The sequence below is a fragment of the Pontibacter deserti genome (assembly GCF_023630255.1).
Lineage (GTDB): Bacteria > Bacteroidota > Bacteroidia > Cytophagales > Hymenobacteraceae > Pontibacter > Pontibacter deserti.
Map to the genome: position 1 here is coordinate 346,030 of NZ_JALPRS010000001.1, position 57,671 is coordinate 403,700.

Below are 57,671 nucleotides of genomic sequence, written 5' to 3' on the forward strand. Positions count from 1 at the left end.
GATGGTATACTGGAAGGGTCAACTACAATCATGGATCTGCTGGGGCTTTCAGGAGCGGCTGTTGTATTTGAAGGCAACATATCTACAGGAGGTAATACACCCAGCTTACAGGAAATAAAAGAACTGGTATCATGGCTGCGCCGCACAAAACCAAACGGACTATTTGCAACAGATACGCTGCCGGTGCTATACCCGCACAGTAAAAATTATAATGCCAAAGCCAGCGGTTTAATATCGATGCCGATAAATGCTGAGCAAAGCGAGTTTATACTTGGTTTCAGGCAGGAAGTGGAGCAGACAGTGCATTGGGGCGGCGACCCGAATAATGCCATCCAGATGGAGCCGGATGGGAAGAACTATCACCCGCGCAACTCTTTTGCAATCTATAAAGAGACGGTGAAGTATACTTCGTTGCCATGGCTGCAGGAAGAGCAGGAAGCCGCAGAAGCGCTGCGCAATGCAGTGCTGGAAAAAATTAGCAGAGACCGATATTAGAAGATCACCCTACATCCAAAACATGAGTTCAGGACAAGAGCAGATACAGATTACAGCAAAAGCTCCATTTATGACCGAGACCACCAAACCTGCCGATCACTACCTGGTAGGTATAGGGGCATCTGCGGGTGGGCTTGAAGCTATTCATCAGCTGTTCGATCATTTCCCGAATAACTCCAGCTTTTCTTTTGTAATTATACAACACCTCTCTCCAGACCATAAAAGCCTGATGACGGAGTTGCTCTCGAAGCACACCAGTATGCAGGTGCTGGAAGCGGAGGACAATATGTTTACGAAGCCAAACTGTGTTTATGTGCTTCCGAGTGGCAAACAACTTACCATGGAACACGGGCGGTTGCGCCTGGCAGACAAAGAACGTGGTCGTGAGCCTAATTTTGCCATAGATATCTTCTTTGAGTCTATGGCTAAAAGCAGGGGAAAGTATGCGATAGGTATAGTGCTTTCAGGTACCGGAACAGACGGCACAAAAGGCTCTAAAGCCATTAAAAAAGCCGGTGGTATGGTAGTGGTGCAGGAGCCCGAAACAGCTAAGTTTGATGGCATGCCACGCAGTGCCATTAATTCAGGTTATGTAGATTATGTGCTTCCGCCTGAGCAGATGCCGGAAGAAATTATAGATTACACCCGCAAATTCCCGCTGGTAAAAACAATTATTGCCAATACGGAGCAGGAAAAGGATGACTTGGTTCTGAAAGAGATTCTGGACCTTGTTTGCACCCACACCCAAACCGATTTTACAAACTATAAGCAGGCAACCATAAACCGCAGAGTACATAAAAGGATAAACCACCTGAAGTTAAATAGCCTGACGGAATATCTTACTTACCTGCACGAAAACCCTGCGGAGATCAGGAAACTCTGCCAAGAGTTTTTCATAAATGTTACCCGTTTTTTCCGTGATCCGGAAGCCTTTGAACTGCTGGAACAGCAGGTAATACCGCAAATACTGGAAGATAAGCGTGAAAATGAGTCAGTAAAAGTATGGGTAGCTGCCTGCAGCACCGGCGAAGAAGTATACTCGCTGGCAATGCTTTTCTGTGAAGCTTATAAAAAGCTGAACCGCGAACCTAACATTAAGTTATTTGCTACTGATATTGATCAGCAGGCTATTACACAGGCATCAAAAGGCAGCTATCCGATATCCATTGCCAAAGACCTTACACCGGAAAGGCTGGAGCGTTTCTTCACGTTTAAAAACAACCGGTACCAGGTAAAAGACGAGATCAGGAAGCTGGTTGTGTTTGCACAACACGACTTGCAGAAAGATCCTCCATACAGCCGCATTGACCTGATCACTTGCCGCAACATGCTTATCTACCTGAACCCGGATCAGCAGAATAAAGTGATTGCGCTATTCCCATATGCATTGAACCTCGACGGCTACCTGCTGTTGGGCCCAAGTGAGCACATCGGGGATATGGGTAGTTATTTTTCGGAAGAGAACCGAAAGTGGAAGCTATACCGCAAAATAAAGGAAGGAGTAGGCAGGCACAAAACGTACGGCATTACAGATTACAACTATAATGCAACACCACTGAGTCAGTCAACACAATACAAGAATTTGTCTTTGGCTAAGTATAACGACTCCTTTATGGATGCCGTGGCCGAAGATTTTAAAGTAACAGCCTTATACGTAGATGAGCAGTACCAGCTGCTGCATGGTATAGGGGATATTAACCGTTTCCTGAAGTTCCCGGATAAGCGCCTGCACTTTAACCTGATCAAGATGGTGCCTGAGGAGCTGGCTGTAACGCTGAGCGTAGGTATCCGGAAGGCACTGAAACAGGACCGTAAAGTAGTTGCCCGGCAGGTAAAGGTTAAGATAGAGAAGAAAGAGCAAATGGTGCATGTTTCTATCCGTCCGTTAACACTGGAGAAGGGGCAGGCTAAAATCATACTTATACTGCTGCAGGAAATGGGCGAAGTAACGCCATTGCCTAAAATTTCTGATCTATCGTTTGTTTCTGATTCTGACTATTACCAGCAGCTTTCTGCCCTGGAAATGGAGCTGAAGGAAGCGCGTGAAAGTTTGAATTTAACAGTACAGGATCTAAGTACATCAAACGAGGAACTGCAGTCGAGCAACGAGGAACTGATGTCATCTAACGAAGAGCTGCAAAGCTCTAACGAAGAGATGCAGTCCCTGAACGAAGAATTGCATACAGTTAATTCAGAACACCAGTTAAAGATAAAAGAACTACAGGAACTTAACGAAGACCTGGATAACTACATCAGAAGCTCAAACATCGGGCAGCTGTTTGTAGATCATGATCTGACGATCCGTAAGTTCACACCTTCCATCAATGGGCTTATCAATATTATTGAAAGTGATTTAGGCAGGCCGATCCACCACTTGTCGCATAACCTGAAGTATACCCACTGGCTGGAAGACATTAAACATGTAAACAACACTTCAGCAGAAGTAGAGCAGGAAGTAGAGACACAGGATGGCAAATACTACCTGATGCGCATTATACCTTACCTGAAGCACGATGGCAACAAAGATGGTGTAGTGATCAGTTTTGTAGAAGTTACGACGCTTAAAACGCTTACCAATGTGGTGCAGGGTGTACTGAACAGTTCCCTGAACAGTATTATGGCCTTTCAGGCAGTGCGGAATGAGAAGAATGAAATTTCTGATTTCTCCTGGACACTGCTAAATAAAAAAACGGAAGATCTGTTAGGGGTATCGCAAACAGATCTGCTGCACACCAGCGTGCAGCAAGTTATGCCGTTTTTGAAGAAGAGCGGACTGTTCCGGAAGCTGGCAAACGTAGTAGAGAAGGGGCAGCCTTTCCACATAGAGCAGCAACTGGAAGTAAACGACCAGAAAGCATGGTATGAGATTGCAGCTGTTAAAATGGGAGATGGCGTAACCGTCACTATGGGTGACATCACCGAGAAAAAGAGCAGCGACGATAAGGTGCTGATGGCTTATGAAGAGCTGAAAGCCGCCGAAGAGAACCTTATAAAATTGAATAATGAGCTGGAGAAAAGAGTGATGGAACGTACGCAGGCACTTGCTGCCAGCGAAGAACGTTTCAGGCTGGTTTCGATGGCTACCAACGATGTGATCTGGGACTGGAACCTGGTTACGAATGAGGTATGGTGGAGCGACAGCTTAACTTCCATGCTGCACTACAGTGCGGAGCAGATGGGCAAAGGTGTAAATGCCTGGTTCGGGATGATACACCCCGATGACAAGAATGAAGTGGAGAAAGGCATTAACAAAGCTATAAACCATGGTAAAGACCAGTGGGCAGGAGAGTATAGGATTAAAAAAGGCGATGGCACTTATGCCTATGTATCTAACAGGGCTTATATTATGCACAACGAATACCAGATGCCTTACCGCGTGCTGGGCTCGTTTATAGACCTGACCGACCTGAAGCAAACGCAGGAGAAACTACAGCAGACAAACGAACACCTGCTGCGCGTTATAGAAGACCTCGATACGTTTGTTTATACTGCATCTCATGACCTGAAATCACCGATTGGGAACATAGAAGGCCTGATGTTGCTGCTCGAAGAACAGATCGAATCAGCAGGGCCGATACCAGGTGAACCAACGGCGCCTGTTTTTGGAATGATTAAAGGCGCGATCAGAAGGTTTAAGAACGTGATAAAAGATCTTACTGATATTGCCAAAGTACAGCGCGATATAGACGGAGAAGTAGAGCAGGTAGATGTGCAGGAAGTGTTTAAAATTGTAAAAGATAACATGCAGGAGCTGCTTGCCAGCGAAAAGGCTAAATTTAAAGTTGATTTTAAGGAGGCACCGCAAATAACTTTTTCTAAAAAGAACCTGCACAGTGTGCTTTATAACCTGATAAGCAATGCCGTTAAGTATAAATCAAAAGACAGAGCCCCTGAAATTGAGATAAAGACCAAACGCATAGATGGTTATGTGCTGCTCACTGTAAAAGACAACGGACTTGGTATCAGCGCTGATAACATCTCTAAGCTGTTTACATTATTTAAGCGTTTCCATACGCATGTAGATGGTACAGGCATGGGCTTATACATTGTAAAACGATTAATTGATAATGCCAACGGATTTATAGAAGTAAAAAGTGAAGTAGGCAAAGGCACGACTTTTGAACTGTATTTTAAAGTATAGCACCCGTTAAGCAGCATGCTATAGGGCTGCCGGCAGGTTTATACTACAGAAGCAATTAAAATCAAAGAAACTTAGATGAAGAAAATCCCTTCCATATTACTTGTTGACGACGATGAAACTACCAACTACATCAATAAGCTGATCATAAACAGAGCGGCTATTACCGATGATTTGCTTATTGCTACTAATGGTAAGGATGCCATAGAGCTTGTTCGGGAGCGTTTCAATTCTACGGGAGGGAAGGATTATGCAGGCGTGCCGAAACTGATTTTGCTGGACATTAATATGCCTATTATGGATGGCTTTGGATTTTTGGATACTATTAAATCAGAAGTATGTTTTAAAGACCCGTCTATGGTGGTGGCGGTACTTACTACCTCGCTTAACCCACAGGATATTGAGAGAGTAAGAGAGGCGGGTGTAAAGGAGTTTGTTAACAAACCGCTCACTAAACAAAGCCTTGAGAACTTGATCGAAAAGTATTTTGAGAAAAACTCATCGGTTCCGGAAGCCGGGGGAGCTGACGTATAAGCAGCAATTGAAATTATAGTAAGGTGCCGACTGTTTACAAACTAAAGGAGAATGAATATTAGGATGGAGATGACAGAAGAAGAGTTTGATACAAGGTATAAAGCAGCACTGGATAGCGTTTTAGAAGCAATGGCCGAAAACTCGGAAGTAGATGTTAAGCAGTTTTACAGTTTAGCCTGCGTTTTAGAAAATATAAGTTTCTTTAGCCCGGTATTTTATGGTATAATCCAGAACGCAAAAAAGAAATAATTGTAGCTAAAGCTATACTTGTAAATATAACGAGTGAAGCCCTAAGCAAAATCCTCAGATTAAAAAAGCCCCTGTTTTAGTTAACAGGGGCTTTTTTGTTTAGTTATCCCTATATCAAGTGCTAAAATTTATAATTAAATTAAAGTTTTTAATCCTAATCCATTAGTTTTCGTACTAATGGATTAGGAGTTGTCCTAATTTATTAGTAGTATTGAATAAACAAAATTGGTTATGCAGAAATTAGGGAAAAGAGAAGAACAGATAATGCAGGTAGTATGGCAGCTGGAGAAAGCATTTATAAAAGATATTATAGATGAATTACCTGAGCCTAAACCGCATTACAACACAATTGCTACTATGGTGAAGATCTTAACAGAGAAAGGTTTTCTGAATGCAGAGAAGATTGGAAATACTTATATGTATACCCCTTTAGTAACCCTGGCAGAATACCGGCAGCAGGATGTAGCAACTATAAAGCGAAAATACTTTGGTAATTCTTTTACAAAAATGATCGCTCATTTCGCAAAGGAAGAAAAACTGTCGGATGAAGAATTAGATGAGCTGGTACGCATTATAAAATCACAGAAAACTACCTAACTGACAAAGCTATGTTCGAGTTACTGTTAAAATCATCTTTTGCCATTGGCATTGCATTTCTGTTCTACAAGCTATTGCTGCAGCAGGAAAGCTTTTTCGCAACAAATAGGTTTTACCTGATCGGCTGTCTGGCGCTTGCTTTTGCGCTACCCTTTGTCTCCTTACCTAAACTCATCAGCCATCAGGGGTATTTAGCTACAGTTTTTCAACAAGCAGAATCAGTAGATGAAAGTATAGCTGAGGAAAGTATAGCCCCAACCGGCACTTACTCACAGCAAAGCATTTCAGTACCAGAAAGAGCTTCGCAGAGAAGCGAAGTAAAACCACCGCAGACTGCACCAGCTAGTGCTGCAACTCAAGTAGCAGAAGCAACACAGACTGCTACCAGTGAAATTAGCTGGGGATTCTGGGTATTGATACTCTACCTGTTTGGTGTAGCTGTATTTGCGCTTAGTCTGCTCTTCCAGGTTGGCTCCATCTTTTATAAAATCTTTACTGCCACAGATAAAATCGAGGATGGCGATTGTGTGATAGTTAATACAACCAGGCATCAGGCTCCATGCTCTTTCTTTAAGTATATCTTTATTTACCCCGACGACTATGACTATGAAACTTACGAGCAGATCATTGCTCATGAAAAAGTACACGCCCGGCTGGGACACAGCTTCGATCTTTTAGTTGCTGAAATAGCAGTAGTTATACTTTGGTTTAACCCGCTTGTGTGGCTATTTAAACGCGAGATTGAGAAGAATAATGAGTACCAGACAGATGCTTTACTTTTAGAGAAAGAGCAGGTAAAGAAAGATCAGTACCAGTTAAATCTCCTGCAGATTGCCGTTCCGAACAAGCCGTTAAGCATAACTACTAACTATAATCAATCATTATTAAAACAGAGAATTATGATGATGAATGCAAAGAAATCTACCGCACATGCCTATTGGAAATACGCCTTTATGGTTCCGCTTTTCTTTGGAGCTATCCTATTTATGAATGAGCCTGCTAACAGCTATACTGCACCAATAAGCGCCTTGAATGGTGGCGAGCAAATGCAGACCTTAGAGGAACAGATAATAAAAAATCTAGGAGCGCCTTCTGTAAAAGAAGCAAAACCTGAAGCAGTAGCTAAAACTGTAGATCCAAAACAAGAACCAGCCAAACAGGAGGTAATAGCCGGGAAAGAGGACCTTAAGAGAAGTATAAAAAATAAGGTCAAAAACAAGGTAAAGCAAGGCTCATTGCTTAGTATAAACGGCAAAGATGTAGACATGTCGGAGGGGTACTGGTACAGCAACAGAGAAGGAGATAAGTATTGTATCAGTTTTAAAGGCAGCAAAAGCAACTCTAGCTGGAACATGTCGGATTGCTATGACAGCAAGCTCTTTAAAAAGCAGGGCAACGATGTGTTTGTAGTTACAAAAGAAACCGGCACGTTGCAGTTAACTGGTAACCTGGATGCGGAAGTAGGGCAGGGTAAGTATAAATTCACAGAAGATGCGTCTTTTAAAAGCTACCTTGCCAGTAAGAACATCACCAGCAATAACAAGAACCTGATGTTTCATCTGTTCTTTGGCGATGTAGATAAAAAGTATGTTGATTACCTGAAGAAAAACTATAGCGATATAAGTGGTAACCGCCTGATAGAGTTAGCCATTCATGGTATTTCACAGCAGGATTTTCAGCAGTACCTGGCCCTGTATCAGCAGTATAACAACAGCAAGCCCACAACACAGGATATAATTGCCGCACGCATTCATGGCATAGATCAGGAATATATAAAAGAAATAAAAGCTGCGGGTTTTAAAGACCTAAGCATGAATAAAATAATGGAGGCTAAGATACATGGCGTAGATGCAGCTTTTGTGGAGAGCCTCAAAAAAGCCGGATTTAAAAATTTAACTATGGATAAAATCATTTCGGCCAAAATTCATGGTATAAATCCGGCTTCGATCAAAGAAGTGCAGGCACTTGGTTTCGGAGAATTATCGTTGGATAAGATCATAGAAGTAAAAATACATGGAGTTGATGCTGCCTATGTAAAAGAGCTCCGGACAGCAGGCTTTAAAGACCTGAGCCTGGATCAATATATGCAGGCAAAGATTCATGGTCTGGATGCTGCTTCGGTAAAAGATATCAAAGCATTGGGTTATAAAGATGCCGACTTCAGAGACCTGTTATCAGCACAAATACATGGCGTAGATAAGGCATACATAGATGACCTGAAGAAGGCTGGCTTAAAAGACTTTAGCCTGGAAGAAGCCGTTTCAGCAAAGATCCACGGCATTAACAGCGACTTCATCAAAAAAGCCAAAAAGAACGGGTACGACCTGAACAGCATCGATAAATACATTTCACTCAAGATCCATGGCATGGCGATGGAATCTCTGAAAGAAAAAGACTAACTGACCAGTAAGCAACCCGGGTGAAGATCCGAGAAAAATAAGGTAAAGCCTTCACCTGGGTTGTGCTTACAGAATAGCTATGTTTTATACGTTAGCCCTCTTCAAAATATAGTTGTCCGGTAGCTGCCGATGAAGAAAATTTTTACCTGTATTATAAAATACGTGCAACTTCTAATCAGAACTTTTGTCTTTACTGCATAACTGCTAAACCTACCTTAAACACATACAAATTCTAACTTTAGTACTATGAAAAAGAGGATACTTTTTTTGCTGGGATTGCTATGCCTATACTTTAGCAGTTCCGTAACCGGTTTTACCCAAGGAAACCAGGCTCCGGCAGGCGTTGGTAAAATTTCCGGAGTTCTTACCGATTCCATTACAAACAAACCTGTTGAATATGCAACGGTTGCCTTGTTGAAGAATGGCTCCACACAATCAACCGATGTAAAGCTCACCGACGCTACAGGTCTGTTCCAGTTTCAGGGTGTGGAGAATGGCAATTATGAGTTAGTGATCAGCTTTATCGGGTATAAAACGAAGGAAGTAAAACAACTCTCTGTTACAGATCAGAATCCTGAAATTAACTTAAAGAAAATCAGTTTCAGCCCGGTTGCCACCCAGCTTAAGGAAGTTAATGTGCAGGCATTGCGGCCAACTATAGTTCAGGAAGCAGACAAGATGGTGGTAAGCCTTGAAGGTACCGCACTGGTGGCAGGTAAAACCGCTTACGATGTACTCTCAACCGCCCCGGGTGTGTATGTAGATGACCAGGGAAATATTCAACTGAATGGCCGATCCGGTGCCACCGTAATGATAGACGGAAAACTGACCTACCTTACTGCCAGAGATCTTCGCTCCATGCTGGAGTCGATGTCTGCAGAAAATATAAAGAACATCGAGATCATTACCAATCCATCTGCCAAGTATGATGCAGAAGGCTCATCCGGTATCCTGAACATCAACCTGAAAAAGAATACCATGTTTGGGATCAACGGTAATGCCTCTGTGGGGTCGACTTACAATGGTAAACAGCTGGGCTATAACACAACTGCAAGTATAAACTATAAAACTGGTAAGTGGAATTCTTTCCTGAACCTGGATATGGCGCGCCGGGCCGGCGGTCGTGAAGCTACTTTTACCAGAGTGTTTAAAGGAGCTGAAGAGACGATTTACTACGACCAGGTTGCTGAAGGTAATTTTGAAGTGCAGGGACCTCCATTTGTGCGCTTAGGCTCAGACTATAGCCTGAATGATAAGAGCACCTTTGGCTTTATGACCTACTTCGGAACGAACAAACTGCAAGGCGATTTTTTAACGGATACCTATATTGGCAGCGCACTAGGGCAGCCGGAGATGTTTATTGAAGCAAATAACTATAACACCAACCGCTATTCTAATTTTACATCTAACCTGCACTACGTTGGCAAGTTCGATACGTTAGGTACTTCACTGTCTGCTGACCTGGACTATGTACGGATCACGAACAGGGGTTACGCGAACTTTTATAATTATTATGATTCGCTCACCTCAGATGGCCCTGTGATACAGGATTTTCTGTACACCGAAACACCTGGCGGGTTTGATATTTTCTCTGCTAAAGTAGATTATGTTCTCCCTTTTGCAAAAGATCGTAAGGTGGAATTCGGGCTGAAGGCAAGCAAGGTAATATCAGATAGCGATTCCCGTTTTTTCTTCAACAATGGCGATGAACCTGTACCGGACCCACGCCGGACCAACCACTTTATTTATGATGAGAACATCTATGCCGGGTATGTGAACTGGAGCAGTAAATTTGGCAAGACAGTAACCGTACAGGCCGGCTTACGGGCAGAGCAGACCGTATCGGAGGGCGAGCTTATAACTACCGGGCAGGTTAACGACAAAAGCTACCTGGACCTGTTTCCGAGCCTGTTCGTGCAGCAAAAAGTGAACGACAACTATGAAATAAACTATAACTATAGCCGCCGTATCTACCGACCTAATTACGGGCAGTTAAACCCTTTCTTTGCCTACCGAGATCCTTATACTTACTGGCTGGGAAATCCGGGCCTGCGTCCGCAGTATACACATTCTGTTGGCGTAACGCAGGTATTTAAGAAGACCTACAACCTGGTGCTCAACTACCAGCATGTTAAGGATGTAATTGCTGAAATTCCTATCATTATACCAGAAGATACCACTACGGTCTATACTATAGGCAACGCCGACGATTCCAGAAGTTTGAGCTTAACAGCCATTGCACCTGTCAAAATACATAAGAACTGGGATACCAATAACACCCTGCTGGTTTCTTACAACGAATACAACACTACAGTAGATGAAAAACAGGTAATGACCGACCAGGTATTCTACATGCTGCAGACAAACCATAACATTATTTTACCTTATAAGCTCAGAATGGAAGTAAATGGCGTGTACCAGGGAAAAGGAGTTCATGCTTTATACATCGTGGAACCGCGTTGGTGGGTAAACCTGGGCTTTAAACGTAGCTTCCTGGATGATAAACTGGATGTTTCGGTAAATATGAATGATATCTTTAAAAGCCAGCGCCTGAAGCTGGCTGCAAAAGTAGGGGAAGGTAACGTAAACGATTTCGACCAATACTTCAGGTTCCGGAACATAGGTTTTACGCTGCGTTATAAATTCAGCAAAGGCCAGAAAGTGGAAGACAGAAGAAATACTAACCTGGAAGAATTAAACCGCACAGGCGGATGATAAGTAAATAAAGTGTGAATCCTGCTTCAAAAGGCTCCCATAAAAGAGGAGCCTTTTGTGTTACCTTTTGTGTTATAAGTATAGATCTGTCAGGGTTTAATGTCCTGTATTGCTTTTGCCAGCATATTATCTACTTTGATTTTATTGGAGGGGTGTGGGATGGTATTGCTGGTAATTATACTTGCAGCGCCAACCTGTTGCAATGCCTCGTAAGCACCTTCTGCAAATACAGCATGTACACCTATACAAACTGGTGGTGTAGTGGTTAGTTTTTTTAGCTGCTGTACCGTTTCTATCATGGTTCTGGCTGTTGAAATTATGTCATCTACAAGCACGGGTGTATGGTTCGGGTATGCGCTTATTTCTGGTTGTGTTACCTGTACTTCTCTGTCTCCCAACCTGGTTTTGTTAAGTATAAGATAAGGTGCATTTGCAAGGTCGGCTACTTCAGATACCCATTGTATACTTTCCTCATCAGGACCTACAAGTAAAGGTTGCAGTATATGTTGTTTTATATAGTTGGCAAGGGTAGGGGCAGCATGCAGTGCAGTGGCAGGAATGTTATAAAGCTGGTGCATATGGTGGTACCTGTGCAGGTGCGGGTCTATCGTTACCAGGCTGTCGGCAATGCTGGAAATAAGTGCTGCAAAGTACCGTGAGGTAACAGCTTCACCGGGGTTAAATTGCTTGTCCTGGCGCATGTAGGCCAAATACGGAGCTACTAAACAAATATGTGCGGCTCCCAGCTCACGAACTGTTTTAGCAACAAAGTATAGCGGCAACAACTTCTGATCTGGTAAGTGAAGCGTACAAACAAGCACTACTTTCTTTTCCCGTACATCAGAAAGTATACGCACATAGCTTTCGCCATCGGGGAAGCGCTTAAAAGTGGCCTCACCTGTTTCTGCCTGAAGTATAGCTGTTAAAGAACCTGCCAGCTCTTCGTTTCCGGGTAAGGCAAATACGATCGTTTTCATGCGGGAGTCAGCTCTACAATATGGTCAGAACTGTGGAGAAAGGTAAGGGCATAACTAAGCTCGCCCTGGGTTTCGGAATAGATGGTATACAGGGGATCCCCTTTCTGAATATACTTACCAATTTTCGCTCTGAAAAAAATACCTGCACCCGGGGACTTAGGCGCACCCGCCAGTTTTGCAACCTTAGCCAGCTTACGATTATCTACTGATTTTACATACCCGCTTGTAAGCGCTGTTACATCGTGGTGGAGCATGGCAGGAGCTGGCTCACTAAAACCTCCCTGGGCATGGCAGATGCGGTAGAACTTATCTAGAGCCTGACCACTATCCAGTATCTCGAGTGCACGATTTACTCCCTCGCCTTTTGGAGTTACTCCTGCTCTCTCCAGCATAAGAGATGCCAGTTGTACGGCCCGGTCTTTCAGGTCGGCAGGTGCGTCCGGTTCGTTACGCAAAACAGCCAGTACATCCATCGCCTCCAGAGCCGGACCTATGCCTCGTCCAACAGGTTGCGACCCGTCTGTGATCAAAACCTCCACTTCCATCCCTATCGATAAACCTACTGCCTTAAAATAATACTCCAGCAGAAAAGCCTCTTCTTTAGACCGGACTTTGGCCGTTGGGCCTACCGGAATGTCGATGATAGTATGAGTTGAGCCAGCGGCTACTTTTTTGGAGATCACGGAAGCAATCATTTGTCCTGCACTGTCAACATCCAGGGCCTTTTCAACAGAAATGATAATGTCATCTACCGGGCTGAGTTTTACGGCACCTCCCCAGGTCATGCATCCGTTCTCCTTGCGTACTACCTCCTTAATCTGTTTCAGTGTCAGGTCTACGGGAGTCATGGTTTCAATTACATCGGCGGTACCTGCAGGAGATGTTATAGCCCTGGATGAGGTTTTAGGTATAATAAGCCCGGCAGCAGCTACAATAGGTACAACTATAGGGGTCGTTCGGTTGCCCGGCAATCCACCCACACAGTGTTTATCCATAATCATCTTACTATCCCAGGTAAGCCTTGACCCGGAGTTAACCATGGCTTTGGTAAGATAAATAACTTCATCCAAGGCCAGGTTATCACCGGAGCAGACAGTAACAAAAGCCGCAATCTCGATCTTGGAATATAACCCTTTGGTGATGTCTGAAATGATGCGAATGATAGCGTTCTCGTTAAACTTTTTGCCAAACATTTTGGCCCGTACATTACTGAAAGAAAGTATAGGCTGCAGGTGTGTAACTGTAATCAGGTCGCCTTCCTGTACGTTCAGGTTTTTGAACCCTTCTTCAGAGAGTACTGCCTCGCCATCGTCTATTATTTCTGAAGTGATGACATTTAAGGTAGCTATAATACTGTGATTACCGCTGTTTACAGAAACTCTGGTATTAGCTGTAAAACCCTCCGAACGGCAAACCTGACTATCAGCCCGTAAAAAGATTATATTTTCGGTATGGGTATCTATACCTAGCTTACGAAGCTTTAATATGTTGCCATTATCCTGTATCATACCGGCTTTAATAGAGGTACGTATGGCAGGAGGTTAGGTGTAGTTTTTAGGTGGTGCCGTCTTAGCTACCGCACAATCCCTGCACTTCAGTCAGTACACTTGTTATATGGTTCTCTTTGACGCCTGCTTTAAGCAGTGCAGTTGTATTATGCAGCAGCTCTTTGCACAGTACATACTTCATGTCAAGCAATTTTTGTTTTTCGCTCTGCGAGAGCGTGGTGAGGCAGGTAAGCGGGTATAGATCAGATGAGTTTACGAGGTCTTTTATACCGCCTTTATCCGGGTAATCCCAGCCTATAAGGTGCAGGTTCATGCAGGTGGCAAACCGGATAGCATCATCGGTAAAACGGGTATTCGTCACCACCCAACCCTGGTGAAACCGCACTTCGTACTCATGTTCTGATACCCGTACTTTTTCTACATCCTTAAACCTGGACAGGATATACATCGGGATTTTTACATCAGATTTAACACCGCTCAGGTTGTGGTATTTGCATTCAATCATGTAACGTTTCCCATCTTTAGCGGCTATAACATCAATTTCATGCCGTATGCAACGGCCATCCATAAATACACCAATCTGTGTAGCATAACCCTGAACTTTAAGTAGCTCAGCAATGAATTTTTCGAAAGGAAAACCAGTTGGACCAAGCTGCATAATGCCGTGCTTCAGGCTATACCGGGCAGCTGTGGTTTTAGACATCCTTTTAAGGATATCGAAGGCATGTTTGTAGATCTGCTTGGTGCTTATACCTTCATAGAGATAAGGCTCCAGGAGGCGTAGCACTTCCCTGATCATTACTTCATCTGCTCCTGATCTACGCAATGACAGCTGCAGCTTCGCAATAGAGAACTTTGCTTTTTCGCCGGATGCTTTCGTTATGATCAGTTGTTCCATAGTACAAGCTGTTAAACAAAGAATACGCTTACCTGAAGTGTGATGCTGTAAGTATAGGTACTGCTACTGTTTTATTAATTTCTGCAATTGATGCCATATATCCAATTTATACTTTATACCTGGCTGAGCCTTTCTTAAACAGCTTCGTTTCAAGTATAAGTTAGCTTTTATGGGTGTTGTCAAATAAAACACCCACTCCAGGTTTTGCTGAGGTGGGTGTTGACTATAAGTTATGCGGCCTGCTACAGGTTGAGTGCTCTTTTCTTTAGTAAGATAAACTCTTCTTCTGTGATAGAGCCTCTTTCCCGTAAACTCTCCAGGCGCTCTATAGTTGAGATAGAATCTTCTACCGATTTCGGTTTTCGCTCTTCGCTGTGCAGGTCAGCAGTATCGGTATCATTGTGCACACCTGTGGTATAGGTTCTGTCTCTGTATACTTCCTGGTTCGAAGTATAAAAACGATCCTCGTTGTAAGCATCTGTATTGTAGAAATCCTCAGAGATTGTGCGCGTACCAGTTGGCTGACGATGCATGGCTTCATCAAATTCAGTTCTGTGGTCGGTTGTGGTTCCTGGTAGCACATCTCGCTGCGACTGCTGGAAAGTATCCCGAACGGCATATTCATAATCTTCAGGTATAGCCCCACCCTGGTACACAGGGTAACGGCCAATATTATTTGAATCGATGGAGGATACAAATATCTTGCGTCCAGCCTTATCAAGTGCAGCTGCGCCGATAGGTACCAGCATGTACTGGTCGTTTTCTGTGTTAAAAAATCTTCTGTCAGCTACTACCGATAAGTAGCGGGCCTTCATTGCCTTCAGGTCCACAATCAGGTCTCTGACCATGCCCAGGCTTTCGCCATCGGCTCCTACTACCCGCCAGCCTAGCACATCCGGATTGTCTTTGGCCACCTTGTAGTCTTTTAAAGAACTAAGCGGCATCAGTCGTTCATTTCTTGTTTCGTCGTTTTTCATAGCTTTTTGCTTTATTTATGTTTAGGCGGTAACATGGTAAGTAGCAGGAGGCATAGTTTCCAGCGGCACTACCATGCCTGTCTCAGCACTTTCCTCCACATCAGTTTCATCCCGGTCGCTCAGCATTTCATAAAGTGCCCAGGCCAGTAGTGCTAAAATGATCAGTAGAAGTATCCAGGGCCACACGGGGCGCTTTTTACGTTCGATGTTTATTTCTGCCATAGTTTTATTTTTTTATGCGGGTTCCTACTTACAACTGCAAAGCTGCAAGTATAAAGTACAGGTTTTGAGTTTAATACGCTGCTGACATTATGAATGTTGAAAGTATAGTTACCTATAAAAAATGCCTTGGCCTGATACAGGTAAGCAGGTATAAGTATGGCTGGGAATAGCCTTGGCATTAGTAGTATAGTGAGGGAGGGGGGTATCTGAACAGCATAGTAAAAGTAACGTTGCTTATACCCTCTGAAATGCTGCCGTTCGTATAAACCAGTATGGAAAGATTAGTTATTCTTATAGTTTTAGCAATCTACGGAGTTGGGTACCTGATCTATTATCTATATGGTAATAATGAGCCTCCACAGGAGTTTTACGACCAGTAGTATAGTTGTTTATACTGGTATTGCAGTCTGCCAGAACTGGAAGTAGGAAGTATAAACCCATGGCTTATTTCATTTATTCAGCAACTGTCAGCTATACCTAAGAGCCTGCGGGTAAATCTGTTCTTATTCATCACAAACTTCCGGGCTTTCATCACTTTTATTATATTCCGTCATTGGTTTATATTAACATTGGTGCATGAATGATCTGGCAATAAAAAACTTTATAGCAGAACCTATCCAACGGAATAAGGTAGAGTTCTGGGCGGCTACCACCATTTTTGTATTTGCGCTGTTTTCGCTTTCAGTGGAGAACAGCCCGAACAGGCCGGCTTTTGAAGAAGCGGGCATCAGGCACTTATTCTATGAGCATTACTTTTGGCCGCAGCTCATCCGGTTTACGGTTATTTACATGGCCTTCCTGCTGCTGAATTTTAAAGTGGTGCCTAACCTGATCCGGAAGAATAGAATATGGTTAAATGTTTTCCTGATCCTGATCACGTTTATAGGAGTAGGATTGATGACCGGCATTACTGATACATACTATAAAGCGTACCATTTCAGCAGGTTCGAATCAGAGCAAGCAACCTGGGACTATATTTTTCAGGGAAGTTTTTACGGCGCTTTCAGGTTGCTGCTGATGTTTGGCTTCTATACAGTAATTAAGTATACGGGCTTGTATCTCATATCAAATTCTGTTGCCATACAGTCGAGGTACCGCATGATTACGCAGGACGTGCTGACTGCTTTTATAGTCTGGATGGTTAGTGTGTTTATACTGCTGGTATTTAACATAGGCGAAGAAATTACAGTGGTCTGGGCTGTTATTTCGTTGTGTGCCCTATTGTTGTATTGTATCTCTTTTTATGCCATCATTCCAAAATCATTAGCTGCAAAACACCCTTTAAGAGCTTATGCCATAAGAGTTATACTTATACAGGTTGTGGCTTATCTGCCGGTTGCTTTCCTGCTGTTGCCGTTGCTGAACAGCGAGGACGCTGCCTTTGGTATCAGTTTCTTTAATGCCTTATTTCAGTTGTTTATTACAGCGCCTGGAGCATGGGTGTTGTACAAGCGCCAGCTTAAAGGCAAAGAAGAAGTTTATGTACTAAGAAAGGAGCTCGGAAATTCAACTGCCAACCTCGATTTTCTGAGATCGCAGATAAACCCGCACTTTCTGTTTAATGCATTGAACACACTTTATGGTACAGCGCTACAGGAAAACAGCGAGCGCACGGCGCAAGGTATACAGATGCTGGGCGACATGATGCGCTTTATGCTACATGAGAACATGCAGCAGAAGATACTGCTCTCCCGCGAAACAGAGTATCTGCGTAACTATATCGATCTGCAGTTGCTGCGCACTTCTGCCTCTCCGGTTATAGCTATTGAAACCAACATAGAAGACGTGCTGGAACAGAAGTATATAGCCCCGATGCTGCTTATCCCTTTCGTGGAGAATGCCTTTAAGCACGGCATCAGCCTTCAGCAAAAGTCATGGATCAGGATTAGCCTGCACTCCGACAGGAACAAACTATACTTTGATGTTTACAACAGCACCCATAAAAAATCAGAACATGATCCGGAAAAGAATACATCGGGTATCGGGCTGGTAAACGTGAAGCAGCGCCTCGAATTACTGTACCCTGAAAAACATGAGCTGATCATCCGTGAAACCCCTGAAGAATTCTTTGTGCACTTAACACTGGAGTTGTAAGTATAAACGAGGTATAAGTATATTACACCTTAAAGTATAAAAGCAGGTATGAAAGCAATTGCGATAGACGATGAGCCAATGGCGCTGGAAGTAGTACGGTCACATGCTGCTAAGGTACCTTTTCTGGAGCTGGTTGCCTGCTTTACCGATGCCTTTAAAGCACTGGAATACCTGCAGCAGGAGCCTGTAGACCTGTTGTTCCTGGATATTAAAATGCCTGACATTTCGGGGCTGGAGTTTGTGACGAGTCTGCAGAAAAAGCCGATGGTTATATTTACCACAGCTTATACAGAACATGCCGTTACCAGCTTTGAACTTGATGCTATTGATTACCTGCTAAAACCTTTCTCGCTGCCCAGGTTTATAAAAGCCTGTAACAAAGCACAGGAACTGCTTCAGTTACGTGGCACAACATCAACGGCTAAAGATTACCTTTTCCTGAAGACAGGTTATGAACAGGTGAAAGTATATTATGACGAGATTTTATACTTAGAGGCAGCCGGTAATTATGTAACGTTCGTGCTTTCGGATAAAAAGCTGCTAACCCGCATGACCATCAGTGAAGCCACTGACATGCTGCCAGCCGATAAATTTATCAGGGTGCACCGTTCCTATATCGTTGCTAAAAATAAAATTGATAAAATAGAGCGTCACCAGGTATGCATCAAAGGCAACGAAGTACCGGTAGGGGCATCTTATATGCAGCAGTTGCAGATCGTGTAAGCGTACTGTGCTCTTACAGATAAAATTAAGTTTAGTGTTTGTTGTAAAAAAGGGAAGCAGTTTTATGCTTCCCTTTTTGTTATAGTGCCTGTGAACTTATTGCTCCGCGTTTAATTTACGGTGCTGTATTATCCTGAAGTTCTCAACCAACTTAACTGCCTCGTGTATGTCTTCTGAAAAGAGAGCTATAAAAGCACTTTCCGGTGCATATTCCAAGGCATAAGCCAGCGCACTCGATTCCTGTTTAATTTCTTTAGGTTCAAGTTCAGGTTTTACAGAGAAAATGCCTTCTTTCAGGAGGTTGTTTATTTCCTTGCCATCACGACCGCGCAAGTCTTTATCCTGCCTGATGATGATCTCATCGAAAATCTCTGCAGCAATGCGGCCCACCTCTTTCATATCCTCGTCGCGCCTGTCGCCTATACCTGCAATAATGCCTATTTTAGGAAAAGCTTCAGTATTCTTGATGAAATCTCCGATAGCCTGCATACTTGCCATATTGTGTGCATAGTCAATCAATACTTCGGCTTTTGGTAACTTAAACAGGTTCATACGTCCCGGGGTAGTTTCAGGGGAAGGTATAAAGGTGCGCAGCGCTGTTTTGATCTCGTTTATCTCCAGGTGAGAAATGTAAGCCGTTAAAGTGGCGGCCAGCACATTGTAGATATTGAACCTGGCTTTACCTCCGAAAGTAAGCGGAATATCTGCTACCCGGTCTACGCGTATCTTGTAAGTGTTTTTAAATATCGATACATATCCGTGCTCATAAACAGCAGCCAAGCCACCTTTAGAGATATGCTCTATAATGCGCGGGTTATTTTCATCTAAACTGAAGAAAGCGACTTTGCAGCGCAGGCCGGTAGCCATGTCGTATACCAGGTCATCATCTGCATTCAACACAGCATAGCCTTCCGAGCAAACAGTTTTAGGTACAACAGCTTTCACTTTTGCCATATCCTCCACAGTGTGGATGTCGCCCAACCCAAGGTGGTCTTCTGAAACGTTCATGACGATACCAACATCACATTGCGTAAAAGCTAGCCCTGAACGCAGCATACCGCCACGGGCAACTTCAAGTACAGCATAATTTACGGTTGGGTCTTTCAGCACAAACTCGCTGCTGTAGGCGCCGGTCGTATCTCCTTTAATGATCTTTTTGCCTTGTATGTAAATACCATCTGTGGTGGTAAAACCTACCTTGTGGCCTTTAAAGTTAAGTATATGCGATATCAGCCTGGACGTGGTCGTTTTACCATTTGTACCGGTTACGGCAATGATCGGAATACGGGAAGGGCTGTTGTAAGGAAACAGCATATCGATGATCGGCTCTGCAACGTTTCGTGGCAAACCTTCGGTTGGAGAAATGTGCATCCTGAGTCCCGGAGCGGCATTAACCTCAATAACAGCACCTCTGGTATCCGGCAGCGGTATGGCTATGTCGGTGGTCATTACATCTATCCCGCATATATCCAGCCCAATTATACCGGCTATTCTTTCAGCCATCAGTACGTTATATGGATCTACAATATCAGTTACATCGGTAGCTGTACCACCGGTGCTCAGGTTAGCTGTTTTCTTTAAGAATAGTTCTTCCCCGTAAGGAAGTATAGTTTGCAGGCTTATACCTTTCTCCCGAAGTATGCCACGGGTGATGCGGTCAACTTTTATGTGTGTCAGCTCTTTTTCGTGGCCAACACCCCGCCTTGGGTCTTTGTTTACCTGATTAATTAACTGCCTTATACTAGATACGCCATCGCCTGTAACCATAGCAGGTGTACGTTTGGCGGCAGCAACAAACTTACCGTTTATAACCAGCAGCCTATAGTCGAAGCCTTGAATAAACTGCTCTACCATAACTGCCTGCGAGTAGCGTTGTGCCTCTGCAAACCCTTTGGCTGCGTCCTTCCAGGTCTGTATGTTTATACTTGCTCCTTTGCCCTGATTGCCATCCAGCGGTTTGGTAACTATAGGGTAGTCAAGTTCATCGATAGCTTCTTCCAGTTCACGCAACGAGTAAACTATCCGGCCTTTAGGTACAGGTATGCCAGCTTCTTCCAGAATATGCTTGGTCATGTTTTTATTGCCGGCATTCTCAACTCCGAAAAACGAAGTATGGCTGCTCATGGCTGCCTGAATGCGTTGCTGGTAAATACCATACCCAAGATGGATATGACCGCTTTGCCTGTTCTGGATGTATGGAATATTACGGTTGATGGCTTCCTGCACAATAGCTTCTGTAGTTGGACCGAAATACTCGTCTTCCCTGATCTGGTGCAGTTTGGCTACATCCTGGATCACGCTTACTTTTTCGCCGTTGGCTAAGGCTTCTGTTATGCGTACGGCTGCTTCGGCGGCATATTCACCTGCCCGTTCTTCCTGGTAAGAGAAAACAATGGTGTCAATGTTAGGTTCGCTGGTGGCGTAGCGTCTGCCGTAACCGCTGTCCATACCTGCCATTGTCTGCAGTTCCAGCGCGATATGCTGTACTACTTTGCTTAAGGTGGTTCCTTCCTCTATTAATCTGATAAAGCCTCCTTCGGTACCCTCAGATGAACGGTGTTTGTACATGCCGGGGAATAGTTTCTGAAGCTTTTGAGAAAAATTTGGGATCTCGTTGGTCAGTACATGCTGTTTGTCCTCAAGGTCTAGTTTAAGCACAATAATTTTGGGATGCTTGATAGACCAGAAGTTAGGCCCACGCATTATTTTCAGTTCGACGATCTTCATAAAACAAGGAATTGAACTTTGTATACTTATAAGCTTAGTTGTATTAAGTATAGAGTATCTATATATAGTTAAAAGGAAGGAAAAAGTTAAAATAGGTCTATTTAGCTATACGTGCTGCTAGTGATTGCGTAAAAAAAAGATGTGATAAATACGTAATAGTGCTCACAGAATTAGTAGTATAAGGGCTAAACTAAGTATAAACACCTACAAATTCTGGTCTGCTATAGTATAATCCGGGCCTGTTTATAGGTTGGGCAGCAGTTTCTTCAGGATGTGGGAGTTAAGGATCTGACCCCGTTGTCTGGTATCTGCAAATAAGCATTTACACATAATTTGCAGTAGCAGCTGCTTTGTATAAATTGTCATTTTCCAATAGTCCTTGCTGAACACATGCTGTCTGCACCTCAAAGCAATTCTAACTTATTACTAAACGATAACCACTTTCATTTCAAGATCATTTCCAGCAGAAACTTTTTCTGTTACCAGGTATAAATCCAACCGGAACTGCTTTTACAGGAATACAACAATGGTAACTATAAATAAAGAAACCGATACTTAGCGTTAACCTGCAGGCTACCTTAAAGCTTTTAAAAACAATGCAGGCGGCAAGTTTATAGTCTGGATAAAGCTCTTAAAATTTAATTCCGGTAGTATACCGGGTACCTTGAAGGCAGTTGGTATAAGTACCTATCGGGGTGCGGCTAATCCGTATTTGCATGTATAAAGGCTGTAAATACATTAACAATTATAGCTGCCTGCTTAAAGGCATCGTAAATTCAATTATTAAAACTTTCTATGGAATGTAACTTCTCGGAAGAGGGTTGCAGTTCGCCCTTAAAGATTGAGAGTGGCCATACCTGATTAGGTGCTGAGGATGGCCCTCTCACATCTTTTTCTGTTGAAACAATAAATGATGTGTTTAGAGCAACAGCTTCTTAAGAATAAATAGGGTGTTTGTTTAGCACCTCCCGATAAGCACTGGTAACCCTTACTGGTGCTTTTTTATTTAGTCAATTCTGAAGAAGAGTAGTATAGGGGTAATAGATTGATTCATCATAAATAATGGCTTACCTTGTCTGTAAATACAAAAACAGAGTATAAAGTAAAAGAGGCTTTGGCTACCTAAAGAAGTAAAGGCCTGGTTCTCTCTATTTTCCGAACCAGTTATACTTGATCGGTAAAACCATTAGCAGGTGCAGCTACTATACTTACAAGGTATGTAAAGGTATATATTAAAGCACAGTACATTTTTAAGGAGTAAATAACGGTATGGAAGCACAGGAAGTAATCAGAGTCATAATTGCGGAAGATCATGTGATATTGCGCCAGGGACTCAAAATGCTTTTAGATGAAGATAAAGAAATTGAAGTAGTAGGGGAGGCTGGTAACGGTACTGAGTTACTGGAGATGTTATCGAAAACACCTGTAGATGTAGTGCTAATGGATATAAACATGCCTGAAATGAACGGCTTCGAGGCTACAGAGCGTGTGGTTAAAGAATTTCCGGACACAAAGGTAATAGCCCTCTCGATGCTTAATAACCTGCCGTTTGTACAAAAGATTCTACAGTGTGGGGCTTCGGGTTACCTGCTTAAAACTACCGGAAAAGATGAGCTCCGTTCAGCTATAAAATTAGTGGCAGGCGGTACAAACTATATCTGTAGCGAACTCTCTATAAACATGCTTTCTAATTCATTTGGAGGAGGGCCTGTGGTAGTGGAACATGAAGACCATGCCGGCTTATCTAAAAGAGAAATAGAGGTACTAGGCTTAATTGCAGAGGGCTTTACAAACGCTGAGATAGCAGATAAGCTTTTTACCAGTAAGCGCACGATAGAAACGCACCGCCAGAACATACTGGAAAAAACAGGAGCAAAAAATACAGCCAATCTTATAAAGTATGCCATTGGGCACAAGATAATTGCTGCTGATATGCCGGAGTAAGCTGTATACAGCGATTGCTTATTTTTAGAAAGCGGAGTTACCTGATTTGTTTGCCATGCGCTCTAATGTGCAGTGGGCATTCAGTAAGCTTTTAAGAGTTGCGTAATCGAAGGAGCCGAAGGTAATAAATTGTATATCAGAGAAGAAAATTTCCAGTGAGTTTTGCAGATCAGGAGCCAGGCTTATACTTTTTGCTTCATCAGATGCAGAAGGTTCAGGCAGGACCTGTAAGCTCTCGTCTAGTATCTTAACTATAAAAGTTTTAATCTTACCCGCGGCCTGCTTATCCTCATACTCCTGAAGCAACGCATGCACTTTTTCTACCATCGGAACCTCTGCTGTTTGTTCAACCTTCTGTTTTATACTTTGCCTGTTTACGAGTCTGTACTATTTGCCAGTGCATGCTAAGCATATAAAGGTACTTTTAAAAATAAATTCATACATCGGTATCAATACTGAAATAACAGCTCAGTATAAAACGAAGAAGTCACTCTTATATCAGGAGTTTATACTTTTAAACGGAAGGGCCTGCTTCGGCATGTAGCGGTAAACGAATCTCGATAAGGGTACCTTTACCAGGAGAGGCGGTTATTTTAAAAGAGCCGTTCAGTAAATTTACCCTATTCTTTATAGAACTTAAACCAATGCCCTGGCTATCCACATGCTCCGCATTAAACCCTTCCCCATTGTCTTCTGCCAGCAGCACAAGTTTATCAGCCTGTTTTCGTAATAGCAGTTGTGCTTCAGTGGCCTTCGAGTGTTTTACAATATTGTTCGCCAATTCCTGAGCTATGCGGTACACCACTATCTGCAGGTATTTCTCAAGTTTATCTGGCAGGCTGAGCACCTGGCAATTTATATGTAAGAACGGGCTGCTAAGCGAAACCCCGATTTCATGAAAGGCTGTAATAAGACCGAATTGCTCCAGCACTACAGGCGTAAGCTCGTGGGAAAGACTGCGGGTTTGGCTTATAGCTGTCTGCAATATTTTATCTACCTGCAAAAAGTTAGCTGCTATATCCGGGGCATTACTTATACTTTGTCCGCGTAAGCGGTCGAGGTTAATTTTAGCTGCATACAATACCTGGCCGACACCATTATGTAAAGCTTCGGATATCCTTCTTCGTTCTTCTTCCTGGGCATCCATTATAGCTAATAGCAGATTCTTTTGCTGATTCAGGCGTATCTCCAGGTTTTCCTGTGCCAGCTGCTTCACTTCTGTAATATCCAGGTCTATGCCAAGTACTTTTTCTGTTTCACCAAAAGTATTGCGGAGCGGTAAGGTCTTTATTCGTATTGTGTGTACTTTTTCTTTTACAGTAACCCGAAATACATTTTCCAGGGGCTCTTGGCTTTTCAGTATCTGGCGGATGATCTTTTTTACCAGCGGGAGGTCTTCAGGAAGAGTAAAGGCAAGGTATGTATTCAGGTTGATGGGACTACCTGCCGGTAAATTAAACATACGATACATACCATCAGACCACGTAAGTTTCCGGGTTATTACATTATATTCCCAGCTACCCATGCATGCCACTTCTTCGGCCTGCTTCAGCACATGGTATTGTTTTGTGAGTTCCTGCTCTGCCAGTTTATACTTGGTAATGTCTTGTACAATGCTGATATAATGTGTGGGCTTCCCGTTTTTATCGCGGTTAAATACTTTACCACGGGTGCGGTACCAGATCACTTTATTTTTATCTACAACACGGTAATCTAACGTATGGATTTCATCGTTGGCAGCAGTCCTGAATTTTTCTATAAAACAATGCAGGCTATTTCTATCGTCAGGGTGGGCTCTGGCTAAAATCTGGTCATAGCTAATAGCTAAGGTTTCCTGGTAACGCTCCTCGTTTTCCTGGTAAGGTCTCCGGTTCACGAAATCGAGCTTATTGGTCAGCAGATTAAACAACATAATAAAATCAGGGGTGGCAGCCATGATCTGCTCAATAAACAACATGCTATCCCGTAGCGCTATTTCTGTGTTCTTCCGCTCCGTTATTTCCGATGTAATAGTAACCACGCCATCATTCAGCTTTACAACTGACTGATGAAACCACCCATCAAACTGCTCAAAATTATAATGTTGATCATACTGTAACGGTTGGCCTGTTTCTGTTACTTTAACCAGCTTACCAAATATACCTGTCTCCTTTACGCCGGGGTTCAGGGTTAACAGGCTTTTGCCTATTACATCTCCATACATCTCAAAAGACTTTTGGTTATTCAGCTCCCAGGTAAAATCGATTATCTTGTTATCAGCATTCCTTACTGCTTTAAATACTTGTATCATATCAGGAGAACTATCCAGCGTTGCCTGAAGAAAATGCCTGTTTATACTTTCCTCTTCGGTGCCCTGTTGCTGGCTCTCCAATGTATTGTGCTCTTTTTCCTGATCAATAAGCTGTTCAGGAGCTATACTTTGAGCTTGTCGAACGTCCAGGTTATTGGTTTCAATCTTGTGTATAATATAAAGCACTTCTCCCTGTGCATCTAACACAGGAGTGTTTAAACAACTGAAGGAGTTGGTTTTAGCGCGGGGAGGAGTTTTTGTACCAAAAGGGCTGTACTGATTTACGCTGATGCGATGCGGTTTTTTAGTAAGAAGCACCTTTTGAAGTGAAGCTACCATATCAGCATTAGCTTGCGAAGTCTGGACGTTGTCCGGGAAGGCAGCAAATATACTTTTGTCTTTTAGCTCGTCTCTTAAAGTATAAGTTGCTGCCAAATAAGCGTCAGAGGCTGTTAAGACAGTTAGCTCTGGCGAAAGTATAAGATAAGAATCCGGAACCTGTTCAAATACTTTCAGAAACTCGGTGGGCAGGGTGGCAGTTGACATAAAGTATTATTGCTTTGGAAAATCTGAAAAGCAGTGTAATTGGGTAAGGTAAGTATAAATAGTGCTATCTACAACATTGCACCCTATGGAGTAAATTGTACAAGCGGTTTAGCTTTGTTTAAGTATCAAACAGTAAAGTATGGTAGTTATCTGAACGTAATCAAGAAGCACCGGTTACGCTTGCAGGCAGCTACAGAGTTTGTATTGTTTGCAGGGGCTGCTTTATAAATTTTATAATTGATTGCTGTAACAACTGTTTTTGAGAATCGTTCTTCCATTCTGAAGAAGTCAATCATAACTTTAAATTTGCAACTACGCTAACAGAAGTTATATATAAGATGATTCTTACCGCTACTTAATTAGTAAAAATGGCTGAAGATTCTTGTTAGAAAGCCATAGATAACCTTTATTTACATTATTATGAGTAACACCCTTACCACAATGAGTTTAGAAGAAGCCAAGCAAACGTTGTTCACCGAAATAGAGAGAGAGCTTGCTGATCAAGGCTTTAACATAGAGAAGAAAGACATGAGCAGGCCCTGGGGCGGCTTTTTTGTAATAGATGAAAAACAGGCACCCCGATTTGCCGAAGTATACTTTAACCAGGTACCAGTTGATGAGCTAAAGATATCCGGTAAGCTTAGTCCGAAGATATTGGTGGTGGCACCGGCCAAAAGATTATCCTGGCAATACCATTTTCGGCGTGCTGAGATATGGAAAGTATTGAAAGGAGAAGTAGGCGTTGTAACAAGTGAAACTGACGAAGAAGGTGAACTTCAGAAATTGGCACCTGAAGCATTGATAACTTTAAAACAAGGCGAACGCCACCGGCTGGTTGGCTTAACTGACTGGGGCGTTCTGGCTGAAATCTGGCGCCATACCGATGCCGAAAAACCCTCAGACGAAGAGGACATTGTCCGGCTGCAGGATGATTTTGGCAGATAAGTATAGCATACCCAAAAAAAGCCTCTTACCAAGAGGCTTTTTTTTTGGTAAAAATTAATTTAGGTTGGGAAGTATAAAAGCTAACCCTATACTAACTATAACACCATTCACTTTAACTAACAGTTGATACATAGCAGATGATCGAACGGCAGGTTTACCGGATGCCCAAAGCAGGCTCTATTAAAGATCTTAAAGTACAGACAGAGAGGTTAGAGCAACCTGAAGCTGATGAAGTTTGCGTAAAGGTTAAGGCCATTGGATTAAACTTCGCAGATATTTTTGCTATGCAAGGGTTATATAGTGCCACTCCTGCGGGTTCTTTCATACCTGGGCTGGAATTTTCAGGAGAGATTATCGCTGTTGGTAATGCCGTTGAAGGAGAATGGAAAGTGGGAGACAGGGTGATGGGAGTTACTAAATTTGGTGGTTATGTGTCGCATATCATTATAAACCATAGGTATGTAATACCACTCCCTGATAGCTGGAGTTATGAAGAAGGAGCAGGGTTTTTAGTGCAGGGGCTTACAGCCTATTATGCCCTTAAAGAGCTTGGTAATCTGCAGCAAGGCATGGCCGTACTTATCCATAGTGCAGCAGGCGGGGTGGGCATTCTGGCGAACCGTATTTGTAAAAAGTACGAAGCTTATACTATCGGCACAGTAGGAAATTCTCAAAAGGTAGTGTTTCTGAGAGAAGAAGAGAATTATGATGAAGTAATTGTGCGGGATAGCGAATTCTTTGGTAAACTAAGAAAGGTACTTGGTGAGCGTCCGTTGCAACTGATTATGGAGTGCATAGGCGGCAAAATACTGGAACAAGGTTGGAAAGCTATGGCGCCGATGGGACGGATGGTAGTGTATGGCAATGCCAGCTTTACGAGCCATGGTTCCAGGCCTAACTACCCAAAGTTGATCTGGAAATTTCTGAAGCGACCAAAAATAGATCCCTTGCGTTTGCCTACCGAAAATAAATCCCTCATGGGGTTTAACTTAATTTACCTCTATGAGCAGACAGAAATGATGCATAAGTTACTTGGTGAGCTGCAAGCACTGCACCTTAAGCCCCAGCACATAGGCCATATTTATCCTTTTGAAGACATGCATGCGGCTATCCATATGTTTCAGAGCGGCAAAACAGTGGGGAAAGTAGTGATTAAGGTTAATTAAGTATAGACCATAGCTTTTGATGAGTTAATTTTTAAATACATCCGCCCATACTCTAAAAGTATAAATCAGAAAAGCAGCTATATCTATCCTTTATCGTAAGATGCTGAATAAACGGGCAGGCATTGCTTTCTTAAGATTTACTTCCTGAACTCATGAAAAGTATAAAGGTCTTAGCTGTTCTTAATGCATTGTCCTTTCTGGTGCACCTCATTTTATCGCAACTAACGCAGTTTAAATTGTTAAATGCTCAAACTATAGGGGAGGTTTCGGCTAAATATCCTGCGTTGTTTACACCTGTCGGTTTAACATTTTCTATCTGGGGAGTCATCTACCTGGCGCTGATCTGCTTCTGCATTTATCACTTAGTTAAAGCTTTTAAAGCTGATGCAGAACATGAAGCCAATATGGACCTGCAAAGTATAGGTTACCTGTTTATCCTGAACAATCTGGCTACCGGCGCCTGGACTGTTGCATGGGTTTATGAGTGGTTAGTTCTGTCGGTGGTTCTGATATTGATTCAGCTTATAACCCTACTGCTAATAAATCTGAGGCTTGGGATTTACAATGCAGAACGTTCTGCGGCAGCGCGTTGGCTTACACAGTTCCCGCTAAGCATTTATTTCTGGTGGATATGCATTGCTACAATCGCTAACATCAGTGCTACATTGGTTGGGCTTGGCTGGGATGGTTTCGGTCTCGCAGCTGAGTTCTGGACTATAGGCATGATCGCTGCAGCAACTATACTTACTGTGTTTGTAGTATTAAACCGCCGGAATCCTTTTGTAGGTTTGGTCACCATCTGGGCATTTTACGGTATTGTTCTGAAAAACCAGCAGCTTAACGAAGTATCAGGTTCAGAGATAATTTCTTCTGCCTGGATAGGTTTAACAATGGTAGCACTTGCTGTAGGGTTTATACTTTATCAGAATGCTAGGAAGCGAACTATGCAGCAAAGGCGTTGAACAACATATAACCTTTATATATTACCAATTCAAGTCGCTTGTTCGTATTAATGTGCAACTAAAACTTGACTTATTTTTAGTATTAATGCTTAGGCGACTGCGGTTAATCAGTATTTGCCTGTCAATAACTAGTATTTATTATTCCTGACTCATCAGACCGGGTTAACTTGGCGTATACAAACTAAACTCTGTTGTGGTTTCTTTTAGAAATTTTCATGGTTTAGTGACGATTATTTGTTTTGGTAGTAAGGCTGGGGTCTGAATATGTTATTGTAAATTATTGAACGCATAATTTCCCCAGCCTTTAACTCAGTAACTTCATCCTTATAGTTAATTGTAGCATCTATACTTCTGCACTACCAGGTGTTGTTAGTTTTCAGTTATGATTAGCTAAATCAATAAAGCTGTTTTTCGGAAACAGAATAAAAGAAATGGTAACAGGTCAGACGATACTACTGCAGGAACTTCATAACCTTTCGATAGGCTTAGCGAAGAGCAATACCCTTATACTTAAGCAGCAAAACAGTACATTAGCATGCCAGTTCCTTTCAGGCGGCCTTACTACCCACGAGGTACAGGTTAAGGTTAAGCTTCTGGTAAATGCACTTTGGCAGGCAAGCACACTGGGTATAATTGAAGGAGCAAATTATACTGCATTCCGGAACGACTTTGATAACTTCTCATTTCATATAAAAGCTAGGTTTGTGTACCTTGAGCTCATTTTAGCACCTGCAGAACTTGTTGAAAATATTTCAAAGTTGCAGGTTGCTTAAGCAAGTATGATACAGGGGAAACCTTATAAAGAAAGCCGCTTCAGTTAGCTGAAGCGGCTTTCTTTATAAGGTGGTTAAATCAAAACGAGATGCTTACTAAAAGCTGATTTTATACTTACCAGCCAATTCCATAGTCCTCTCCATGGTTGCTCGAACCGCCCCAGAAGCTTCCGTATTTCCAGTCAAAATAAATCGCATTAATAGGGCCGCTGGTACGATCATCAAAGCTCATAATATATCCCATTTTTTTCAGGTCATTTCTTACAGCTTCCGGTGTGGCATCATGTAATAAGATCTGCCCCGGTTTTGGCTGGCGATCTTCTGTTTTGGTACCACCCAATGAGAGCCATAGTTGGTTGGTATTAAAGTTGGCGGCTTCTGCAGCTTGTTGCACGTTCATGTCAAACTCCACTACATTTAAAAAGAATTGCAGCAGGTTCTGATCCTGCGTATCGCCGCCCTGCACTGCAAAAGACAAGTATGGCTTCCCGTCTTTCAAAGCCATAGATGGTGTAAGCGTTACTCTTGGTCGTTTGCCTGGTTCTACAACATTAAAAGGATTGATAGCAGGATCCAGTACAAAACTTTGCATCCGCTGGCTCATACCTATACCTGTATTTCCGGCAATGGTAGCAGGCAGCCAGCCACCACTTGGCGTAATAGAAACCACCCAGCCTTCTTTATCAGCCGCTTCTACTGTGGTAGTTCCCCGCCATAACCTGTCCTGGTATTCGTTGAGGGAAGAACCATTTCTCGTATCGTGGGTAGGGGCAAAGTTTCGTTTGGTGGTATCCATCTCAAATCCCCGTTTCTTCAATAGCTTCAGATAAGGATTCTTTTTGCCTTCAAACAGGTAAGGGTCTCCGGGCCCTATGTTCGGGTTGTTCTTATCAGACTGAATAAGACCGGCGCGCTGCTTTGCATAGGCTTCGCTTAATAAGCCTTTCATCGGCTCTTCCGGAGCAAAGTAAGAATCACCGTAGTAAAAGTCCCGGTCAGCAAAAGACAGGTTCATGGCCTGGTAAAGTGTATGGATATACTTGGCACTGTTATAGCCCATACTTTTCAGGTCGAAATTTTCCAGGATGTTGAGTGCCTGCAGCATTACAGGCCCCTGCGTCCACTGCTGTAGCTTGTATACTTCCACTCCCTTGTAATTTACTTTTAGCGGTTCCTCCTCAATGGGCTTCCAGTTGGCAAGGTCCTGCATCGTTATAAGTCCGCCCTGTTCTTTGCTGCCACGCACAAATTCTTCTGCTATATCACCTTTATAAAAGCGATCATAACCCGCCATGATGGCATCTTTGCGGCTCTTTCCATTTTTCAGGGCCTGTTTTTCTGCTTCCACCATCTTCGTAAGTGTCTGCAGCAGGTCTTTCTGCACAAAAATCTCACCGGCTTGTGGAGCTTCCCTCTTCTCACCAGGATGCGTTAAAAATACTTTTTTACTGTATGGCCACTGTTTTATCAGGTCTTTGTTCTTTTCGATGCTGTTGGCCGTTTGCGCTTCCATAGGGTAACCGGCCGCCATTTCCATGGCAGGCGCCAATACCTGTTCCAGGCTTAGTGTTCCATAGTTTGCCAGCATGTATAAAAGGCCGCCCGGTGTACCAGGGGTAGTGGCTGCCAGCGGACCATACTCCGGAGGAAAGTTATACCCTTTGCTTTTAAAGAACTTAGGAGTGGCGCCCGTTGGTGCTACGCCAAGCGCATTAATAGCAATTACTTTTTTTGTTTTAGGATTATAGATCAGGGCCTGTGTCTCGCCTCCCCAGCTCAATACATCCCACATCGTGCAGGTGGCAGCAAGCATGGCACAAGCGGCATCCACGGCATTGCCTCCTTTCTGGAATGTCATGGCCCCGGCAGTGGCCGCTAATGGTTTACCGGTAATAGCCATCCAGTTTTTACCATGCAACACAGGCTTTTGTGTCTGTTGCGCAATACCCGAAAAACTAAAAGCGGCAAGAATAGTCAGTGTCAGAAGTTTTTTCATGTTCCCAATTTTCATAACTAAATATAATGAAACGCACACAGATCGAAAAAGCATGTATACATTTAAAGTATTGGTTGCTTTACGTAAATTTAGAGTAATGTACCAGTAAGCAAATTGTACCTGGCACATTTACCTTAATCCGGTTGTTGTAGCATCATGGAAAACTTTGTTGAAGAAGGCTCTGTAGTAAGAGAGATATGGGGGAAAGGAGATACCATTCTCTTTATATTTGCCGGTGCATCTGCTGAGTTTGCCCTTAATAAAGCTGTGGATTGGCTATACTTTACAGGTAAACTGCCTTCAGACCCGCTAGGCAGGTTGTTTTCTACCGTATCGTATGCACGCAGAATTGTGTTCTCAGAGAAACAGGCAGCTATAAAGGCCATTGATGCCATGGCAACTATTCATGCAGGGGTAGAAGCCAGTAGAGGTACCTCCATTCCGGACTGGGCTTACAGGGATGTGCTGTTCATGCTCATCGATTATTCTATCAGGTCTTATGAAGTACTGGAGCGGAAACTGACTTTAGCTGAAAAGGAAGAAGTATTCGATGTGTTTTATAGGGTGGGGAGCCGGATGGGAGTGAAAGACTTACCTGGTACGTTTGATGCGTGGACTATAATGCGGGAAGAACACCTGCAGCATAATCTCGAGAAAAGCCACTTCACAGACGACCTTTTTAAACAGTATCGCAAGCACCTGGGCATAGCTCGTTACCTGATCTTGCTGGAAGCCCAGACACTTGTTGTGCCGGACAGGGTGCGTGCTTTGTTGGAATTCAGAAACAAATCATTTCTCGGGCCGGTACTCTGGATGTATAAGTTAGCCAGGTACCTACAGGCCGACTGGCTGCTGAAGACATTGATAATGCCACCTGCCTATAAAGCGCAAATTAAGGCTTTAGACGCAATGCCAGTCAGGAAATAGATGCTGTAGCTGTAACTTCTGAAGGTATTTGGTTGCGGCTGGCCAAGTATACCCGGAAACTTAACAGCAATGCTTCAACTGCAACTATAGCTGCTACTGCCATTATCATTTGCTGGTGTAAATTGCCAAATGTTACAGCAACCATAGCCAGGAAAGGCAGCAGGATAAGTACTGAATCCAGGTTAGTTAATAATGTAGAGCGCACAATGGTTACGGCAAAGCATACAAAGGCTAACAGCGCAAACATATTGGTGAGGGAAATGCTAACAAAAGCCATTACCATAGTTAGTGCACAGAAACCAATACCAAGCCAGCTATACTTGTCCTGCCCGATCGGGTCTGTTGTAGATGGCGTGATGCTGTACTCCTGCATTGGCTGAAACAGGAACCTGAATTTTTTATATTCCAGGCCAAGCAATACAAGGTTAAGACCCAGAAAGACTGTATTTACGTAAGGAGTGCCCTGCCAGTCCATAGATACGGTAACGGCAAGTATGGCTACATTCATGGGTACCAACATAACAGCTCCTAACAGGCTAAACCGTTGCGACAGCAGCAGTGTACCACATACCACCTGGCTAACAGCAACTACCTGCGCAAAAAGGCCCAGCCCATACTTAGCCAAGCTTTCTTCCAGCCACGGAGGGCCGATGATCTGGCCAAAGTTGCCATTGGTTAATTTACATATGCCTGCAGAAAAGAAGATGTACCCTAAGAACAGGCGAATAAGAAGCGTAAACAGATCTTTATTTTTAAGCATAGTCTTATGTTGTACTGGTTAGCGGCAGCGTGTATATATTTATACTTGAAGTAAAAAAGACTGTCTTTAATTTTAAAATGAATTATACTAACAGGTTGATTTTCACTACGAACATTGCTTTTGTGGCGCGTATTTCCTGCTTGTGGTAAGTATGTAAAAAGTATGGTTTTAACATGCGTTAAGCGGTACTACATATAATAATCAATCTCTTTTATAGTTAACAATGGGATGGATGAATGGAATTATCAATGCTGTTCTGCAGTTGACTGGCTAGTGTAGGGCACAAAAGGTCAGGTACCCAATTATGACTTGTTCCGGTGCTTACACTGCAAGTATAATTTTATTAGATCTATGTCCGCAAATTAATTCTAATGACTTTGTATAAATCCATGAATTAATTATATTTATAGTGTCTTTTAATATTTACCCGAAGTTTACAGTAATTTAAAGTGGATTTTGTGTGGTAGTCTCAGGTATGACTTTTAATAGTGTGCAGCTTTTATTGCTTCGATGCTTTCTAGCATCTTTTTTATGTTTATCCGTGGTTTCGTGTCAGGAATCAACGGAAGAAAATCAAGCAGGTAATTTAAAAGGAGAGGAGAAAGAAGAGAGCAAACAGCGAGTAGCAATTCCTACTTCGTTTACAACGGCAACGGCCCAAAAGCTAGGCCATCAGCTCGATTCCATTTTTACGCATTTACATAAAAGAAAGGGCTTTAATGGTACAGTGCTGGTCACCAAGTATGATCAGGTGCTGTATAAAGGAGCCTTTGGTTATACCGACTTTCAACGTAAAGATACCCTCACTACGCAAACAGCATTTCAACTGGCTTCGGTATCCAAGCAATTTACGGCGATGGCTATTATGATGCTGAAAGAGCAGGGTAAACTCCATTACGATGATAGCGTACAGCAGTATTTTCCGTCCTTTCCCTATAAAGGCATTACCATCCGGCAGTTACTTACCCACCGCTCTGGGTTAGCCAACTATACTTACTTTAGCGATGAACTATGGCCGGATAGAAACAAGCCGATTACAAATGCAGATGTGCTGAATTTGATGGCGGTGCACAAGCCTAACGTATATCACCTGCCCAATACCCATTTCGACTACAGTAATACAGGCTATATGTTGCTGGCCTCTATTGTAGAGAAGGCATCTGGTGAGCCATTTGCTAACTTTATGCAGAAGCATATTTTCGGGCCTTTACAGATGAAGAATACTTTTACCTATAGTATAGATGTAGCCACCTTAACCGGGAAAGTAGCAACCGGGCACACGGGCGGCAGACGTAAAAGAACACCGGATTATTTAGATACTGTACTCGGCGATAAAGGAGTATATTCTACCGTTGAGGATCTGTATAAATGGGATCAGGCGCTGTACACACAGAAGCTGGTGAAATGGGAGACTTTGGAAGAAGCTTTTACAGGTTCCCGCCCTGAAAAGAAGAATAAAGAAGACTATGGGTTTGGCTGGCGCATTCGCCCGATGGAGAGCGGAGATACAGTTTTATATCATGCCGGTTTATGGCATGGCTACTCCACCTATCTGCTTCGTAATCCTAAGGACCATAGCGCACTTATTGTTTTAAGCAACGTACCGAACGGAAGTTTAGGACACCTGAAAGCGATACAACAGTTCTTATACCCGGCACAGCCCGCTGGCATTGCTCAGAACAGAAGAACCATAGTTGGGGCTGTGCACCAATAAATTCTAAACCTGAATTTTTCCTTTTGATTGCTGCGGTCACCTGCAGATAATGGTCTGAACAGAAGTATACGTATACCAATAGGCACAACTGCTTAGGTTGCAGATTTCTCCGAGGCATGTAGAAGTGTTTATTTACTATAACATAAAAAAGCAAAAGCCCGCTTATACTTTAAATAAGCCGGCTTTTGCTTTTTTACAGTTCGTTTACAGCTGTACCAAAGAGTACACAAGCTGATAGTACGATCAACTGCTTACTTCTTTGTAGCATAAATTTCTATACCCTGCTGTCTGTTGCTAGTTTTCCAGCCACGGTGCATTCGCTCACTGTTAAATACCAGGGCAATATTTCCATCCCCATCCACGCCTATTACACCAACATCTCCTTCATCTTTTTTTACCCGTTTCAGCACAACCTCTTCGCAGGCCTGCTGAAGCGTAAGTCCTTTATACTCCATCAGCGCAGAAATATCATAGGCAATAATATTCTTGATCAAGAGCTCTCCGTCTCCGGTACCCGAAATGGCACAGGTATTATTTTTGGCATAACACCCAACACCAATAACACAACTGTCACCAATTCGGCCCATTTTCTTGTTTTCGGTGCCACCTGTTGAAGTAGCTGCTGCTACATTTCCATCACGGTCTAAGGCAACTGCCCCAACTGTGCCATGCATGCGGGCATTCAGCTGGTCCATACCTATGCGGTCGCTGCTGGTAAATTCTTCCTGTCTTTTTTTAGAGAAAGCATCGAATTGGTGCTCTGTGATAAAATAGGACGATGGTTCCATCCTGATATCTATCTTTTTGGCATACTCCAGAGCCCCCATATCTCCCAGGAACCTATACTTGGTGTTCATCATAACTGCTTTTGCCAGCGACACTGGGTTCCGGATGTTTCTTATCAACGCAACTGCACCTGAAGCCTGGTCATCTCCGCGCATAATGGCGGCATCCATTTCTACTTCGCCATTTGCGTTAAGCGCTGATCCTCTGCCGGCATTAAAAAGTGGGTTGTTTTCCAGTTTAATTACAGCTGCCTCCACAGCATCAACCGCCGATCCGCCTTCTTCCAATATCTTATATCCTGCCTCTACTGCCTCTTTTATACCATCTTCATATCCTTTTCTGTTCTCATGAATATGATCTGAGTCTGGACCAGCACCTCCGTGTATAACAATTGCTAGTGGTTTTTTCTTAGCCATACTTTATTCCCGTTTTTATCATTATTAACAGATAATTGGTGCTCTCAGGTAGTACGGTAAATTGCCTGATGCGTTTATACAGGAAAGTATAGGTAATCAATACAGGGGTAGCTAAGCGAAAGCTAAGGGTTGATTTAGATATTAAAACTATAAGTTGTGTGAGAACTTCTATTATACATTGCAGGTGTAATATCATTCTTCTTTAATAAGCCAGTTTATGGCGGCAGCTTTACTTGGGAAGTTCTGAATCTTAAAAGGTAAAGTGTATTGTACTTCTGAGTTATCCAGGAAACGCTCAATACTGTTTTCCCGCATGGTATCTGTTGAGCCAACACGCGCCAGCTTCTGAAGTCGGGAAGGCATCAGCCCACGTATCAATTGGCCGATCAGGTGGTAATGATCCTCGGCAGGTAAATCTATCTGGCTATTGCTAGAGTCAAACAAAAACCTTTTGATGTCGTAGCTTATCAGTGTTTCCACCACAATAGAGAGAGCTTTCTGAATATGTAATAATTCAAACTCCTGTATATGCGGGCACGGTACATACAGGATATCATAAGTTGCGTCGTAAGAGAGTTTTAAAAAGCCGTCTTCGTAAAGTGTCATCATAGGAGTAAATCACTTGTTGGAAGATAAGGAATTTATATTATTCTAATAAACTTCCCGGATAGTTTTTTTGAATATAAGTTTGTGAAAGGTTATACTCTGTCGGGATGTAATTTCTTTGCCAGCTGTAGCATAAAATCTTTCTGTTATATTTTAAGCTTTGTCACTATAAAATAGGAGAAGGTATTTTAAAGCACCATCAGAGGTATCTCATAAAAATGCTTTACCAATCTGCACGAAAAGAAATTTAAAAACATAATATTTAATGTAATTTGCTTACGTATTAGTACTTTCTTAAACTTAACTATCTTTTATACTTCAGTAAAACTGAAAACCCGATGAATCAAAAGTACACCCTTAATTTACGCTATGCAGCTGGTTCTGCAAGGCGCGTGATGCGCCGGTTAACGTTGGTTCTGTTGCTCTGTACATTAACCTTCCTGGTAAATGCGCAGGTGATCACATCCCCGGACAAAAACTTCACAATGAAGTTTGAACTGAAGGAAAACGGCGTACCAACTTACCAACTGACCTACAAGAAAAAACCTGTTATCAAGGAAAGTAAGCTTGGCCTAGAGCTGAAAGAGGGCCCTTCGCTGATGAATGGCTTTACTGTAGCCAAGACTGAGCAGGCATCTGTAAACAACACTTGGGAGCCTGTAGTTGGCGAGCAGAAAACCATCCGTAACAACTATAACGAGCTGCTGGTTACACTAAATCAGAAAGAGCAGAAGGACCGCCAGATCCTGATCCGTTTCCGTTTGTTTAACGATGGTCTTGGCTTCCGTTACGAGTTTCCGGAGCAGAAAGAGCTGAACTACTTTGTAATCAAAGAAGAGAACACCGAGTTTAACCTGGCCGGCGACCATAAGATATGGTGGATCCCGGGCGACTATGACACCAATGAGTATGCTTATACTACGTCAAAGATTTCTGAAATTCCGGGCCTGATGAAGAAGGCAACCATTGATGTGCACGCGCAGTGGCCAATCAAAAACACAGCTGTGCAGACGCCTTCTATGATGAAATCTTCTGAAGGAATCTATATCAATATACATGAAGCTGCGCTGATCAATTACCCAGCCATGCACCTGAACGTAGATCCAAAAACCTTCAAGTTCAGCGCGCACCTGACACCGGATGCGATGGGTAACAAAGGCTACATCCAGACCGATTTCAACACGCCATGGAGAACAATTGTGGTTAGCGACAATGCTGCCGACATCCTGGAGTCGAAACTTATACTTAACCTGAACGAACCGACCAAGTATAAAGACGTTTCGTGGATAAAACCGGTGAAGTATATCGGTGTATGGTGGGAGTACTTTGTGGCTAACAAAAGCACCTGGGCTTACGGCAAAGAGACCAACGTAAAACTGACCGACGATTTTACAAAACTTACGCCAAACGGCCGCCACGGCGCTACTACCGAGAACGTGAAGAAGCACATCGACTTTGCTGCCAAGCATGGTTTTGATGCTGTACTGGTAGAAGGATGGAACATCGGCTGGGAAGACTGGTTCGGTAACTGGAAAGAAGAAGTGTTCGACTTTGTAACGCCTTACCCTGACTTCGATGTAAAAGGCTTGCAGAAGTATGCTGCTGACAAAGGCGTGAAGATCATGATGCACCACGAAACTTCATCTTCTGCTACTAACTATGAGCGTCGTTTAGATGATGCCTTCCAGTTTATGAAAGACAATGGCTACAACTCTGTGAAGACAGGTTATGTAGGCAAGATCATCCCGAGAGGGGAGCACCACGACAGCCAGTGGATGGTAAACCACTACATCCGTGTAGCTGAAAAAGCTGCTGAATACCAGATTAGAGTGAACAGCCACGAGGCAGTAAGACCAACAGGTTTGCACCGTACTTACCCGAACTGGTTTGCACAGGAATCTGCCCGCGGAACTGAGTTTGAAGCTATGGGCGGTTTGGCTCCGGAGCATGCTACTATTTTACCGTTCACACGTTTGATGGGCGGCCCAATGGACTATACGCCGGGTATTTTCCAGACGGACTTGTCGTACTACAACAAAGACAACAACCAGCGCGTGAATACGACACTGGTGAAGCAGCTTGCTTACTATGTAACAATGTATAGCCCACTGCAAATGGCGGCTGATATGCCAGAGAACTACGAGCGCTTCCCGGATGCGTTTCAATTCATTAAAGATGTAGCCGTAGATTGGGATGATACCTGGGTGCAGGAAGCTGAGCCTGGCGATTACATCACTATTGCCCGTAAAGCCAAAGGCAAAAACGAATGGTATGTAGGTGGTATCACCGATGAAAATGCCCGTACAGCTACCGTTCGTTTTGATTACCTGCCCAAAGGCAAAAATTATGTGGCTACTATTTATGCTGATGCAAAAGACGCCAGCTGGAACAAGAACCCACAGAAGTATACCATCCGCAAAGTGCTGGTTAACTCCAAGAGCGTACTGAAGCAGCCGATTGCCCCAGGTGGTGGTGTAGCCCTAAGTATAAAAGAAGGCAGTAAGCAGGACGCAAAAGGCCTGAAGAAGCTGTAAGAAGTATAAAGTATAAACAAAACAGGGCGCCGTACATAATGTACGGCGCCCTGTTTTGTTAGGGGGAGTATCTTTCGGGCTGTTGCTTGTCATCCTGCTTCCTTTATAAGATGCCCTTCCTACGTGTTCTCACCAGCAAGCAGGTGTGCTTCTTAGTATATTCTACATCCCCGCAGTTACAAACTGACTGCATGTTTATCTACAAGTTGCGCTGGCACTAAACTGTCAGCATAAGGCGTACAGTTTCTATGAAAGTTGAAAGCCTTCTTTCCTATAAAAGAATTTTCTAAAGCGCCTCTTTGTAAAATTTTCTTAGCTCAACAGTCATTTGATGCATATCATTTAATTTTATTATGCCTCGTCTTGGCCGGTCAAGAACCAGCGTAATATAGATAACTATCGCCACCAAAAAATGGAAAATCAATATTGCCAGCCAATCTCTCCTTTTTCTGCCAATGCCGGCATAACCTGCAAAAAAAGCTGTAGCCAGCGACAGGATAAAAAGCATATATACAATGGGGTCAGGCACGCGGTCCCTAACGGCAGTATGCCTGGCTTCCTGTACTTTCAGTAACTCATGTAACGCAGGTATCATTTGCTCTGAGGCCAGTTGGTTGTCAGGGTTACGGGAGAGACGCACTGCCCTTTTCCAGATAGTAAGAATGAGCAGGCGGCTTTTTTCACGGGTGGCAGCCAAAAGCGTGGGTTTAAAATCCATTTCATAATACTTAATTCGGGTATCTAAATAGGCCTTAATTTCTTTTCGGAATTCTTGCCGCTCTGCCGGCTCGTAGAGATCGGCCATCATAATAACGGTCCGGATGCCAGTGTTCTCATCTGAAATACTTTGTCTCCGGGCTTCAAAACGACTACCAGCCATGGCAAAAGTGAATGCCAGAAGTAACCCCTGCAGACCAAGCACTGAGGCAATCACTACTGAATGTTCATCGGTGGCGGTAGCGTATGGTTTTCGTATCAACCCTACATGCATTCCAACATAAGTAGCTACTACCAACATAACGAAGAGCAGGAGCATAATTAGCCAAAGATCTGTTGCATAGAATATGGAGTTGTCTTTCATAATCAGGATATTCGTTTGCACGTTAAGGAAACCATGGTAGGAGTAAGTATTTATCTCTTGATCATCAGGTAGGTATATTAGGGTAATTGATTGGGAACAATAATTAAGTACAAACAACTTTATACCTGTACTAAAAGAAAACCTGCTGTTCTCTCAAATTCTGCACATTTATATTATAGTAGTATGTGTAACAATGTTTGCCTATAGTATGATTATAATTGATTGGTTCATAATAAACTAGGTCTGGAGTTCTTTTCCCGATTTCGCAATTATGCTTCTTTTAACTTTGTTAAAAACAGGAGTAATATTACATTTTAGTGTCGGTCTTTTTTATACGTAATTTTAAAAACTCCACTTCACCCGCACAAAAATAACCTTTGGACTGCTTTAAGCTCTTCCTGCTCCGAATCCTGCAACTATAACCTAATGGCATTAATATCCAGGTTGAGGAAAGCAGAGTAGGAGAGGACTGAGTCGAGAAAGAATGCCTCTATTGCTGTTCCGGACATCCTTGTCCGGAACCTTACCTGCTGCGAATTTCCTTGTCCGCGTAAAGAAAGGTTCATGTACGGGGACAAGGAAGTCCCCAGCAGAAAGCTTTCGGACTTGGAATTCCGAAAGAGCAGTAGTTAAAATTTGGAGATAAGGTATTCAGAACTTCTGAATCCGCAGTCGGTACGATTTACCGTTGTTGCCTCCACTTTAACAAGAACTTCTTTGTCTTTGGGGATTGGCTTTTCAATCTCTGTTAGCTTAACCACTTCTGGTGGCCCGTACCTGGTATAGACACTTGCTCTTATAGTTCGTCTGAAGTATAAATGTTGGAGAAGGGACATCAGTGATAGGGGTTAGTTTTACTTTCCTATTAGTACATGATATTCTTTCGGGATACTAACTCCCCGGAAATGATTTGTAAGTCCATAAAATATATAGACTGTACACATTAGGCTTGCCGTCATGAACGGTCGTTTTACCGCCATTGATTAATGCCGTGGTAAGTGCTGGTTAACTCGAAGAGCGTACTGAAGCAACCATTAACGCAAGGTGGTGGTGATGCTGTAAGTATAAAAGAAGGCAGCCCGCAGGAAATAAAAGGCCTTTTCAAGCTGTAAGAAGTATAAAGTATAAAAAGCGCCATGCAGGTTTTGCACGGCGCTTTTTTGTACTATAGCTAGAGAGTAGAAAGTGTAGTTTGGTTAATTAATAAACTAACTTTCATAGAATTCGATGGGTAATTCATCCGGGTCGCTGATAAATGTGAAACGTTTTCCGGTAAATTCATCCGTTCGGATCGGTTCTGCAGATACTCCTTTTTCCTGAATTGTTTTTACTGTTTCCTCCAGGTCATCAACTTCAAAAGCCAGGTGCCGGAGCCCAGTGGCTTCGGGGCGGGATGGCCGTGCAGGTGGATTCGGAAAGGAGAAAAGCTCCAGGATGTACTGGCCGTTTAATGCTAGATCGAGTTTATAAGACTGCCTTTGCTGCCTGTATACTTCCCTGATGATGGTAAGCCCTAGAATGCTAGTATAAAATGCTTTTGATCTTTCGTAATCTGAGCAAATAACAGCAATGTGGTGCACCTTCTTTAGACCAATCATAGCTAATTTCTTTAATCCAACTTAGCTATAAACTTACGGATATGCTTCCGGAATGTATCCGGTTGTTCCTGGTAAGGGCAATGGCCTGTTTTCATCACTTTATAGGTCGCTTTCTGGAACTGAAATGATTTGTAGTGGTCAGGGCCGATAGAATAGTCGTAGAGCCCAGTGAATACCAGAACAGGTGATTTTATACTTGCTGACTTCATTGTAAAGTCCTGCTCATATTCCGTGTAGTTCCATACATTGCTCCCGAAGTGCCCGTTCAAGGTGGTATCCATTACGGCCGCCATTTTATCAAACATCTCCTTGTCCCGGTACATCATTTTATAGGCCAGGTTCTGTTCGTTTAGCTTACCCCACACAGCACCGAATGCCTGTGTTTTGCTCACGCCCGGCTTCAGGAATTCAGACTCCGGCACATTTAGTATGCGTGCTGCCTGTGTTATACCATTCGACTTTGCATAATCCAAGTTAAGAGTAGTGTTTACATAAATGGTAGCTAATACACGGGTGGGATAAGTATAAGCATATTCCGTCGCAATGGTTCCTCCGAAAGAGTGCGGCATCACGATCCATTTATCGTAGCCAAGGTGAGCTCTTATTTCTTCAAAATCTTTTACGACCCGCGCCAGCGAGTAATCCGTACTGGCATTACCTCCTGAGCGGCCACTACCACGCTGGTCCACGTAGATCATGGTCATATCCTGCTCTGTAATATTACCACCCAAGGCATAGTAATATTTTGTCCAGGAACCTGGACCGCCGTGTATAAACAGGCAGGGTTTGCCCTGACCTGCAACCCGCACATATAGCTGCACAGAATCGGAAGTAGTAAAGTAAAAGCTTTTGGTTTGTGCCTGAAGGGTGCTACAGGTAAGCAGCAATAAGAATAAAAAGTGTGACAGAAGGTGATTTTTCATAGTGAAAGGTTAAGTTGTGTATTGCCTGACTAAAGACGGGGCAAAGCTACAAAAGACGCAACGCAACTGTAAAATATTTAAAGCAAAAGCGCCCCGCTTTTTGGCAGGGCGCTTTTCTTTATACTTCAGATAACATAAGGTTATTCTTCAGCACTTGGGTCTATCTTCTCTACTTTAGATCCACTGAAACCATAGAACACGATGTACAGGTAGCACAGCATCGGCACGATAAACGATATCTGCAGGTTGCCGGTAACATCGGCTACATAGCCTTGTAAAGGAGGGATGATTGCACCACCAACGATAGCCATTACCAGCAGCGATGAGCCCTGGCTGGTATGTACGCCAAGACCTTTAATGGCCAGGGTAAAGATAGTCGGGAACATGATAGAGTTAAACAAACCGATCGCAATAACAGACCACATGGCAACTGCACCAGACGCAAACGTGGTGATGAGCAGCAGCACAATTACAGCAGAGGCAAAGAAGCCCAGCGTACGGCCCGGAAGGAACCTGCCCAGTAACAATACAAGGAAGTTTACCACAATAAGACCCAGCGCAATTAAAGCTTCATTCTGACCGAAAGTGGTATAGATAAGTGTGACAGTAATAGCTGTAATAGCTGCAATGATCAGGTATTTGGTGTTGTTGTTCTTAAATTCAGCCAACGCTACTGCACCAAAGAAACGTCCGATCATGGCGCCACCCCAGAAGAAAGCCAGGTAATGGCCACCTTCTACTTCAGAAAGCCCTGCAATGTGAGGCAGTTTAAAGAAGTTGATCAGGGTACTGCCGATGGCTACTTCGCCACCTACATACATAAAAATACAAACTATACCCAGTACCAGGTGGCGATACTTCAGTGCGCCCGAATCAGGTATAATTCTGCCTTCTCCCTTTACATGCGGAAGCTTGGCCAGTTTTATCATAACAGCAATAGCAATAAGTGTGGCAGCAAGGCCCAGGTAAGGCATCTTTACTGACTCAGCACCGTTTGTAGAAACCGTGTTAACTGCTTCGAAGATCAGGTAACCACCAATTAATGGGGCAACTGTAGTACCAAAAGAGTTAAGAGCCTGCGTCATGTTCAGGCGGCTGGCTGCACTGCTCGATGGGCCAAGTATAGTTACATAGGGGTTGGCTGCAATCTGAAGTATAGTTATACCTGAAGCCAGCACGAAAAGCGCCATCAGGAAGAAACCATAGCTCTGAAGGTCTGCAGCCGGGTAAAACAAGGCACAACCGGCAGCCGCAACCACTAAACCTACTATAATACCGTTTTTGTACCCGATCTTCATGATTGGGTCACCTTTTACTACCGAGAAAATAAAGTATAGCAGCGATATAATGAAGTACGCCCCGAAGAAAGCTGTTTGTATCAGCATGGCTTGCCAATGCTGAAGTACAAATACCTGTTGTAGCTTCGGTATCAGGATATCATTCATACAGGTGATAAAACCCCACATAAAGAAGAGCAGGGTTACTATGATCAGCGGACCTGTGTAATTTTTAGCCGTAACTTCGTCGTTAACTGGCTTGTTTTGAGTAGAAGGTGAAACTCCGGCCATGGATAAATTAATTAGTTTATGTTTGTTGATTAGTTGCGTATTAAAGTTGATTTATACTTAGAGCGATGCGAACCAACGCTGGAAGCATTACGTGTACTCTATATATACGTGCTCAAGATAAATAAAATTTACAATGGAAGGAGATGCTGCAGATAAAAGTTTTTATGTGCCTTCATAAGTATGGGGAAGTAACTCCTCAGATTAGTGAAGGATAAAGTAGTTTATCCCAAGTCTGGTGGTAGCTGCCAGGTATAAATTGGTAGTCTATGCTTCATGTAGTGTGGTTTTTAATATCGCTATACTTAAACTGTCAGAATAGTTTGTTTTACATATTTACTAAAATCCTAACCAGAATATTTTTACCTTTAATCTGTTTAATTTCACACCCGCTTATGAGACAACTTTACTCCTCATTATTCATTTTACTTAGTTTAGTAACCTGCCTTTCTGCCGCTGCACAGGTAGTTACAACTAAGCCTGTACTTCCTACCGCCGATAAACCTGTTACCCTGGTATTTGATATTAACCAGGCAAAAGATTCTCGTGCTGCTAATTTAAAGAATACCCCGAACGATATTTACCTTTGGTCTGGTGCCGGCACTACCGCAACTGGCGATGCTTTTCAGTATCAGCCTGCGGGCCAAACAGTCTGGACAGCTCCTTTTGCACCGGGTAAAATGACCTTCGTTGGCAACAACCGCTGGTCTATCACCATTACTCCGCGCAGTTACTTTGGTGTGCCCACCGGTACCCCTATTCGTAAGCTTGGGTTATTGTTAAAAAATGCAAACGGCTCTGCCCAAACCGAAGATTTCTTTGTAACGATCTATCCTTCAACAGGAGTGGTTGGTGCTTTCAGTACACCTACGGAGCAGTCTTTTTTCACCGACGCCAATTCCATTATTCCTGTTAAAGCTTATACTTCTGCCAATGCTGCCATCACCCTAAAAGTAGATAACACCATAGTAGCCACCGCACAGGACCAGGACTCTTTAGTTTATAACCTGAACACAGGAACAGAAACGGGTATACGCAGAACGGTTGTGTTTGAAGCAAAAGTAGGTACAGATGCCGTTACCGATACCTTCTTCTATACAAACAGGCCGGTTTCGCCAGTAGCTGCTTTGCCTGCCAATGCTAAAGACGGGGTAGTTTATACCGGAGCTGATAAAGCGTTGCTTACTCTGTTTGCACCGAACAAGAAGTTCGTTTATGTGATAGGGGAGTTCAGCAACTGGGAACCGCTACCTGAATATCTGATGAACAAAACACCGGATGGCAGCCGCTACTGGCTGGAAATTGATGGCCTGGAAGCCGGCAAGGAAATAGCCTACCAGTACCTGGTGGATGGTACCATTGCTGTAGCAGACCCTTATACACACAAAATTCTGGACCCGAACAACGACAAGTATATTTCAGCAGCTTCTTACCCGGGGCTTAAGCCATACCCTGCAGGTGCAAAAGGTATCGTATCTATACTCCAGACAAACCAGGCAGCTTACAACTGGAAAGTAGAGAACTTTACACGGCCTAAAGCAGATACGCTGGTAGTATACGAATTACTATTACGCGATTTTCTGGAGACCCAGAACTATGGCACCCTGACCGATACGCTTTCTTACCTGAAGAGCTTAGGGGTAAATGCCATAGAACTGATGCCAATTATGGAATTCAGCGGTAATAACTCCTGGGGCTATAACCCGATTTTTTACTTTGCTCCTGATAAAGCCTATGGTACTGCCAATCAATTAAAAGCTTTTATTGATAAGTGTCACGAAATGGGTATAGCTGTTATCCTGGATATGGTGCTGAACCAGGCCGACTGGGAATTCCCGTATATGCAGCTGTACAGAAGCGGCGACCGCCCATCTGCTGAAAACCCTTTCCTGAACCAGCAGGCCACCCACCCTTATAGTGTGTTTTTCGACTTTAACCACGAGAGCGAAGCGACCAAAGCCTTTGTAGAACGCGTGAACCGCTACTGGCTGCAGGAATTTAAGTTTGATGGCTTTAGATTCGACCTGTCAAAAGGATTTACGCAGAAGGTAACCGGTAACAATGTAGGGGCCTGGAGTGAATACGATGCTGGTCGTGTAGCCACCTGGAAGCGTATTTACGATGAAATCAGAAGTTATGATGAGACGGCTCTGGTTATACTGGAACACTTTGCTGATAACGCTGAGGAAAAAGAGCTGGCAAACTATGGCATGTTGTTCTGGGGCAACATTAACTGGGATTACCGCAACTTTGCCAAAGGCAATCAATCTTCATTCGACTGGATTTCATATAAAAACCGTGGCTGGCAGAAACCGCATGTAATCGGCTACATGGAGAGCCACGACGAAGAGCGCCAGATTTACGATGTTTTAAAGAATGGCCGTTCAGCCGGCTCTTACAATACCCGCACTTTGGAAACAGCGCTTAACCGTGCAAAGCTAGCGGCGGCCTTTTTCTTCCCTGTGCCAGGACCTAAAATGATCTGGCAATTTGGTGAGTTAGGATACGATGTATCAATTGATTCTATCAACAGAACGCATCCAAAACCAATCCGCTGGAAATACCGTGCCAATGAAAGCCGCATGAAGCTTTACAAAGTATATGCTGAACTCATAAAGCTGAAAAAGAACTACCCTGCATTTAGTACCACAGACTACAATATTACTTCTGAAGGTATGATCAAACGCCTGACCCTGGCCCACCAGACCATGACCGTTTTTATTATCGGTAACTATGATGTGAATGCTAAAGGTGTACAAGCCAGCTTCCCGCTAGCAGGTACGTGGTATGATTACTTTACAGGCGAAACAGTTACTGTTACCAACCCAATGGAAACAATAGTTCTGCAGCCAGGCGAGTTCAGGTTGTATACTACCGCGAAACTGACGACACCTGAACCCGGCTTATTGCCTTGGCAGGGTGTAGTGCTGGATGTGGAAGATGAAATGCCTTTGGCTGAAAACATAGATGTTTATCCTAACCCGGCACAACATACTGTTATGTTAGAATTCTCAGACAGTTATCGCGGTGATGTTTCGGTTCAGGTTACAGATATAACAGGTCATGTATTACGCACAGTCATGTATAAAAAAAGCCAGGATGATCTAAAGCAAGTGCTGGATATGCAAAGCGTTGCAGCAGGAGTTTACCTGATCCGGATCGAAGCGGGTAAGCGTAAAGCTGTGAAAAAGCTGGTAAAGTTAAACTAGCCCGCAACTATAATTCAGCAATAAATATAAATCCCCTTACCTGCCTTGGTAAGGGGATTTTTTCATAGTTATCAAAAATGGGATTTGTATTCGCTGCTTCTGTTAAAGCATAAATATTGAGAATTCGGGTTGTTTTGGAAGTATAATTTAAGATCACTAAAGTCTGTCTAAAAAATTAATTACCGAATAGCAGCTCTTTCTGATACATTTTACGTAAGTGAAAATTAAGTATTCTTTTATATCTATACTTAATGATTTATAGCTTTAAACATTTACACTGCAACTGTACCTTATCAAGGGGCAACAAAACTACACACCCTTCTATAAATTCAGATTTTCCAGAACCTGAATTATTATATGGCTATATACTTGTTTTTTAATAAATATTTTACGCAATTAGTACTTGAGTAATAGCATTTATATAGTTGGGAATGCACTTTTTCCAGAACCAGAATATCACCCTTTAAATAGCTTACAATAGTCATTATAGGTAATCTTATACTATAGGCAAGAGTAGATCTTGTTACATGTAGCTGATTATGATGCAGAAGTAGATTTCAACATAAAGCAAATGCTTCATGCCGGCAGGATGCAGGAGTGAAGAGTACAATAATAACAAAACAATATTGATTTAACTTTTACTCATTCAAACAACTATGCGAAATAAGTCTAAAAGACGTGTGAGCTTTGGCTTAACTATGGCATTATGTTGCCTGTACATGACAGGCAATGCAACTGCCAACAATGGGGGAGGCGCAGCGCTTGTTGCCACCTATAAAGCAGAGAGCAGTAAAATTGCACCTGGCAGCCAGCAGGGCGTTGCCATAAAAGGTAGAGTAGTTAATGAAAACGGAGAAGGCTTACCTGGCGTAACTGTAGTTTTAAAAGGAACCGCCATTGGTACCTCTACAGACATAAATGGTAACTTCTCGCTAAATGCCCCACAAGCAGGTGGCACGCTGGTAATGTCTTTTATCGGTTACACAACCCGAGAGGTGGCAATTGGTAGCAACACAACTATAAATGTAACCCTTCAACCAGACACAAAAGCTCTTCAGGAAGTCGTGGTAGTTGGTTATGGTACACAAAAGAAAACTGACGTAACAGGTGCTGTTGCCTCTGTTACGGAAGAAGAATTCCAGACTGGCCAGGTTACTACTCCTGAGCAGCTAATATCAGGTAAAGTAGCCGGCGTACAAATCATATCAAATAGTGGTGCACCAGGCGCAGGAAGCCGAATCCGTATTCGTGGAGGTTCTTCTTTAAATGCCAGCAACGATCCTCTTATTGTGATAGACGGAGTACCAGTTGATAATGATGTAATTGCTGGTTCTTCTAATCCGCTAAACTTTATAAATCCGGATGATATTGCCTCCATGAACATTCTTAAAGATGCTTCTGCTACGGCAATTTACGGTTCCCGCGCATCTAATGGTGTGATCATCATTACTACCAAGAGTGGTAAAGCCGGTCAGAAAATGACTGTTAACTTCAGCACACTACACTCTCTGGCTACAAACCCTAACCAGGTTGATGTACTGAGCGCAGATGAGTTCAGAGCACTTATAAATGAGAGGGGTACAGATGCTCAGAAAGAACTGTTAGGTAATGCCAACACTAACTGGCAGGACGAGATATACCAGCAAGCATATACTACTGATAATAACCTAAGTTTAAGTGGTGCTTACAAAACACTGCCTTATCGCGTTTCTATTGGTTACCTTAGCCAGGAAGGTGTGCTTAAAACATCTCAGTTTAATCGAGTAACAAGTACGGTAAAATTAAACCCAAGCTTCCTGAACGATCATCTGAAGGTAGAGCTTAATTTTAAAGGTTCACTTACCGATAGCCGTTTTGCAGAAACAGGCGCTATCGGGGCTGCCATTGCGTTTGACCCAACACAATCGCCATATCAGGAAAACGATAAGGCTGACTTAGGAGGTTATTTTGAATGGGTTAACCCAACAGATAAAACCCCAGTTACAATTGCCACTAAAAACCCTCTGAGTATGCTGATGCAGCGTCGTAATGAAGGTGAAGCAATTCGTAGCATTGGTAACATACAGTTCGACTACAAATTCCATTTCCTTCCGGAACTAAGAGCAAACCTGAACATGGGGTATGATGTATCTGACAGCGACGGCGACAATAATGCCCCTGCTACCCTTGCATCTGAGTTCTATGAAGGTGGTTCATTCTCTCATTACGAAGAAAGCAGAACAAACAAATTGTTTGATTTCTACCTGAATTATGTAAAAGAGCTTACCAATATCAGCAGCCGCGTAGACGCTACTGCCGGATATTCTTACCAGGATTTTACAATCGAAAAGCCAACTTTTGCAACGTTCAGAGAAAATGGCGAAGAGCGTAAACCAGCTAATCCTTTTCCTTTCAAAACACAGAACACACTGGTTTCCTTCTTTGGTAGAGTAAATTATTCTCTTAAAGATCGTTACCTGTTAACTGCCACTGTGCGCCGCGATGGTTCTTCACGTTTCAGAGAAGGTCAGAAATGGGGCACTTTCCCTTCACTGGCATTAGCCTGGAGAATTAACGAAGAAGCTTTCCTTAAAAACTCTAAAGCAGTTTCTGATCTTAAGCTTCGTGTAGGTTATGGTGTAACAGGACAGCAGGATGTATCTGATAATGATTATCCATACCTGGCACGTTATACCACCAGCGACAGTGCTGCCATGTACCAGATCGGTGACCAGTACTTCCTGTTGCTTCGTCCGGAAGGATATGATGCCAACTTAAAGTGGGAAGAAACAAAAGCTTTTAACGTTGGTCTTGATTTCGGATTCCTGAACAACAGGCTTTATGGTAGTTTAGACTATTATAACAGAAATACAGAAGACCTGCTGAGCGTAGTGCCTGTAGCTGCGGGTACCAACCTTACTAACCTGTTACTTACAAACGTAGGTACCATCGAGAGTGAAGGTATAGAAGCTATGTTAAACTATGTAGCTATCGACAAAGCAGACTTTACCTGGACTGTTGGTATCAACGGATCACTTAATAAAAACGAGATTACAAAACTGAATGCCGTGCAGGATGAAAGTGCAGTTGGTATTTTGGTAGGTGGTATTGGTGGTGCTACAGGAAGAAACATCCAGATCCATTCAGTAGGATATGCTCCTTATAGCTTCTTTGTGTACAAGCAAGTATACGATGATGCCGGTAAACCTATAGAAGGCCTGTACGAAGATCTGAACGAAGATGGTATCATCAACGAACTTGACAGGTACCGTTACAAAGATCCGGAAGCGAAGTTTAACCTTGGTTTCAGCTCACAACTAAACTATAAGAACTGGTCTTTAGGATTGTTAATGCGTGGTAGCTTCAACAACTACATGTATAACAACATCTTCTCAAATAACGGAGCTTACGACGTAACAGCTGTTACCGGCTTCTTGTCAAACTTATCTCCAAACGTGTTCGATACAGGTTTCAATACCCGTCAGTACGAATCAGATTACTACATCGAGAACGCTTCGTTCCTGCGCATGGAAAACATTAGCCTGGGTTATAACTTCGGGAAAGTGTTAAATGACAAAGCAGGTCTGCGCCTGAGCGCCAACGTACAGAACGTGTTTACTATCACAAAATACGCTGGCCTTGATCCTGAGATTGCTGGTGGTATTGATAACAATTTCTATCCAAGACCACGCATCTTCAGCCTTGGTTTAAATCTGGAACTATAATTTTTTGAGCAATCATGACATCAAGATATTTAAGAACTATACTTTGTGCAGGACTTGTAACGGTGGCAACCACCTCCTGTATTAATGACCTGGACCGTGAACCTTTTTATGAGGCAACATCAGCCAGCGTTTATAAAGACTTTGCAAACTATAAAATGGTATTGGCAAAGCTATATGGCGGTTTAGCTGTTACAGGTCAGCAGGGGCCAGATGGGAAGCCGGATGTAAGAGGTATTGATGAAGGTGCCTCAAATTATGTGCGTGCTTACTGGATATTGCAGGAAGTACCAACTGATGAAGCTGTGATCGGCTGGAATGACCCAGGTCTGCCGGTAATTAATACCATGTCCTGGTCATCCAATAACGATGTTACTACGGCTATGTACTATCGTATTTTCTACCAGATCACGCTGGCCAATGAGTTTATTCGCGAAACCTCAGATAGTAAATTAGCTGAGCGTGGCATAACCGGTGCTAACCTGGAGCAGGCAAAACTTTTCCGTGCTGAAGCACGCTTCCTGCGCGCAATGAGCTACTGGCATGCTTTGGATATGTATGGCAGTGTTCCGTTTGTTACCGAAGAAGATGCAATTGGTGCTTTTTTCCCGGAGCAGATTTCTAAAGAAGACCTGTTTGCTTACATTGAAGGCGAATTGATTGGTACCGAAGGTAATCCCGGCATAGTGGACCTGCTGGCAGAACCTCGCCAGAACGAGTATGGCCGTGCTGATAAAGCCGCTGCCTGGACGCTGCTTACAAAACTATACCTGAATGCCAAGACATACATTAACCAGGAGAAGTATACAGAAGCAATAGAGTATGCCGAGAAAGTAATTAACGCCGGCTATACTTTAGAAGAAGACTATGACCACCTGTTCATGGCTGATAACCATACTTCGAATGAGATCATCTTCCCGGTTGCTTTCGACGGACAGAGAACCCGCTCTTATGGTGGTACTACCTTCCTGACGCACGCGGCTGTAGGTGGTACCATGACAGCTTCAAATTTTGGTATCGATTCTGGTTGGGGTGGTATCCGTTCTACTCCTTCTATGTATAATTTATTCTCAGGAGATGCTTTACAGAACGACGACCGTGCCAACTTCCACACCGATGGACAGGAGTTAGAGATCAGTACCATCTCTACCTTTACAGAAGGTTATCCTATAACCAAATGGAGTAACAAGACATCTACGAACGTTAATGGCTCTAATGCTACATTTGTTGATACTGACTTCCCGATGTTCCGCCTTGCTGATGTATACCTGATGTATGCTGAAGCCGTGGTACGCAGCGGTGCACCTAAGGATCAAGCAGTTGAGTATATAAACGAACTTCGCACCAGAGCATATACCAATGGCGGAGGCACTATCACATCAAGCGAACTAACTTTAGATTTTATACTTGATGAGCGTGCCCGTGAATTAAACTGGGAAGGTCACCGCCGTACGGATCTTATCCGCTTCGGTAAGTTTACCAGCGATTCTTATGTATGGGCATGGAAAGGTGGAGTTGCGGGTGGTACGGGCGTAGCAGATTATAAAAATCTATACCCGATTCCTGCCAACGACCTGATAGCTAATCCTAATCTTGAACCAACACCGGGGTATTAATTTATGCAGCACTTCATGCTATCTAAATAAGATCGTGAAGTGCTGATATATAAACTTATAAAAATGTCTTTATGAAAAGCTGGTTAAATAAATCATTATTATTTTTTGTAGCAGCGCTTACCTTAATGAGCTGTGAAAAAGACGAAGAAAAGTTGGTTTTACGTGAAGGAGAGGCTCCTGTGCTAAATGCCTCAACCAATGAGCTCGTTTTAGTGAAAGAAGAAGCTGCAGATGATGCCATAACGCTTACCTGGGGTAAGGCTGATTTCGGATATAAAGCTGCAGTTACCTATACCTTACAGGTTGATACGGCTGACAATAACTTCGAAACTCCTTACAACATTGTAATGGGTAATAACCTGGAGAAAAAGTATACAGTTGAAGAGCTAAACACTTTACTAAATAAGCTGAAATACGAGCCAGAAGTAGCTCATGATATAAACATTCGTGTTAAAGCTTCTGTCTCTGATCTTGTTAATCCGGTATATTCTGAGCCTTTAACACTGAATGTTACGCCTTATTCTACGTTTGTGGAACCCGGTTATGTGTTTGTGCCAGGCGATTACCAAGGTTGGAACCCGGGCGCAGCGCCAGCCTTAATCTCTGTTAACAACGATGGTATCTATAAAGGTGTAATTGACTTCTCTGGTACCAACAGCCGCAAGTTCAAGATTACGCCTGAACGCGACTGGGATACTGCTTATGGTAGCGGAGCCAGTGCAGGTACTTTATCAACTACAGGCCCGGACATAGAGATTGCTACCAACGATCCTTACCAACTGGAAGTAAACCTAAACACCCTGACCTGGACAAGTAAGAAATACTCCTGGGGGCTGATTGGCGATGCCACGCCAGGTGGATGGGCAACTGATACTAATATGAAGTACATCCATGAAGAAGGTGTATGGAAACTTACAGTTCCGCTCACAGCAGGTAAGATCAAGTTCAGACTGAACGATGACTGGGGTGTTAACTATGGTGATGATGATACATCAAATAACCTGTTAAACCAAGGTGGTGCTGATATTTCCATTGCAGAGGCCGGTACTTACGATATCGTACTGGATCTTGAAAATGCAGATGGAAGTGTGACTTACACACTTACTAAAAAATAAATAAAGATGGTTTGGTTTGCCACAGCTATACTTTGTAATTGGCTGCAGACCATTAACTGATACCTTACAAAACCCGGCAATTCCAAATTGCCGGGTTTTGTTTTATATTAGAGTTCTAAAATATACCTGACGTATAAACCTGTAAACCGCTTACGCATGAAGAAACTGAACTTACATCGCCTGTTACCAATAACGGCTTTATGTGTGGCAGCTGCCTGTAGTGCTCCAGTAAAAACAACCACCCAACCTGAAGCAAAAGCAAGTGAGTGGCCACGCGGAGTATCTTACGAAATTTTTGTACAGTCTTTCTGTGACTCTGATAACGACGGCATCGGCGATATAAAAGGCATGACTTCGAAGCTGGATTACCTGGATGAGCTGGGTGTGGAAGCAGTATGGCTGATGCCTATAAGCCCGTCGCCGTCTTACCACAAGTATGATGTAACAGACTACTATGCCATTCATCCAAATTACGGCACAATGGATGACTTTAAGGCCTTTCTGGCTGAAGCACATAAGCGAGGTATAAAAGTAGTAGTAGACCTTGTGCTTAACCACTCCGGAAACGGGCATCCCTGGTTTAAGGAAGCAGCTGCCAACCCTAACAGCCCTTACCGCGACTATTATGTATGGGCGCATAAGGATGATCCAAAGACAAAAGGCGAAGGCAAAACCACCGGGGCAGATTCTTTTAACGTTAACCACTGGCATAGTGTACCTGGCAGCGACTATAAATACTTTGGCTACTTCTGGGGCGGTATGCCCGACCTGAACTTCGACAACCCGAAACTGCGCGAAGAAACCTATAAAATCGGGAGATACTGGCTACAGGAGATAGGCGTGGATGGCTTCAGGCTGGACGCAGCCCGCCATATTTTCCCGGATGACAGAGAAGAAGACAACCATAAGTTCTGGGAGGAGTTTATTACCGAAATGCGCAAAGTAAAACCAGATGTATACCTGGTAGGCGAAGTATGGGCTGAAGCCAAAACAGTAGCGCCCTATACAAAAGGGTTACCGGCACTTTTCAACTTCGAGATGAGTTGGGCTATACTTAAAGCTTTGCAGCAAGGGCAGGGCGATTCCCTGGCCATCAAGCATGCTAATATCCTGGATATTTATGATGATGTGAATCCTGATTTTGTAGACGCCACCATCCTGAGCAACCACGACCAGAACAGGATAATGAGCGAAGTAAATGGCGACATGAATAAAGCCAAACTGGCAGCTGCACTCCTGTTTACGTTGCCAGGCTCACCGTATATTTATTATGGCGAGGAGATAGGAATGAAGGGCAAGAAACCAGATGAGCAGATCAGGGAACCGTTCCTGTGGGATGTACAGGAAAAAGATGAATGTCGCACTTCCTGGATGGTGCCGGTAAACAGTACAGAGCAAACGGTAACGCCAGTTGCTGTACAGGCCTCAGATAAAGCCTCGATCCTGAACCACTACAAAACCCTGATCAGTTTACGAAATAATAGTAGAGCACTTACCTACGGAAAAATTGAACCTGTAAGGCTGGACAATAAAGCGATAAGTGCGTTTACCCGATCCCATGCAGGAGAAACAGTTCTGGTATTGCACAACGTGTCTGGTACTGCGGCAAGTATAAGTCTGCCGGCTAACCTGGCAAACTATAAAAAAACCCTATTCACAAATAACAACGCAGTGCTTGACAAGAATACAATTCAGCTACCGGCTTACAGCACCATTATACTTAAACCATAAAAACAGATACACAACTATAGTTTAGCGCATATGAAAAAACCTAGCCTTAAATGTAAGGTAATGATGCTGGCCTTATGGGGAAGTATAGCAGGCTTCAGCAGCTGTACCAGCAATGATAAAAGTGCAGATCAGACCGAAACAATAACTTCGGAACTAACAGAAATTACAGAAGAATCCTTTGGGGTAGCCCCTAACGGGGAAGAGGTTAACCTTTATACATTAACGAACCAGAATGGCGTGCAGGTAAAGATCACCAACTATGGTGCTATAGTTACTTCCATTTTAACGCCGGACAAAGATGGAAAGATGGGAGATGTAGTGCTGGGCTTTGACAGTATTGATCAGTACGTGCCTAACGATCCGCATATAGGTGGCATTATAGGGCGTTATGCGAACCGCATTGCCAAAGGCAAATTCACTATTGATGGGCAGGAGTATACGCTGGCAACTAACAACGAGCCCAATCACCTGCACGGCGGAAACATCGGGTTTGACAGGGTAGTATGGCAGGCAGAAAAGATGCCGGAGCAGAACGCAGTAAAACTAACCTATGTAAGCAAGGATATGGAAGAAGGCTACCCGGGTAACCTGACCGCAGTGGTAACTTATACTTTAACCGATGACAACGGGCTAAAAATTGACTACGAAGCTACAACAGATAAGGCAACCCCTGTAAACCTGACCAACCATAGTTATTTTAACCTGAGTGCCGGCAAAAAAGCAGATATACTAAACCATGTAGTAACTGTAAATGCTGATAAATTTACTGCTTCCGATAAAACACTGATACCGACAGGGGAACTGACACAGGTTAAAGGCACCCCCTATGATTTTACCACGCCGCAGCCGGTGGGTACACGCATAAATAACCTACAGGGGTTTGGCTACGATCTTAATTATGTGATCAATAACGGCGGAGACAAGTTAACGCATGCTGCTACTGTATATGAGCCTGTAACGGGGAGAGTAATGGAAGTGCATACCACACAGCCGGGTATACAATTCTATACAGCCTACCACCTCGATGGCAGCCTTACAGGCAAGAACAACACCAGGTATAATCGCTATGCCGGCCTGTGCCTGGAGGCACAGCATTACCCTGATTCACCTAACCAGCCAACGTTCCCGACAACGATCATCAAACCTGGGGAGAAGTATAAAGAGACTACTATCTACAAATTCTCGACCAGGAAATAAGTATACTTAATCAAAAAGAGCCTGTTCTCAGTAGAGAGGACAGGCTCTTTCATTTTCTCAATTTTGTATGTGAGTTATTTCCGGAGGGGTAACGCAAGTATAAGTGCTTTAGGCATACGCTTCGCCCAAGCAGCTTCAAAGTGTTTGTCTTCGGGTGCTTTTATCCAGGTAAAGTCGTTACCTTCTTTGTATCCTTTTTGCTTCAGAGCAGCCAACATCTCGTCAATTCCGGGTTGCAGCTTTTCTTCCAGGTCTATGCCACCGTTATCAATGTAAAAGTATAGCTTCTTCTTTTTGCCTCTGTAAGCGAGTACATC

At 43.3% G+C, this 57,671-nt stretch carries 41 protein-coding genes (2 of these 41 only partly in view); 23 read left to right on the forward strand and 18 right to left on the reverse strand.

Annotation, left to right across the window (positions count from 1 at the left end):
* The 7 genes from MJ612_RS01450 to MJ612_RS01480 form a co-directional block, all read left to right on the forward strand.
* Window positions 1-495 carry the 3' portion of a GAF domain-containing protein gene (locus MJ612_RS01450; RefSeq protein WP_250419014.1) on the forward strand. Its footprint begins 1,059 nt before the window's first position, so the window shows 495 of its 1,554 coding nt (coding positions 1,060-1,554); its start codon lies off the left edge, out of view; its stop codon occupies window positions 493-495.
* Between the two features lie 22 nt (window positions 496-517).
* On the forward strand, window positions 518-4,636 hold the full coding sequence (locus MJ612_RS01455; RefSeq protein ID WP_187028754.1) for a chemotaxis protein CheB: 4,119 nt from the start codon (window positions 518-520) through the stop codon (window positions 4,634-4,636).
* Window positions 4,637-4,711: 75 nt separating this feature from the next.
* Window positions 4,712-5,167 (forward strand): response regulator, encoded by a 456-nt coding sequence (locus tag MJ612_RS01460; protein ID WP_187028756.1) that lies wholly within the window; start codon window positions 4,712-4,714, stop codon window positions 5,165-5,167.
* Between the two features lie 51 nt (window positions 5,168-5,218).
* Entirely contained in the window at window positions 5,219-5,416 is a 198-nt protein-coding gene (locus MJ612_RS01465; protein ID WP_250419015.1) for a hypothetical protein, read from the forward strand.
* 231 nt (window positions 5,417-5,647) lie between these two features.
* Window positions 5,648-6,013, forward strand: a complete 366-nt coding sequence (locus MJ612_RS01470; protein ID WP_187028758.1) for a BlaI/MecI/CopY family transcriptional regulator — start codon at window positions 5,648-5,650, stop codon at window positions 6,011-6,013.
* Window positions 6,014-6,024: 11 nt separating this feature from the next.
* Entirely contained in the window at window positions 6,025-8,412 is a 2,388-nt protein-coding gene (locus tag MJ612_RS01475; RefSeq protein WP_187028760.1) for a M56 family metallopeptidase, read from the forward strand.
* A gap of 246 nt (window positions 8,413-8,658) precedes the next feature.
* Window positions 8,659-11,127: an outer membrane beta-barrel protein gene (locus tag MJ612_RS01480; RefSeq protein WP_187028763.1), complete on the forward strand. Its 2,469-nt coding sequence runs from the start codon at window positions 8,659-8,661 to the stop codon at window positions 11,125-11,127.
* 89 nt (window positions 11,128-11,216) lie between these two features.
* Here the strand turns inward: MJ612_RS01480 and MJ612_RS01485 are convergent, their stop codons facing one another.
* From MJ612_RS01485 to MJ612_RS01505, 5 genes are all read right to left on the reverse strand, one after another.
* Entirely contained in the window at window positions 11,217-12,104 is an 888-nt protein-coding gene (locus tag MJ612_RS01485) for a ribose-phosphate pyrophosphokinase (RefSeq protein WP_187028765.1), read from the reverse strand.
* A complete protein-coding gene (locus MJ612_RS01490) occupies window positions 12,101-13,612 on the reverse strand; it encodes a thymidine phosphorylase family protein (RefSeq protein ID WP_187028767.1) in 1,512 nt (503 codons plus the stop codon). Before MJ612_RS01490 ends, MJ612_RS01485 begins: the two co-directional genes overlap by 4 nt.
* Window positions 13,613-13,673: 61 nt before the next feature.
* Window positions 13,674-14,510 carry a restriction endonuclease gene (locus tag MJ612_RS01495; RefSeq protein WP_187028769.1) on the reverse strand — a complete coding sequence of 279 codons (837 nt, stop codon included), beginning with the start codon at window positions 14,508-14,510 and terminating at the stop codon, window positions 13,674-13,676.
* Window positions 14,511-14,752: 242 nt separating this feature from the next.
* Window positions 14,753-15,487, reverse strand: coding sequence for a PRC-barrel domain-containing protein (locus MJ612_RS01500; protein ID WP_187028771.1), 735 nt, complete (start codon window positions 15,485-15,487; stop codon window positions 14,753-14,755).
* A gap of 21 nt (window positions 15,488-15,508) precedes the next feature.
* A complete protein-coding gene (locus tag MJ612_RS01505) occupies window positions 15,509-15,709 on the reverse strand; it encodes a hypothetical protein (RefSeq protein ID WP_187028774.1) in 201 nt (66 codons plus the stop codon).
* Between the two features lie 576 nt (window positions 15,710-16,285).
* On the opposite strand from MJ612_RS01505, the gene MJ612_RS01510 reads away from it, so the two are divergent.
* Both MJ612_RS01510 and MJ612_RS01515 read left to right on the forward strand, forming a co-directional pair.
* Complete coding sequence (locus tag MJ612_RS01510) at window positions 16,286-17,803, forward strand: sensor histidine kinase (protein ID WP_187028776.1); 1,518 nt, start codon at window positions 16,286-16,288, stop codon at window positions 17,801-17,803.
* A gap of 48 nt (window positions 17,804-17,851) precedes the next feature.
* The gene (locus MJ612_RS01515; protein ID WP_187028778.1) at window positions 17,852-18,526 is read left to right on the forward strand and encodes a LytR/AlgR family response regulator transcription factor; all 675 of its coding nucleotides are present in this window, start codon (window positions 17,852-17,854) and stop codon (window positions 18,524-18,526) included.
* Window positions 18,527-18,622: 96 nt separating this feature from the next.
* On the opposite strand, the gene cphA is transcribed toward MJ612_RS01515, so the two are convergent.
* Window positions 18,623-21,253: a cyanophycin synthetase gene (cphA, locus tag MJ612_RS01520; RefSeq protein ID WP_187028780.1), complete on the reverse strand. Its 2,631-nt coding sequence runs from the start codon at window positions 21,251-21,253 to the stop codon at window positions 18,623-18,625.
* 1,269 nt (window positions 21,254-22,522) lie between these two features.
* On the opposite strand from cphA, the gene MJ612_RS01525 reads away from it, so the two are divergent.
* Complete coding sequence (locus MJ612_RS01525) at window positions 22,523-23,197, forward strand: response regulator transcription factor (protein ID WP_187028782.1); 675 nt, start codon at window positions 22,523-22,525, stop codon at window positions 23,195-23,197.
* A gap of 24 nt (window positions 23,198-23,221) precedes the next feature.
* Here the strand turns inward: MJ612_RS01525 and MJ612_RS01530 are convergent, their stop codons facing one another.
* Window positions 23,222-23,524 carry a hypothetical protein gene (locus MJ612_RS01530; protein ID WP_187028783.1) on the reverse strand — a complete coding sequence of 101 codons (303 nt, stop codon included), beginning with the start codon at window positions 23,522-23,524 and terminating at the stop codon, window positions 23,222-23,224.
* Between the two features lie 187 nt (window positions 23,525-23,711).
* Window positions 23,712-26,033 carry a sensor histidine kinase gene (locus tag MJ612_RS01535; protein ID WP_187028785.1) on the reverse strand — a complete coding sequence of 774 codons (2,322 nt, stop codon included), beginning with the start codon at window positions 26,031-26,033 and terminating at the stop codon, window positions 23,712-23,714.
* A gap of 420 nt (window positions 26,034-26,453) precedes the next feature.
* On the opposite strand from MJ612_RS01535, the gene MJ612_RS01540 reads away from it, so the two are divergent.
* The 4 genes from MJ612_RS01540 to MJ612_RS01555 all read left to right on the forward strand — a co-directional run bounded on the left by MJ612_RS01540 (window position 26,454) and on the right by MJ612_RS01555 (window position 29,879).
* Window positions 26,454-26,978 (forward strand): cupin domain-containing protein, encoded by a 525-nt coding sequence (locus tag MJ612_RS01540; protein WP_250419016.1) that lies wholly within the window; start codon window positions 26,454-26,456, stop codon window positions 26,976-26,978.
* A 137-nt stretch (window positions 26,979-27,115) separates the two neighbouring features.
* A complete protein-coding gene (locus MJ612_RS01545; RefSeq protein ID WP_187028787.1) occupies window positions 27,116-28,144 on the forward strand; it encodes a synaptic vesicle VAT-1 family membrane protein in 1,029 nt (342 codons plus the stop codon).
* 152 nt (window positions 28,145-28,296) lie between these two features.
* Window positions 28,297-29,106, forward strand: a complete 810-nt coding sequence (locus MJ612_RS01550; RefSeq protein ID WP_187028789.1) for a hypothetical protein — start codon at window positions 28,297-28,299, stop codon at window positions 29,104-29,106.
* Between the two features lie 431 nt (window positions 29,107-29,537).
* A complete protein-coding gene (locus MJ612_RS01555; RefSeq protein ID WP_187028790.1) occupies window positions 29,538-29,879 on the forward strand; it encodes a hypothetical protein in 342 nt (113 codons plus the stop codon).
* Between the two features lie 115 nt (window positions 29,880-29,994).
* On the opposite strand, the gene MJ612_RS01560 is transcribed toward MJ612_RS01555, so the two are convergent.
* A complete protein-coding gene (locus MJ612_RS01560) occupies window positions 29,995-31,875 on the reverse strand; it encodes a gamma-glutamyltransferase family protein (protein WP_187028792.1) in 1,881 nt (626 codons plus the stop codon).
* A 156-nt stretch (window positions 31,876-32,031) separates the two neighbouring features.
* Between MJ612_RS01560 and MJ612_RS01565 the strand changes: the two genes are divergently transcribed.
* Window positions 32,032-32,802: an oxygenase MpaB family protein gene (locus MJ612_RS01565; RefSeq protein WP_187028794.1), complete on the forward strand. Its 771-nt coding sequence runs from the start codon at window positions 32,032-32,034 to the stop codon at window positions 32,800-32,802.
* Here MJ612_RS01565 and MJ612_RS01570 read toward each other — a convergent pair.
* Window positions 32,792-33,562 (reverse strand): DoxX family membrane protein, encoded by a 771-nt coding sequence (locus tag MJ612_RS01570; RefSeq protein ID WP_187028796.1) that lies wholly within the window; start codon window positions 33,560-33,562, stop codon window positions 32,792-32,794. The genes MJ612_RS01565 and MJ612_RS01570 overlap by 11 nt on opposite strands.
* A gap of 541 nt (window positions 33,563-34,103) precedes the next feature.
* Here MJ612_RS01570 and MJ612_RS01575 point away from each other — a divergent pair.
* Window positions 34,104-35,276, forward strand: coding sequence for a serine hydrolase domain-containing protein (locus tag MJ612_RS01575; protein WP_250419017.1), 1,173 nt, complete (start codon window positions 34,104-34,106; stop codon window positions 35,274-35,276).
* Between the two features lie 251 nt (window positions 35,277-35,527).
* Here the strand turns inward: MJ612_RS01575 and MJ612_RS01580 are convergent, their stop codons facing one another.
* Window positions 35,528-36,478: an isoaspartyl peptidase/L-asparaginase family protein gene (locus tag MJ612_RS01580; protein ID WP_187028800.1), complete on the reverse strand. Its 951-nt coding sequence runs from the start codon at window positions 36,476-36,478 to the stop codon at window positions 35,528-35,530.
* Between the two features lie 192 nt (window positions 36,479-36,670).
* Complete coding sequence (locus tag MJ612_RS01585) at window positions 36,671-37,087, reverse strand: hypothetical protein (protein WP_187028802.1); 417 nt, start codon at window positions 37,085-37,087, stop codon at window positions 36,671-36,673.
* A gap of 392 nt (window positions 37,088-37,479) precedes the next feature.
* Between MJ612_RS01585 and MJ612_RS01590 the strand changes: the two genes are divergently transcribed.
* Window positions 37,480-39,618 carry a glycoside hydrolase family 97 protein gene (locus tag MJ612_RS01590; RefSeq protein ID WP_187030682.1) on the forward strand — a complete coding sequence of 713 codons (2,139 nt, stop codon included), beginning with the start codon at window positions 37,480-37,482 and terminating at the stop codon, window positions 39,616-39,618.
* Window positions 39,619-39,904: 286 nt separating this feature from the next.
* Here the strand turns inward: MJ612_RS01590 and MJ612_RS01595 are convergent, their stop codons facing one another.
* The 5 genes from MJ612_RS01595 to MJ612_RS01615 all read right to left on the reverse strand — a co-directional run bounded on the left by MJ612_RS01595 (window position 39,905) and on the right by MJ612_RS01615 (window position 44,788).
* Window positions 39,905-40,699: a bestrophin-like domain gene (locus tag MJ612_RS01595; RefSeq protein ID WP_187028804.1), complete on the reverse strand. Its 795-nt coding sequence runs from the start codon at window positions 40,697-40,699 to the stop codon at window positions 39,905-39,907.
* A 629-nt stretch (window positions 40,700-41,328) separates the two neighbouring features.
* On the reverse strand, window positions 41,329-41,535 hold the full coding sequence (locus MJ612_RS01600) for a hypothetical protein (RefSeq protein ID WP_222619594.1): 207 nt from the start codon (window positions 41,533-41,535) through the stop codon (window positions 41,329-41,331).
* A 372-nt stretch (window positions 41,536-41,907) separates the two neighbouring features.
* Complete coding sequence (gloA2, locus tag MJ612_RS01605; RefSeq protein ID WP_187028806.1) at window positions 41,908-42,297, reverse strand: SMU1112c/YaeR family gloxylase I-like metalloprotein; 390 nt, start codon at window positions 42,295-42,297, stop codon at window positions 41,908-41,910.
* Window positions 42,298-42,308: 11 nt separating this feature from the next.
* Entirely contained in the window at window positions 42,309-43,220 is a 912-nt protein-coding gene (locus MJ612_RS01610) for an alpha/beta fold hydrolase (RefSeq protein ID WP_187028808.1), read from the reverse strand.
* A gap of 140 nt (window positions 43,221-43,360) precedes the next feature.
* Window positions 43,361-44,788 (reverse strand): sugar MFS transporter, encoded by a 1,428-nt coding sequence (locus MJ612_RS01615; protein WP_187028810.1) that lies wholly within the window; start codon window positions 44,786-44,788, stop codon window positions 43,361-43,363.
* Window positions 44,789-45,180: 392 nt separating this feature from the next.
* Here MJ612_RS01615 and MJ612_RS01620 point away from each other — a divergent pair, with 392 nt between their 5' ends.
* From MJ612_RS01620 to MJ612_RS01645, 6 genes are all read left to right on the forward strand, one after another.
* Window positions 45,181-47,994 carry a DUF4961 domain-containing protein gene (locus MJ612_RS01620; RefSeq protein ID WP_187028812.1) on the forward strand — a complete coding sequence of 938 codons (2,814 nt, stop codon included), beginning with the start codon at window positions 45,181-45,183 and terminating at the stop codon, window positions 47,992-47,994.
* Window positions 47,995-48,650: 656 nt separating this feature from the next.
* Window positions 48,651-51,698, forward strand: a complete 3,048-nt coding sequence (locus MJ612_RS01625) for a SusC/RagA family TonB-linked outer membrane protein (protein ID WP_187028814.1) — start codon at window positions 48,651-48,653, stop codon at window positions 51,696-51,698.
* A 14-nt stretch (window positions 51,699-51,712) separates the two neighbouring features.
* Entirely contained in the window at window positions 51,713-53,311 is a 1,599-nt protein-coding gene (locus tag MJ612_RS01630; protein ID WP_187028816.1) for a RagB/SusD family nutrient uptake outer membrane protein, read from the forward strand.
* Between the two features lie 71 nt (window positions 53,312-53,382).
* Window positions 53,383-54,426 carry a SusE domain-containing protein gene (locus MJ612_RS01635; protein WP_187028818.1) on the forward strand — a complete coding sequence of 348 codons (1,044 nt, stop codon included), beginning with the start codon at window positions 53,383-53,385 and terminating at the stop codon, window positions 54,424-54,426.
* A gap of 156 nt (window positions 54,427-54,582) precedes the next feature.
* A complete protein-coding gene (locus MJ612_RS01640; protein WP_187028820.1) occupies window positions 54,583-56,157 on the forward strand; it encodes an alpha-amylase family glycosyl hydrolase in 1,575 nt (524 codons plus the stop codon).
* 30 nt (window positions 56,158-56,187) lie between these two features.
* Entirely contained in the window at window positions 56,188-57,354 is a 1,167-nt protein-coding gene (locus MJ612_RS01645) for an aldose epimerase family protein (protein ID WP_187028822.1), read from the forward strand.
* 74 nt (window positions 57,355-57,428) lie between these two features.
* On the opposite strand, the gene MJ612_RS01650 is transcribed toward MJ612_RS01645, so the two are convergent.
* Window positions 57,429-57,671: the 3' portion of an alpha/beta hydrolase-fold protein gene (locus MJ612_RS01650; protein WP_187028824.1), read on the reverse strand. The gene runs 918 nt beyond the window's last position; only the last 243 of its 1,161 coding nucleotides appear in the window; the start codon falls outside the window, past its right edge; the stop codon is at window positions 57,429-57,431.

Bases quoted from the DNA above. Each gene is read 5' to 3' on its own strand.
- MJ612_RS01455 (WP_187028754.1), top strand. From the start codon at position 518: ATGAGTTCAGGACAAGAGCAGATACAGATTACAGCAAAAGCTCCATTT.
- MJ612_RS01460 (WP_187028756.1), top strand. From the start codon at position 4,712: ATGAAGAAAATCCCTTCCATATTACTTGTTGACGACGATGAAACTACC.
- MJ612_RS01465 (WP_250419015.1), top strand. From the start codon at position 5,219: ATGAATATTAGGATGGAGATGACAGAAGAAGAGTTTGATACAAGGTAT.
- MJ612_RS01470 (WP_187028758.1), top strand. From the start codon at position 5,648: ATGCAGAAATTAGGGAAAAGAGAAGAACAGATAATGCAGGTAGTATGG.
- MJ612_RS01475 (WP_187028760.1), top strand. From the start codon at position 6,025: ATGTTCGAGTTACTGTTAAAATCATCTTTTGCCATTGGCATTGCATTT.
- MJ612_RS01480 (WP_187028763.1), top strand. From the start codon at position 8,659: ATGAAAAAGAGGATACTTTTTTTGCTGGGATTGCTATGCCTATACTTT.
- MJ612_RS01485 (WP_187028765.1), bottom strand. From the start codon at position 12,104: ATGAAAACGATCGTATTTGCCTTACCCGGAAACGAAGAGCTGGCAGGT.
- MJ612_RS01490 (WP_187028767.1), bottom strand. From the start codon at position 13,612: ATGATACAGGATAATGGCAACATATTAAAGCTTCGTAAGCTAGGTATA.
- MJ612_RS01495 (WP_187028769.1), bottom strand. From the start codon at position 14,510: ATGGAACAACTGATCATAACGAAAGCATCCGGCGAAAAAGCAAAGTTC.
- MJ612_RS01500 (WP_187028771.1), bottom strand. From the start codon at position 15,487: ATGAAAAACGACGAAACAAGAAATGAACGACTGATGCCGCTTAGTTCT.
- MJ612_RS01505 (WP_187028774.1), bottom strand. From the start codon at position 15,709: ATGGCAGAAATAAACATCGAACGTAAAAAGCGCCCCGTGTGGCCCTGG.
- MJ612_RS01510 (WP_187028776.1), top strand. From the start codon at position 16,286: ATGAATGATCTGGCAATAAAAAACTTTATAGCAGAACCTATCCAACGG.
- MJ612_RS01515 (WP_187028778.1), top strand. From the start codon at position 17,852: ATGAAAGCAATTGCGATAGACGATGAGCCAATGGCGCTGGAAGTAGTA.
- cphA (WP_187028780.1), bottom strand. From the start codon at position 21,253: ATGAAGATCGTCGAACTGAAAATAATGCGTGGGCCTAACTTCTGGTCT.
- MJ612_RS01525 (WP_187028782.1), top strand. From the start codon at position 22,523: ATGGAAGCACAGGAAGTAATCAGAGTCATAATTGCGGAAGATCATGTG.
- MJ612_RS01530 (WP_187028783.1), bottom strand. From the start codon at position 23,524: ATGGTAGAAAAAGTGCATGCGTTGCTTCAGGAGTATGAGGATAAGCAG.
- MJ612_RS01535 (WP_187028785.1), bottom strand. From the start codon at position 26,033: ATGTCAACTGCCACCCTGCCCACCGAGTTTCTGAAAGTATTTGAACAG.
- MJ612_RS01540 (WP_250419016.1), top strand. From the start codon at position 26,454: ATGAGTAACACCCTTACCACAATGAGTTTAGAAGAAGCCAAGCAAACG.
- MJ612_RS01545 (WP_187028787.1), top strand. From the start codon at position 27,116: ATGATCGAACGGCAGGTTTACCGGATGCCCAAAGCAGGCTCTATTAAA.
- MJ612_RS01550 (WP_187028789.1), top strand. From the start codon at position 28,297: ATGAAAAGTATAAAGGTCTTAGCTGTTCTTAATGCATTGTCCTTTCTG.
- MJ612_RS01555 (WP_187028790.1), top strand. From the start codon at position 29,538: ATGGTAACAGGTCAGACGATACTACTGCAGGAACTTCATAACCTTTCG.
- MJ612_RS01560 (WP_187028792.1), bottom strand. From the start codon at position 31,875: ATGAAAAAACTTCTGACACTGACTATTCTTGCCGCTTTTAGTTTTTCG.
- MJ612_RS01565 (WP_187028794.1), top strand. From the start codon at position 32,032: ATGGAAAACTTTGTTGAAGAAGGCTCTGTAGTAAGAGAGATATGGGGG.
- MJ612_RS01570 (WP_187028796.1), bottom strand. From the start codon at position 33,562: ATGCTTAAAAATAAAGATCTGTTTACGCTTCTTATTCGCCTGTTCTTA.
- MJ612_RS01580 (WP_187028800.1), bottom strand. From the start codon at position 36,478: ATGGCTAAGAAAAAACCACTAGCAATTGTTATACACGGAGGTGCTGGT.
- MJ612_RS01585 (WP_187028802.1), bottom strand. From the start codon at position 37,087: ATGATGACACTTTACGAAGACGGCTTTTTAAAACTCTCTTACGACGCA.
- MJ612_RS01590 (WP_187030682.1), top strand. From the start codon at position 37,480: ATGCGCCGGTTAACGTTGGTTCTGTTGCTCTGTACATTAACCTTCCTG.
- MJ612_RS01595 (WP_187028804.1), bottom strand. From the start codon at position 40,699: ATGAAAGACAACTCCATATTCTATGCAACAGATCTTTGGCTAATTATG.
- MJ612_RS01600 (WP_222619594.1), bottom strand. From the start codon at position 41,535: ATGTCCCTTCTCCAACATTTATACTTCAGACGAACTATAAGAGCAAGT.
- gloA2 (WP_187028806.1), bottom strand. From the start codon at position 42,297: ATGATTGGTCTAAAGAAGGTGCACCACATTGCTGTTATTTGCTCAGAT.
- MJ612_RS01610 (WP_187028808.1), bottom strand. From the start codon at position 43,220: ATGAAAAATCACCTTCTGTCACACTTTTTATTCTTATTGCTGCTTACC.
- MJ612_RS01615 (WP_187028810.1), bottom strand. From the start codon at position 44,788: ATGGCCGGAGTTTCACCTTCTACTCAAAACAAGCCAGTTAACGACGAA.
- MJ612_RS01620 (WP_187028812.1), top strand. From the start codon at position 45,181: ATGAGACAACTTTACTCCTCATTATTCATTTTACTTAGTTTAGTAACC.
- MJ612_RS01625 (WP_187028814.1), top strand. From the start codon at position 48,651: ATGCGAAATAAGTCTAAAAGACGTGTGAGCTTTGGCTTAACTATGGCA.
- MJ612_RS01630 (WP_187028816.1), top strand. From the start codon at position 51,713: ATGACATCAAGATATTTAAGAACTATACTTTGTGCAGGACTTGTAACG.
- MJ612_RS01635 (WP_187028818.1), top strand. From the start codon at position 53,383: ATGAAAAGCTGGTTAAATAAATCATTATTATTTTTTGTAGCAGCGCTT.
- MJ612_RS01640 (WP_187028820.1), top strand. From the start codon at position 54,583: ATGAAGAAACTGAACTTACATCGCCTGTTACCAATAACGGCTTTATGT.
- MJ612_RS01645 (WP_187028822.1), top strand. From the start codon at position 56,188: ATGAAAAAACCTAGCCTTAAATGTAAGGTAATGATGCTGGCCTTATGG.